Origin of the sequence: Hyphomicrobium sp. MC8b, assembly GCF_905067615.1 — a bacterium.
GTDB lineage: Bacteria > Pseudomonadota > Alphaproteobacteria > Rhizobiales > Hyphomicrobiaceae > Hyphomicrobium_B.
This window is the reverse complement of sequence record NZ_LR898465.1, coordinates 795478-851561: the sequence shown is the minus strand read 5'-3', so window position 1 is coordinate 851561 and position 56084 is coordinate 795478. Positions and strand designations below refer to the sequence as shown.

The 56084-nt window shown below is 59.7% G+C and carries 57 protein-coding genes (1 of these 57 running past the window's edge); 31 read left to right on the top strand and 26 right to left on the bottom strand.

Annotation, left to right across the window (positions count from 1 at the left end):
• Positions 1-202: 202 nt before the first annotated feature.
• The 8 genes from ACLB1Z_RS04060 to ACLB1Z_RS04025 all read left to right on the top strand — a co-directional run bounded on the left by ACLB1Z_RS04060 (position 203) and on the right by ACLB1Z_RS04025 (position 10172).
• On the top strand, positions 203-772 hold the full coding sequence (locus ACLB1Z_RS04060) for a c-type cytochrome (protein WP_409562152.1): 570 nt from the start codon (positions 203-205) through the stop codon (positions 770-772).
• A 154-nt stretch (positions 773-926) separates the two neighbouring features.
• On the top strand, positions 927-3104 hold the full coding sequence (locus ACLB1Z_RS04055; RefSeq protein WP_409562151.1) for an extracellular solute-binding protein: 2178 nt from the start codon (positions 927-929) through the stop codon (positions 3102-3104).
• Positions 3101-5035: an extracellular solute-binding protein gene (locus ACLB1Z_RS04050; protein WP_409562150.1), complete on the top strand. Its 1935-nt coding sequence runs from the start codon at positions 3101-3103 to the stop codon at positions 5033-5035. Before ACLB1Z_RS04055 ends, ACLB1Z_RS04050 begins: the two co-directional genes overlap by 4 nt.
• A complete protein-coding gene (locus tag ACLB1Z_RS04045) occupies positions 5035-6156 on the top strand; it encodes a microcin C ABC transporter permease YejB (protein ID WP_409562149.1) in 1122 nt (373 codons plus the stop codon). The genes ACLB1Z_RS04050 and ACLB1Z_RS04045 overlap by 1 nt, the downstream gene beginning before the upstream one ends.
• Positions 6153-7364, top strand: a complete 1212-nt coding sequence (locus ACLB1Z_RS04040) for an ABC transporter permease (RefSeq protein ID WP_409562148.1) — start codon at positions 6153-6155, stop codon at positions 7362-7364. The genes ACLB1Z_RS04045 and ACLB1Z_RS04040 overlap by 4 nt, the downstream gene beginning before the upstream one ends.
• The gene (locus ACLB1Z_RS04035) at positions 7364-8995 is read left to right on the top strand and encodes an ABC transporter ATP-binding protein (RefSeq protein ID WP_409562147.1); all 1632 of its coding nucleotides are present in this window, start codon (positions 7364-7366) and stop codon (positions 8993-8995) included. The genes ACLB1Z_RS04040 and ACLB1Z_RS04035 overlap by 1 nt, the downstream gene beginning before the upstream one ends.
• A gap of 14 nt (positions 8996-9009) precedes the next feature.
• Positions 9010-9648, top strand: a complete 639-nt coding sequence (locus tag ACLB1Z_RS04030) for a glutathione S-transferase family protein (RefSeq protein ID WP_409562146.1) — start codon at positions 9010-9012, stop codon at positions 9646-9648.
• 74 nt (positions 9649-9722) lie between these two features.
• Entirely contained in the window at positions 9723-10172 is a 450-nt protein-coding gene (locus tag ACLB1Z_RS04025; protein WP_409562145.1) for a hypothetical protein, read from the top strand.
• Here the strand turns inward: ACLB1Z_RS04025 and ACLB1Z_RS04020 are convergent.
• Entirely contained in the window at positions 10169-11071 is a 903-nt protein-coding gene (locus ACLB1Z_RS04020) for an NlpC/P60 family protein (RefSeq protein ID WP_409562144.1), read from the bottom strand. The genes ACLB1Z_RS04025 and ACLB1Z_RS04020 overlap by 4 nt on opposite strands.
• Positions 11068-12489, bottom strand: a complete 1422-nt coding sequence (locus ACLB1Z_RS04015; protein WP_409562143.1) for a leucyl aminopeptidase family protein — start codon at positions 12487-12489, stop codon at positions 11068-11070. Before ACLB1Z_RS04015 ends, ACLB1Z_RS04020 begins: the two co-directional genes overlap by 4 nt.
• A 223-nt stretch (positions 12490-12712) precedes the next feature.
• Between ACLB1Z_RS04015 and ACLB1Z_RS04010 the strand changes: the two genes are divergently transcribed.
• Positions 12713-13675, top strand: coding sequence for a tetratricopeptide repeat protein (locus ACLB1Z_RS04010; protein WP_409562142.1), 963 nt, complete (start codon positions 12713-12715; stop codon positions 13673-13675).
• 141 nt (positions 13676-13816) lie between these two features.
• Here ACLB1Z_RS04010 and ACLB1Z_RS04005 read toward each other — a convergent pair whose 3' ends face one another.
• The 10 genes from ACLB1Z_RS04005 to ACLB1Z_RS03960 all read right to left on the bottom strand — a co-directional run bounded on the left by ACLB1Z_RS04005 (position 13817) and on the right by ACLB1Z_RS03960 (position 23196).
• Positions 13817-14809 (bottom strand): type II secretion system F family protein, encoded by a 993-nt coding sequence (locus tag ACLB1Z_RS04005; RefSeq protein ID WP_409562141.1) that lies wholly within the window; start codon positions 14807-14809, stop codon positions 13817-13819.
• A gap of 34 nt (positions 14810-14843) precedes the next feature.
• Positions 14844-15836 (bottom strand): type II secretion system F family protein, encoded by a 993-nt coding sequence (locus ACLB1Z_RS04000; RefSeq protein ID WP_409562140.1) that lies wholly within the window; start codon positions 15834-15836, stop codon positions 14844-14846.
• Positions 15829-17331 (bottom strand): CpaF family protein, encoded by a 1503-nt coding sequence (locus tag ACLB1Z_RS03995; protein WP_409562139.1) that lies wholly within the window; start codon positions 17329-17331, stop codon positions 15829-15831. The genes ACLB1Z_RS04000 and ACLB1Z_RS03995 overlap by 8 nt, the downstream gene beginning before the upstream one ends.
• Positions 17332-17344: 13 nt before the next feature.
• Positions 17345-18643 carry a CtpF protein gene (locus ACLB1Z_RS03990; protein WP_409562138.1) on the bottom strand — a complete coding sequence of 433 codons (1299 nt, stop codon included), beginning with the start codon at positions 18641-18643 and terminating at the stop codon, positions 17345-17347.
• Positions 18644-18658: 15 nt separating this feature from the next.
• Positions 18659-19402: a CpaD family pilus assembly protein gene (locus tag ACLB1Z_RS03985; RefSeq protein WP_409562137.1), complete on the bottom strand. Its 744-nt coding sequence runs from the start codon at positions 19400-19402 to the stop codon at positions 18659-18661.
• A gap of 17 nt (positions 19403-19419) precedes the next feature.
• Entirely contained in the window at positions 19420-21042 is a 1623-nt protein-coding gene (locus ACLB1Z_RS03980; protein ID WP_409562136.1) for a type II and III secretion system protein family protein, read from the bottom strand.
• A 38-nt stretch (positions 21043-21080) separates the two neighbouring features.
• Positions 21081-21881, bottom strand: a complete 801-nt coding sequence (cpaB, locus tag ACLB1Z_RS03975; protein WP_409562135.1) for a Flp pilus assembly protein CpaB — start codon at positions 21879-21881, stop codon at positions 21081-21083.
• 178 nt (positions 21882-22059) lie between these two features.
• The gene (locus ACLB1Z_RS03970; protein ID WP_409562134.1) at positions 22060-22569 is read right to left on the bottom strand and encodes a prepilin peptidase; all 510 of its coding nucleotides are present in this window, start codon (positions 22567-22569) and stop codon (positions 22060-22062) included.
• Between the two features lie 90 nt (positions 22570-22659).
• Positions 22660-22851, bottom strand: a complete 192-nt coding sequence (locus ACLB1Z_RS03965) for a Flp family type IVb pilin (RefSeq protein ID WP_409562133.1) — start codon at positions 22849-22851, stop codon at positions 22660-22662.
• A gap of 165 nt (positions 22852-23016) precedes the next feature.
• The gene (locus ACLB1Z_RS03960) at positions 23017-23196 is read right to left on the bottom strand and encodes a Flp family type IVb pilin (RefSeq protein ID WP_409562132.1); all 180 of its coding nucleotides are present in this window, start codon (positions 23194-23196) and stop codon (positions 23017-23019) included.
• A 616-nt stretch (positions 23197-23812) separates the two neighbouring features.
• Between ACLB1Z_RS03960 and ACLB1Z_RS03955 the strand changes: the two genes are divergently transcribed.
• From ACLB1Z_RS03955 to ACLB1Z_RS03940, 4 genes are all read left to right on the top strand, one after another.
• Positions 23813-24268 (top strand): pilus assembly protein N-terminal domain-containing protein, encoded by a 456-nt coding sequence (locus ACLB1Z_RS03955; protein WP_409562131.1) that lies wholly within the window; start codon positions 23813-23815, stop codon positions 24266-24268.
• A 129-nt stretch (positions 24269-24397) separates the two neighbouring features.
• Positions 24398-25027 carry a TadE/TadG family type IV pilus assembly protein gene (locus tag ACLB1Z_RS03950; protein ID WP_409562130.1) on the top strand — a complete coding sequence of 210 codons (630 nt, stop codon included), beginning with the start codon at positions 24398-24400 and terminating at the stop codon, positions 25025-25027.
• A 1-nt stretch (position 25028) separates the two neighbouring features.
• Positions 25029-25694 carry a TadE/TadG family type IV pilus assembly protein gene (locus ACLB1Z_RS03945; protein WP_409562129.1) on the top strand — a complete coding sequence of 222 codons (666 nt, stop codon included), beginning with the start codon at positions 25029-25031 and terminating at the stop codon, positions 25692-25694.
• A 287-nt stretch (positions 25695-25981) separates the two neighbouring features.
• Entirely contained in the window at positions 25982-26593 is a 612-nt protein-coding gene (locus ACLB1Z_RS03940; protein WP_013946250.1) for a TetR/AcrR family transcriptional regulator, read from the top strand.
• Here ACLB1Z_RS03940 and ACLB1Z_RS03935 read toward each other — a convergent pair.
• Complete coding sequence (locus ACLB1Z_RS03935) at positions 26559-27533, bottom strand: metal-dependent hydrolase (protein ID WP_409562128.1); 975 nt, start codon at positions 27531-27533, stop codon at positions 26559-26561. The two genes, ACLB1Z_RS03940 and ACLB1Z_RS03935, sit on opposite strands and share 35 nt — an antisense overlap.
• A 238-nt stretch (positions 27534-27771) precedes the next feature.
• On the opposite strand from ACLB1Z_RS03935, the gene ACLB1Z_RS03930 reads away from it, so the two are divergent.
• Positions 27772-28689: a cation diffusion facilitator family transporter gene (locus tag ACLB1Z_RS03930; protein ID WP_409562127.1), complete on the top strand. Its 918-nt coding sequence runs from the start codon at positions 27772-27774 to the stop codon at positions 28687-28689.
• Between the two features lie 52 nt (positions 28690-28741).
• Here the strand turns inward: ACLB1Z_RS03930 and rimO are convergent, their stop codons facing one another.
• Positions 28742-30136, bottom strand: a complete 1395-nt coding sequence (gene rimO, locus ACLB1Z_RS03925) for a 30S ribosomal protein S12 methylthiotransferase RimO (protein ID WP_409562126.1) — start codon at positions 30134-30136, stop codon at positions 28742-28744.
• 71 nt (positions 30137-30207) lie between these two features.
• On the opposite strand from rimO, the gene ACLB1Z_RS03920 reads away from it, so the two are divergent.
• Positions 30208-31239, top strand: a complete 1032-nt coding sequence (locus ACLB1Z_RS03920; RefSeq protein ID WP_409562125.1) for an XdhC family protein — start codon at positions 30208-30210, stop codon at positions 31237-31239.
• Positions 31236-31847, top strand: a complete 612-nt coding sequence (locus ACLB1Z_RS03915) for an NTP transferase domain-containing protein (protein ID WP_409562124.1) — start codon at positions 31236-31238, stop codon at positions 31845-31847. The genes ACLB1Z_RS03920 and ACLB1Z_RS03915 overlap by 4 nt, the downstream gene beginning before the upstream one ends.
• Here the strand turns inward: ACLB1Z_RS03915 and ACLB1Z_RS03910 are convergent.
• The 5 genes from ACLB1Z_RS03910 to ACLB1Z_RS03890 are packed head-to-tail and all read right to left on the bottom strand — an operon-like array spanning position 31826 to position 37956.
• Positions 31826-32941, bottom strand: coding sequence for a DUF1513 domain-containing protein (locus ACLB1Z_RS03910; RefSeq protein WP_409562123.1), 1116 nt, complete (start codon positions 32939-32941; stop codon positions 31826-31828). The two genes, ACLB1Z_RS03915 and ACLB1Z_RS03910, sit on opposite strands and share 22 nt — an antisense overlap.
• Positions 32922-33992, bottom strand: a complete 1071-nt coding sequence (locus tag ACLB1Z_RS03905; RefSeq protein ID WP_409562122.1) for an imelysin family protein — start codon at positions 33990-33992, stop codon at positions 32922-32924. Before ACLB1Z_RS03905 ends, ACLB1Z_RS03910 begins: the two co-directional genes overlap by 20 nt.
• Positions 33992-35161: a di-heme oxidoredictase family protein gene (locus ACLB1Z_RS03900; protein ID WP_409562121.1), complete on the bottom strand. Its 1170-nt coding sequence runs from the start codon at positions 35159-35161 to the stop codon at positions 33992-33994. Before ACLB1Z_RS03900 ends, ACLB1Z_RS03905 begins: the two co-directional genes overlap by 1 nt.
• The gene (locus ACLB1Z_RS03895; RefSeq protein ID WP_409562120.1) at positions 35158-36609 is read right to left on the bottom strand and encodes a multicopper oxidase family protein; all 1452 of its coding nucleotides are present in this window, start codon (positions 36607-36609) and stop codon (positions 35158-35160) included. The genes ACLB1Z_RS03900 and ACLB1Z_RS03895 overlap by 4 nt, the downstream gene beginning before the upstream one ends.
• 48 nt (positions 36610-36657) lie before the next feature.
• Positions 36658-37956 carry an imelysin family protein gene (locus ACLB1Z_RS03890; RefSeq protein ID WP_409562119.1) on the bottom strand — a complete coding sequence of 433 codons (1299 nt, stop codon included), beginning with the start codon at positions 37954-37956 and terminating at the stop codon, positions 36658-36660.
• Between the two features lie 214 nt (positions 37957-38170).
• Here ACLB1Z_RS03890 and ACLB1Z_RS03885 point away from each other — a divergent pair, with 214 nt between their 5' ends.
• The 8 genes from ACLB1Z_RS03885 (at position 38171) to phoB (ending at position 45623) form a co-directional block, all read left to right on the top strand.
• Positions 38171-38665 carry an RrF2 family transcriptional regulator gene (locus ACLB1Z_RS03885; RefSeq protein WP_409562118.1) on the top strand — a complete coding sequence of 165 codons (495 nt, stop codon included), beginning with the start codon at positions 38171-38173 and terminating at the stop codon, positions 38663-38665.
• Between the two features lie 234 nt (positions 38666-38899).
• Positions 38900-39976 (top strand): ATP-binding protein, encoded by a 1077-nt coding sequence (locus ACLB1Z_RS03880; protein ID WP_409562117.1) that lies wholly within the window; start codon positions 38900-38902, stop codon positions 39974-39976.
• A gap of 403 nt (positions 39977-40379) precedes the next feature.
• Positions 40380-41408 (top strand): phosphate ABC transporter substrate-binding protein PstS, encoded by a 1029-nt coding sequence (pstS, locus tag ACLB1Z_RS03875; protein WP_409563225.1) that lies wholly within the window; start codon positions 40380-40382, stop codon positions 41406-41408.
• Positions 41409-41500: 92 nt separating this feature from the next.
• The gene (gene pstC / locus ACLB1Z_RS03870) at positions 41501-42493 is read left to right on the top strand and encodes a phosphate ABC transporter permease subunit PstC (RefSeq protein ID WP_409562116.1); all 993 of its coding nucleotides are present in this window, start codon (positions 41501-41503) and stop codon (positions 42491-42493) included.
• A gap of 2 nt (positions 42494-42495) precedes the next feature.
• Positions 42496-43347 carry a phosphate ABC transporter permease PstA gene (pstA, locus tag ACLB1Z_RS03865; protein WP_013946234.1) on the top strand — a complete coding sequence of 284 codons (852 nt, stop codon included), beginning with the start codon at positions 42496-42498 and terminating at the stop codon, positions 43345-43347.
• Entirely contained in the window at positions 43344-44129 is a 786-nt protein-coding gene (gene pstB, locus ACLB1Z_RS03860) for a phosphate ABC transporter ATP-binding protein PstB (protein WP_013946233.1), read from the top strand. Before pstA ends, pstB begins: the two co-directional genes overlap by 4 nt.
• Positions 44130-44169: 40 nt before the next feature.
• Positions 44170-44883, top strand: a complete 714-nt coding sequence (phoU, locus tag ACLB1Z_RS03855; protein WP_013946232.1) for a phosphate signaling complex protein PhoU — start codon at positions 44170-44172, stop codon at positions 44881-44883.
• A gap of 35 nt (positions 44884-44918) precedes the next feature.
• Entirely contained in the window at positions 44919-45623 is a 705-nt protein-coding gene (gene phoB / locus ACLB1Z_RS03850; protein ID WP_013946231.1) for a phosphate regulon transcriptional regulator PhoB, read from the top strand.
• A gap of 116 nt (positions 45624-45739) precedes the next feature.
• On the opposite strand, the gene ACLB1Z_RS03845 is transcribed toward phoB, so the two are convergent.
• The gene (locus ACLB1Z_RS03845; RefSeq protein ID WP_409562115.1) at positions 45740-46729 is read right to left on the bottom strand and encodes a zinc ABC transporter substrate-binding protein; all 990 of its coding nucleotides are present in this window, start codon (positions 46727-46729) and stop codon (positions 45740-45742) included.
• Between the two features lie 280 nt (positions 46730-47009).
• Between ACLB1Z_RS03845 and ACLB1Z_RS03840 the strand changes: the two genes are divergently transcribed.
• The 4 genes from ACLB1Z_RS03840 to ACLB1Z_RS03825 all read left to right on the top strand — a co-directional run bounded on the left by ACLB1Z_RS03840 (position 47010) and on the right by ACLB1Z_RS03825 (position 49827).
• Positions 47010-47582: a DUF1007 family protein gene (locus ACLB1Z_RS03840; protein WP_409562114.1), complete on the top strand. Its 573-nt coding sequence runs from the start codon at positions 47010-47012 to the stop codon at positions 47580-47582.
• A gap of 107 nt (positions 47583-47689) precedes the next feature.
• Entirely contained in the window at positions 47690-48079 is a 390-nt protein-coding gene (locus ACLB1Z_RS03835; protein ID WP_409562113.1) for a thioredoxin fold domain-containing protein, read from the top strand.
• 160 nt (positions 48080-48239) lie between these two features.
• Positions 48240-48725, top strand: coding sequence for a 5-(carboxyamino)imidazole ribonucleotide mutase (purE, locus tag ACLB1Z_RS03830; RefSeq protein ID WP_409563224.1), 486 nt, complete (start codon positions 48240-48242; stop codon positions 48723-48725).
• A gap of 10 nt (positions 48726-48735) precedes the next feature.
• Positions 48736-49827, top strand: coding sequence for a 5-(carboxyamino)imidazole ribonucleotide synthase (locus ACLB1Z_RS03825; protein WP_409562112.1), 1092 nt, complete (start codon positions 48736-48738; stop codon positions 49825-49827).
• A 2-nt stretch (positions 49828-49829) separates the two neighbouring features.
• Here the strand turns inward: ACLB1Z_RS03825 and ACLB1Z_RS03820 are convergent, their stop codons facing one another.
• Together ACLB1Z_RS03820 and ACLB1Z_RS03815 are read right to left on the bottom strand one after the other, a co-directional pair.
• Positions 49830-50213, bottom strand: coding sequence for a hypothetical protein (locus ACLB1Z_RS03820; RefSeq protein ID WP_409562111.1), 384 nt, complete (start codon positions 50211-50213; stop codon positions 49830-49832).
• An 83-nt stretch (positions 50214-50296) separates the two neighbouring features.
• A complete protein-coding gene (locus ACLB1Z_RS03815; RefSeq protein WP_409562110.1) occupies positions 50297-50839 on the bottom strand; it encodes an SgcJ/EcaC family oxidoreductase in 543 nt (180 codons plus the stop codon).
• Between the two features lie 639 nt (positions 50840-51478).
• Here ACLB1Z_RS03815 and ACLB1Z_RS03810 point away from each other — a divergent pair.
• The 3 genes from ACLB1Z_RS03810 to ACLB1Z_RS03800 all read left to right on the top strand — a co-directional run bounded on the left by ACLB1Z_RS03810 (position 51479) and on the right by ACLB1Z_RS03800 (position 53018).
• On the top strand, positions 51479-51850 hold the full coding sequence (locus ACLB1Z_RS03810; RefSeq protein WP_155831159.1) for a hypothetical protein: 372 nt from the start codon (positions 51479-51481) through the stop codon (positions 51848-51850).
• 445 nt (positions 51851-52295) lie between these two features.
• Positions 52296-52700 (top strand): hypothetical protein, encoded by a 405-nt coding sequence (locus tag ACLB1Z_RS03805; protein ID WP_409562109.1) that lies wholly within the window; start codon positions 52296-52298, stop codon positions 52698-52700.
• Positions 52701-52889: 189 nt separating this feature from the next.
• Positions 52890-53018 (top strand): hypothetical protein, encoded by a 129-nt coding sequence (locus ACLB1Z_RS03800; protein ID WP_409562108.1) that lies wholly within the window; start codon positions 52890-52892, stop codon positions 53016-53018.
• Positions 53019-53145: 127 nt separating this feature from the next.
• Here ACLB1Z_RS03800 and ACLB1Z_RS03795 read toward each other — a convergent pair whose 3' ends face one another.
• The 4 genes from ACLB1Z_RS03795 to ACLB1Z_RS03780 all read right to left on the bottom strand — a co-directional run.
• Positions 53146-54129, bottom strand: coding sequence for an HAD family hydrolase (locus ACLB1Z_RS03795; protein ID WP_409562107.1), 984 nt, complete (start codon positions 54127-54129; stop codon positions 53146-53148).
• Between the two features lie 71 nt (positions 54130-54200).
• Positions 54201-55103: a formate/nitrite transporter family protein gene (locus tag ACLB1Z_RS03790; RefSeq protein WP_409562106.1), complete on the bottom strand. Its 903-nt coding sequence runs from the start codon at positions 55101-55103 to the stop codon at positions 54201-54203.
• Positions 55103-55807 carry a TlpA disulfide reductase family protein gene (locus ACLB1Z_RS03785; RefSeq protein ID WP_409562105.1) on the bottom strand — a complete coding sequence of 235 codons (705 nt, stop codon included), beginning with the start codon at positions 55805-55807 and terminating at the stop codon, positions 55103-55105. The genes ACLB1Z_RS03790 and ACLB1Z_RS03785 overlap by 1 nt, the downstream gene beginning before the upstream one ends.
• An 88-nt stretch (positions 55808-55895) precedes the next feature.
• Positions 55896-56084, bottom strand: partial view of an ArnT family glycosyltransferase gene (locus ACLB1Z_RS03780; RefSeq protein WP_409562104.1) — the 3' end only. Its footprint extends 1584 nt past the window's final position; 189 of the gene's 1773 nt are visible here — the last part of the coding sequence; its start codon lies beyond the right edge, outside the window — the gene reads right to left on this strand; the stop codon is at positions 55896-55898.

The following is a 56084-nucleotide window of genomic DNA, read 5'->3' as shown; positions in this document are numbered from 1 at the left end:
GCGGGCGGGAATGAGGATGAGCGTTTTTTGAGACACTGCGATCGAATTCTTTTGTTCGGTGACAAATCGCCCCAATACCGCTATCGACGTTCCTACAAAAAACGACGACGTGCTTGCAGGGCGGCCGAGCTTATATACCGCAAATCGATCTCGTCACCTTGAATTGCGCGTCATGGGGAGTGACCGTCCAAGGAGCTGAGACATGACGATGGACAGTTTCGAATTCACGAAACTTGCCGGGGCCGTGCTGTCTGCACTGCTTTTGATTTTCGGAACCCGCACGATCATCGAGATGACCGTTGGTCATACGCCCGAGAAACCGGGTTTCACGCTTCCTGCTGCCGCGCCCGCTGATACGGCGACGCCGCCCGCAGGCGGTGCAGCGGCGGCTGCCGCTCCGGCCGAAGACAGCGGCAAAGAGGTCATCGCGCTTCTGCCCAAGGCGAACGCCGAAAAAGGCAAGACGATTTTCAAAAGATGCCAAGCTTGTCACGTATCCGAAAAAGGCCAGACGCCGACCGTCGGCCCGAACCTGTGGGACGTGGTAAATCGCAAAAAAGGCTCATATCCCGGATTTAAATATTCGGCAGCGATGGAGAAAAAAGGCGGCGACTGGTCCTTCGACGACTTGGCGCATTTTCTTCACAGCCCCAAGACGTTCATCCCCGGCACAAAAATGACGTTCAACGGCTTGCCGACGCCGCAGGATGAAGCCGACGTCATCGCCTATCTCGCCACCCTTGCAGATACGCCCGTTCCGCTGCCAAAATGACGGCGTTTTAACTCGCTATGGGTACAAAAGTTTGCGACCTTGCCGGCTCTTTGGCGGGGTCGTTTTTGTATCCGGCCCACGACTTGTCCCCGCTGCCCGGGGCTGTGTTAAGCTGGCCCCGGAATGTGACAGTTTGAAAGGGACGAAGTCGAATATGCAGATGCGCCTGACGCCGTTTATCCTTGCCGCGCTGGCGTTCACGAGTTTTTCGCTCCCGAACCCTGCAAAGGCGCAAGACGCCGCGACGCCGGCCGCCGCAGCGGCGCAATCCGCAGACGCTCCAAAGCCCGCCGAAGCTCCCAAGACCGACGACGCGCCGAAGCCGGTCGATGCGCCGAAAGCCGATGAACCCACCAAGCCTTCGGAAGCCGCTGCCCCCGCTGAAGCGCCGAAACCCGCGGAAGCCGCAACCACTCCGGCAACGCCGAACCCGTCAGACGCCGCTCCCGCCGGTGCTGCCTCAACGGCCAAAGCCGCTGACGTGCAATGCCATCACGCACTGTCCCTCGTCGGCGAACCCAAATACGGACCCGACTTCAAGAATTTCGATTGGGTGAACCCGAACGCGCCGAAGGGCGGCACGGTCCGTCAGTGGGCGGACGGTACCTTCGATACGCTGAACCCGTTTTCCGACAAGGGCGTCAAGGCTGCAGGCCTGGGTCTGATTTTCGACAGTCTGTTTACGCCGAGCCCTGACGAGCCCTCGACTCAATACGGCCTGATCGCCGAATGCGCCTCCTACCCGGCCGACTATTCGTCCGTTACGTTCAAGCTTCGGCCCGAAGCGAAATTCCACGACGGCTCGCCGATTACGCCGGAAGACGTCATCTTCTCGTTTGAGCAGTTCAAGAACGTCAATCCATTCTACGCCTTCTACTACAAGAACGTCGTCAAGGCCGAGAAGACCGGCGACCACGAGGTGAAATTCACCTTCGACAAGACCGGCAACCGCGAGTTGCCGATGATCGTCGGTGAACTGAATGTCGTCTCCAAGGCCTACTGGACCGGCAAGAACGCCGATGGCTCCCAGCGCAGCCTCGCGGCCACGACGGTTGAAGCGCCTCTCGGCAACGGCGCCTACAAGATCAAGTCGGTCGATACCGGCCGCAAGATTACGTTCGAGCGCGTGCCCGACTACTGGGCGAAAGATCTGCCTGTGATGAAAGGGCAGATGAACTTCGACACACTCGAATTCACCTATTACCGCGACCGCACGCCGGCGTTTGAAGACTTCAAGATAGGTAACATCGACGTCTGGTCCGAGAACCGCGCCGACGCCTGGGCGACGCAGTACAATTTCGACTCGCTGAAAAAAGGCCTGGTGAAGAAAGAAGCCATTCCGGTGAAGCGCGTGGCGCCGATGCAGGCGTTCGTATTCAACATTCGCCGCCCGCAGTTTCAGGACCCGCGCGTCCGCCACGCGTTCAACCTGCTCTTCAATTTCGAAGAGACGAACAAAAAGCTGTTCTACAATCTGTATAAGCGCGTCGGCAGCTACTTTGAGAATTCAGATCTCCAGGCGACGGGCCTGCCGCAAGGCCGCGAGCTTGAGATCCTGAACGAGATCAAATCCGAAGTGCCGCCGGAAGTATTTACGGCGACCTACGAAAACCCGGTCAACGCCCAGGAAGGCGACTTCCGCAAGCACCAGCAGGAAGCGCTGAAACTGTTCGAGGACGCCGGCTGGAAGATCCGCAGCGAAACCGTCAACGATCCGCATTGCGGCTTCTGGTGCAAGGCGATGCAGACGATCGGCCTATCAGCGGGCTCGACTGCGCGCGTGCTGCGCAACGACAGGGGCGACCAGATGACGGTCGAATTCCTGATCAACGGCGACACGTTCGAGCGTATCATTCTGCCCTACGTGCAAAACCTCGAAGCCATGGGCATCAAGGCGACGGTGCGCAACGTCGACGACGCACAGTACAAACAGCGCGAGGACAACCGCGACTTCGATATCATCGTCGACAGCTTCGCCCAGTCGAATTCGCCGGGCAACGAGCAGCGCGATTTCTGGGGCTCTGCCGCCGCCGACAAGCCCGGCAGCCGCAACACCATCGGCATCAAGAACCCCGCGATCGACCACCTGATCGACAAGATCGTATTCTCGAAAGATCGAGCCGACCTCGTTGCCGCAACCCATGCGCTCGATCGCGTTCTCTTGTGGAACTACTACGTCGTCCCGCACTGGTATTACCCCTACGACCGGCTTGCCTACTGGGATGTTTTCGGCCGTCCGGACAAACTGCCGTCACAAGGCGCCGCTCTCACTCAGGTCTGGTGGTACGACGCGGACAAGGCGAAAGCCGTCCAGGCAGCGAAGGGAAAGTGACCCTGTTGGAACGACCTACCCGATCACGCGCGGCGGCCGGAGCGAAGCTCTCATTTCTCGCCGCGCTGGCATTGCTGTTTTCGATGCCCGATGGCGGTCTGGCGCAGGCTGAGCCCCGCCACGGTCTCTCGATCTTCGGCGAATTGAAATACCCGCCCGACTTCAAGCACTTCGACTACGTCAATCCCGATGCGCCCAAGGGCGGCCGCATTGTGACGATGGGGACTGGCGACGTAAATACGTTCGACAGCTTCAACCAGTTCATCGTCAAAGGCGACGCCGCTCAGGACCTCGATCTGCTCTTCGACAGCTTGATGGTCCGCGCGCAGGATGAACCTGACGCCGTCTATGGCCTCGTTGCACAAACGGCCGACGTCGCGCCCGACCGCATGTCGGTGACGTTCAAGCTTCGTCCCGAGGCAAAGTTTTCAGACGGCACCCAGATCACCGCCGACGATCTCGTCTATACGCTTAGCCTTCTGAAAAGCATGGCGACGCGGCCGCAATATTCGCAGCCCCTGCACGACGTCGTGAAAGCCGAGGCGCTCGATCCCGAGACGGTGCGCTACACGTTCCAGGGCAAACTTGTCCGCGATCTGCCGATCCTTATCGCTCAGCTCCCGGTGCTGTCAAAAGCCTACTACACGGCGAACCCCTATGATGAAACGTCGTTGAAGCCGCCGCTCGGTTCAGGCCCTTATCGCATCAAGACGTTCAACTCCGGCAGCTCGATCACGTATGAACGCCGCAACGACTACTGGGCGAAAGATTTGCCGGTAAACAAGGGCCGCTTCAACTTCGACGAGGTCCGCCTTGACTATTATCGCGACCGCACCATCGAACTCGAGACGCTCAAATCCGGCAACTTCGACTTCCGCGAGGAATTCTCAAGCCTCGGCTGGGCGACGCAGTACGACATTCCAGCCGTTCGCGACGGTCGTCTCATCAAAGCGCTTTTACCCGACCGCCGCCCATCCGGCGCGCAGGGCTACTTCATCAATACCCGTCGCGATAAATTCAAAGACCCGCGCGTGCGCGCCGCGCTCGATCTCGTCTTCGATTTCGAATGGTCGAACAAGAAGCTGTTTTACGGCCTGTACAGCCGCACGACGAGCTACTTCGAAAATTCCGACATGAAGGCCGAGGGCCTGCCCTCGCCGCAAGAACTCGCCCTGCTCGACCCTTATAAGGACAAGCTGCCGCCGGAAGTCTTCGGCGAGCCCTATACGCCGCCCGTCACCGACGGCAGCGGCAACAACCGCGCCAACCTCAAGAAAGCGCGCGATCTGCTCATCAGCGCCGGTTGGAAGCCCGACGCCGAAGGCAAGCTGCGCAACGCCAAGGGCGAGCAGTTAAGCATCGAGTTCCTAGATTTCGAAGCGCAGTTCGAGCGCATCACGCTTCCCTATGTCGAGAATCTCAAGCGCATCGGCATCGACGCCAACTGGCGTCTCGTCGATCCGGCGCAATATCAGCAGCGACTGAAGTCGTTCGATTTCGACGTCACGACACAGCGCTTCTCGCTCGGCCTGACGCCGGGCGTCGATATGCGCGCCTTCCTCTCCTGTGAGGCGGCCAAGGCCCAAGGCTCGTTCAACCTCGCAGGAATCTGCGATCCCGTCGTCGATGCCCTGACCGATAAGGTCATAGCCGCCAAATCCCGCGCTGAGCTGACCACGGCCACACACGCCCTCGACCGCGTTCTGCGCGCCGGCCATTATTGGGTGCCGCACTGGTACAAGCCGTTCTATTCGGTCGCCTATTGGAACAAGTTCTCGCATCCAGCCGTCCAGCCGAAGTATGATAGCGGCGTTCTGGATACCTGGTGGTTCGATGCCAAGAAGGCCGCCGACCTCAATTCCGGCAAGCCTGAGCCTCAGAAAGCGTCGCAAACGACGCCGAACTCCACGCAACAACCAGTGAAGCAGTGATGGCCGTTTATCTTTTAAAGCGCTTGCTCCTGGTGATCCCGACGCTGTTCGGGATCATGCTGTTTTCGTTCGTCATCATCCAGTTCGCGCCTGGCGGACCGGTTGAACGCATGATTGCGCAGCTGATGGGCCAATCTTCCTCCATCGTCAGTCGCATGGGCGGCGGCGGCGGCGATACGCTCGGCGGCGGCGGTATGAACAGCCAGCTCGGCGTCGGCGGTGGCGATTCCATCACCTCGAAATATCGCGGCGCGCAGGGTCTCGACCCGGCCTTCATCAAGAGCCTCGAAAAGCAGTTCGGCTTCGACAAGCCGGCGCCCGAGCGCTTCTATTTGATGATGAAGAACTTCCTCACCTTCAATTTCGGCAAGAGCTATTTCCGCGACGTCTCGGTGCTCGATCTCATCAAGGAGAAGCTGCCCGTCTCCGTTTCGCTTGGCATCTGGATGACGCTGCTGACGTACCTGATTTCCATTCCGCTCGGCATCCGCAAGGCCGTGAAAGACGGCGAACCTTTCGATACCTGGTCGAGCGCCGTTCTCGTCGTCGGCTACGCGATCCCGGGCTTCCTGTTCGCCGTTCTGTTGCTGATCCTGTTCGCAGGCTCGTCGTTCTTCCAGTGGTTCCCGTCGCGCGGTCTCTTCTCCGACAACTGGGATCAGCTCTCGTTGTTCGGGAAGATCACCGACTATCTCTGGCACCTCGTGCTGCCGATGATCGCGATGGCCGTCGGCTCGTTCACCGCTATGACGTTCCTGACCAAAAACTCGTTCCTGGATGAAATCCGCAAGCAATACGTCGTCGCCGCGCGCGCCAAGGGCCTCACCGAAAACCAGGTGCTCTACGGCCACGTCTTCCGCAACGCCATGCTGCTCGTCATCTCGGGTTTTCCGTCGGCCTTCATCAGCGCCTTCTTCTCCGGTGCGCTGCTGATCGAAACGATCTTCTCACTGGACGGCCTTGGCCTCTTGTCGTTCGAAAGCATCGAAAAGCGCGATTATCCGGTCGTATTCGCCTCGCTCTACATCTTCTCGCTCGTCGGCCTGCTGGTCGGAATCCTGTCGGACTTCGTCTACACCCTCGTCGATCCGCGCATCGACTTTGAATCGCGCGAGGTATGACGATGGACCAGCGCGCCGACAACACACCCGAGACGGTCGCAGCGCCAGCCGCGAAGGCCAAGAAGTCCTGGTGGCGACGCCTCTTCCGGCTGTCGCCCGTCAACCGACGCCGCTGGGAACGCTTCAAGGCGCACAAAATTGGCTATCGCTCGTTCGTCGTCTTCTCGATCCTGTTCGTCGTCTCGCTGTTCGCCGAGTTCGTCGCCAACGACCGTCCGCTGATCGTCAGCTACAAAGGCGAAATCCTGTTCCCCGTGCTCGTTGACTATCCGGAAGACAAATTCGGTGGCTTCCTCGCCATCACCGATTATCGCACGCCCGATATCCAGAACGAGATCAACGCCAACGGCTGGATGTTGTGGCCACCGATCCGCTATTCGTATTCGACGATCAACAAGGACTATCCCGGCCGCATCGGCGACAACGGCGTCTGCCTCGGCTATCCAGCGCCGCCGCCGTGGTCCTCGTCGCTGAAGCTGTGCCCGGCGCCCGCCGACCAGCTCGCCCGCTATAACGAGTGGGGCAACACCAACTGGCTCGGTCTCGACGATCAGGGCCGCGACGTCGTCGCACGCATCATCTACGGGTTCCGAATATCCGTTCTCTTCGGCCTGATCCTGACGATCGTCTCGTCCGCCGTCGGCATAGTGGCCGGTGCGGTGCAAGGCTATTTCGGGGGCCGCGTCGATCTCATTTTCCAGCGCCTGCTCGAAATCTGGAACTCGATCCCTGAGCTGTTCGTGTTGCTGATCCTGTCGTCGCTGTTCGTGCCGGGCTTCTGGACGCTGCTCGGCATTCTGATGATCTTCTCCTGGACGTCCCTCGTCGGCCTCGTCCGAGCCGAATTCCTCCGCGGCCGCAACCTCGAATACGTCCGCGCCGCCCGCGCGCTCGGCCTGTCCGACTGGCAGATCATGTTCAAGCATCTGCTGCCGAACGCCATGGTCGCGACGCTGACGTTCCTGCCCTTCAAGCTGTCGGGGGGCATCGCAGCGTTGACCGCGCTCGACTTCCTCGGCCTCGGCATGCCCCCGGGTTCGCCGTCGCTCGGGGAATTGTTGTTGCAGGGCAAGAAGCACCTCGAAGCGCCATGGCTCGGCATCTCGGGCTTCATTGCCGTGTCGATCATTCTCTCGCTCGCGATCTTTATCGGCGAAGCCGTTCGTGACGCCCTCGATCCGCGCAAATCGTTCAGGGCCAAAAGCTGATGGCAAATCCCGTTCCCCTCGTAGACGTGCGCAATCTCTCCGTCGCCTTTGGCGAAGGCAAAGACCTCGTGCAAGTCGTCAACGGCATCTCGTTCCACATCAACAAGGGCGAAACCGTTGCGCTCGTCGGCGAGTCCGGTTCGGGCAAGACCGTCTCCGCAATGTCGATCCTGCGCCTGTTGCCGAACTCCGCCTCCCACCCGACCGGCGAGATTTTATTCGGCGGCACCGACATTTTAAAAATGTCTGGCAACGACCTTCGCGAAATCCGCGGCCGCCGCATCTCGATTATTTTCCAGGAGCCGATGACATCGCTCAACCCGCTTCACACCATCGAGAAGCAGGTCGGCGAAATCATCAAGTTGCACCAAATGCTGCCCGAAGCCAAAACGCGCGAGCGCGTCATCGAGCTTCTGACGAAGGTCGGCATACGGGATCCGGAGAAGCGCCTCGGCGCCTATCCGCATGAGCTGTCTGGTGGCCAGCGCCAGCGCGTGATGATCGCAATTGCGCTCGCGAACAAACCTGACCTATTAATCGCCGACGAGCCGACCACCGCGCTCGACGTCACTATTCAGGCGCAAATTCTGGAGCTTCTGAAGTCGCTTCAGAAAGAGATGGGCATGGCCATGCTGCTCATCACCCACGATCTCGGCATCGTGCGCCGCATGGCCGAACGCGTCTACGTCATGCGCAACGGCGACATCGTCGAGACCGGCGAAGCCGAACAGATCTTCACCGCACCCAAGCACGCCTACACGCGCCATCTTCTTGATGCCGAGCCGAAAGGCATGCCGCCCGCCGCCGATCCGACGCGCCCCGTCGTCGTCGAGACGGACGATCTGAAAGTCTGGTTCCCTATCAAGAAGGGCCTGTTGCAGCGAACCGTCGATTACGTGAAAGCGGTCGACGGTCTGTCGATGAAACTTCGCGCCGGCGAGACGCTCGGCGTCGTCGGTGAATCCGGCTCCGGCAAAACCACCCTCGGCCTCGCCATCCTGCGGCTCATTTCATCGCAAGGTCCCATCGCCTACGTCGGCAAACGCATCGACGCCTTGACCAACAAGCAGATGCGCCCGCTGCGCAAGGAAATGCAGATCGTCTTCCAGGACCCTTATGGCTCGCTCTCGCCACGCTTGACGGTCGGCCAGATCATCGAGGAAGGGCTTCTGATCCAAAACCCCGAACTCGACGAAGAGCAGCGGCGCGAACGCGTCGGCGCGGAACTGAAGGAAGTCGGCCTCGATCCAGCGTCGCAGGATCGCTATCCGCACGAGTTCTCGGGCGGCCAGCGTCAGCGCATCGCGATTGCCCGTGCCATGGTGCTTCAGCCAAAGTTCGTCATGCTCGACGAGCCGACAAGCGCTCTCGACATGAGCGTGCAGGCCCAGATCGTCGATCTTCTGCGCAGGCTGCAAGCAAACTACGGTCTCGCCTATCTCTTCATCAGTCACGACCTCAAAGTCGTCCGCGCGCTTTGCAACTACGTCATTGTCATGAAGAACGGCAAAGTCGTCGAAGAAGGCCCCGCGCGCGATATCTTCGAAAAGCCGCAAGACGAATATACCAAGGCGCTGCTCGCGGCAGCCTTCGACATCAAAGTGGCATACAAGGGGGCGCTTGCGAGCTGACAGGGAGGTCGCCGATGGCCGCGCCAAAGCTCGTCCACTATCACGCGCCGAACACCCGCTCGTTTGGAACCCGTTGGCTCTTTGAAGAATTGGGCTCGCCTCCGCACGAGCTTAAAATCCTCGACATGAAGAAGGGCGAGCACAAATCGCCCGAGTTTCTCGCCATCAACCCGATGGGCAAGGTCCCGACTCTCGCCGCCGATGGCGTGCCCGTCAGTGAAGTCGGCGCCATAGCGATATTTCTCGCTGATCTTTTTCCGGAAGCCAATCTTGCACCGACCCTCGATGATCCCGCGCGCGGAACCTATCTTCGCTGGATTATCTTCAATCACGGTGACGTCGAGCCCGCCGTGATGGACAAGGCGCGCAACATCCAACCGGGCAGCCTTCCGCCGTCAGCCCTTTGCTACGGCAGCTACGATGACACCGTGAACGCGCTCGTCAGCGCCGTGCGCACCGGTCCATACATTTTGGGCGAACGCTTCTCCGCCGCCGATATCGTGCTCGGTGGCGCGATCCGATGGCTGCGGCTGTTCAAACTCCTGCCCGACCGGCCGGAATTCGCCAGCTACGTGGAGCGCATAACGGCGCGCCCGGCCTTCAAGCGGGCCCTGGAGAAAGACGAAGCGCTGGCCCAGGCGATGGCATCCTGAAGCGCATCGCCTTTCCGTACCCGGAAGATCGGTTATTCTGGTGATCCTCCGAATCGCTGACGCGAGACTGCCAGATGCTCCCCGATGATGTATTCCGCGACCGACTCGAAAAAACGCTCGTGGAAATTGAAACGTCCGTCGCTCGCATGCGCGACTACGCCGCCGTCGAAGTAATCGCGACGACGGCTTATTGGCGTGTCGTCGTTCTGCCGATCGTGCCGGAAGCTTGTCCGTTTGAACTGCTCATAACATCCAAGCAGACCTTTAGCCTTAAGCTTGCTGAAGAAGCATTCGAAGACCTGCCGGTCGAGCATTTCGAGCTGTTCCCGCACCTCGTCCGCTCCATTGAAGCGGGCCACGTCGAGAAAATCTCCAAGTTCGATGCCATGACCGACGAGCTGGTCGCGATCGAGATGCGTGTCGCGCTCGGCCCCGGATGGGATTGGCGCGGCGAACGCCGGATTGCCAAAGCGCCGCCAGAAGAGGTCTGGCGAACGCATCGCTATCTCGCCTACCGGCGCTAGAACCCATCCATCGCGGCATAGCCTGGAATGCGTTTGATCGCAGTAATCTGACTGCCCGTCTTGGCAATGCGCAGCACCGCCTCGGGCAGCGTCTCGACCGACGTCTGCATATGCCAGGCGTTGGCGTGCACCATCATGATGCCGTCGATCATGATGCCGACGTGTCCCTTCCAGAACACCAGGTCACCGCGCATCAAGCCTTCGAGATCGTCGGCCACGAGCACGTTGTCGCCGAGCTCGGCCTGCTGCATGTCACTGTCGCGCGGTGCGGGAAACCCGGCGGCGGCGAGCGACGTCTGCACAAGGCCCGAACAATCGATGCCGATCCGCGTGCGCCCGCCCCAGAGATACGGCGTGCCGATAAAGCGCTCAGCAATTTCCACGAAGTCGCGCGCAAAGCGATCGTGCGGTGCGGCGTGGCGCGCATAGACGAAGCCGCCGCTTTCAAGCTCCAGAAAGCCCTCGTCGCCGCCGCGCACGGCAATCGCGGCGTTGAGCGGCAGATGCATGATCGGCGGCGTCTTGATGTCAGGTTGGGCGTAAAGAAACGTCCCTAATGCCTGAATGTGATGCGTCGTGTGAAAGGTGCCGCGGCGGATGGCGTCGCTCGGCACATAGCCGACATAGCCGTCACGCGCGAGCTGCACCCAGCTCCATCCACCGCCGTCTTCGTAGATCGTCAGGCTCTCTCCGAACAGCGCTTCCGTCTCGAAGCCGCGGGCGGGATCAGGAAATTTACGCAACGGCACCGTTGCGCGGATCACGAAACCCGGCTCTCCAGCGACATAGCGTTCTGCGCGCACGACGCCTTCGAGCGACTTCGCCGCGAGATCCGAGCGGAATACGTTCCGTCTCGGATCGAGCGCGCCCGCCGGTCGCTGAGAAACGTCGGCCGTCACGTCATCAACTCTCGCCGCAAGTGTTCCATCACGGCCCTCGCCGTTTGTGGCTCACCGCCCTTCGGCCCGAGAGGACGCGCGGCGGGACGCCAGCCATAGAGATCGAAATGCGCGAAACGGCGCGCCTTGCTGACGAACCGTTTCAGAAACAGCGCCGCAGTAATGGCACCAGCAAATGGCGATTCCCAGACATTGTTGATGTCGGCAATGTCGCTGTCGAGATTGCGTAGGTAACCCTCCCAAAGAGGCATAGCCCACAGCGGATCGCCGATTGACGCTGCAAGCGGCGGCAGGCTCTGCGCCAGCTCGTTGTCGTTCGTGAAGAATGCCGGCAGGTCCGGCCCCAGAGCCGACCGCGCTGCGCCGGTCAGCGTTGCGAAAACGAAGATGCTGTCGGGCTCGTCGGCGTCGGCAAGCGCCAGGGCATCGGCGAGCACCAGTCGCCCCTCCGCGTCGGTATTGCCGATTTCAACACTAAGCCCCAGACGGCTCGCCAGAATGTCGCCTGGACGGAACGCATCGCCGCCAACGGAATTTTCCGCCGTCGGGATGATGACGCGCAGCCTGCAGTTGAGCCGCTGCCCCATGATCATATGCGCGAGCGTCAACGCTGTCGCCGCGCCGCCCATGTCCTTCTTCATCAGCAGCATGGCGCTCGCAGGCTTGATGTCGAGGCCGCCGGTATCGAAGCTGATCCCCTTGCCGACGAGCGTGATTTTCGGCGCCCCGACCGGCCCCCAGCTCATGTCGATGAGACGCGGCGGCCGCGGGCTCGCACGTCCGACCGCATGAATGAGCGGGAAGTTCTTCGCCAGCAAATCGTCGCCGACGACGACGGAGATGTCGGCCCCATGACGGTCGGCCAGATCCCGCGCGACGGCCTCGAGATCGGCGGGCGCCATGTCGGATGCCGGCGTGTTGATCAGATCGCGGCCGAGCCACACGGCTTCTGCCGTATTGATGATGCGCTCAGCACCCTCCGCCGCCAGACGCAGCTTCGCGCGCGCTCCGTTCGGTCCTTTGCTGCGGTAGCGCGAGAACGAATAGCTGCCGAGCGCCCACGCCAGCGCTGCAAGGTCGGGCTGTGACAGCTCTGATGCGATCCGATAGGTCCCGGCGGGCAATCCCGCACCGAGCAGCCCAGCCAGTAGCTCCGATGGACCGCTCGGCTCGCCCTGCTGGCCGTTGCCCGTGCCAAACGCGACGGCTGAAACTTTCCCCTCGGCGTTGGGCAGAAGAACGGAGCGCTTGGCGCTCCCGGAAAAATTCTGAGCTGCGAGCCACGCCTGCTGCGCGGCATCGAGCGGCGCTGACGGCTGAAGACTGTTCGACCCGATGAAGTGCACCGGTATGTCGCTCGCATCCGGCGCGCCAAGTGCAAAGGTCTCCGCTGCCGCCCAGGCTGTCGTCTCAACCATTCGTCTTCGTTCTCTCTTTTACCGTTGCACCAAGCTGACCAAGGTCGCGACCCGGTCGCAAACTGGCGCCCTCGACGGGCGCCCCCGGGCTGCAGTTCATTCGCATTTTCTCCAGCTATCACAGGTCACTGGCAAGTCTTAAGCGTTTGTTGACCGATGCCCCAGAAACTGACGGCCTCACCTTGATTCGTCGCTGATGAGCGAATCACCCCAGGAGACCGTCATGACGCGTTTTGAGCGCCCCCGCTCGCAGACTTTGCCGCGCCTTCCGCGCCTCGGAACCTTCGCGTCGCTCACGGCATCGCTACTCCTGGGTGCCTGTTCCGCCTCCACTGACCTGCTGCCAAGCATCGCCATGAAACCCAGCGATACGACGACCGGCGATACCACGCCGGGCACGCCGCAGACCGAGTTGCAGAAGGCAACGATCTACTGGGGCCAGCAATACGCCAAAAACCCGGCCGAACTGAAGCCTGCACTCAATTATGCGAAAGACCTGAAGGCGCTCGGCGAAAAGTCGAAAGCCTTGTCTGTGCTGCAGCAAGCCGCGCTCATTCACGGCAGCGATCAGGAGCTTGCCGGCGAATACGGCCGGCTGGCGCTCGAAATGGACCAAGTCGGCGTCGCCAACCAGATGCTGACGATTGCCGACGATCCGGCGAAACCGGATTGGCGGGTCGTCTCGGCGCGCGGCACCGTGATGGCGAAGCAGGGCAAATATGCAGACGCCGTGCCGTTCTATGAGCGCGCGCTGACCCTTTCGCCGGACAATCCCACCGTCATGAACAATCTGGCCATGGCCTACGCCATGACGGGCGATCCGAAAAAGGCAGAGGGCATCCTGCGTCAGGCGCTTGTCGCTCCCGGCGCGACGCCGAAGGTTCGTGAAAACCTGGCTCTCGTGCTCGGCCTGCAGGGCCGCTACGATGAATCGAAGGCCATCGCATCCGGCGTGCTCTCGACCGATACCGCCAGCGCCAACGCCAACTACCTGAAGCAGATGGTCCAGCTCCAACCGACGACGGCCATGCCCGACGCCAAAAGCTTCGCCAGCAATACCTACGTGAGCCCCTCCCAACCGCGGATCGAAGTGCAGCGCGCCGCCGCCACGACGACGTCGTCGCTCCCCGTCAGCCAGAGCGTCTGGCAGACGACGACCGACCAAAGCCCGCCACTGGTGCGCTGAAGCCGCTGCCGGCTACCGCTCGACGTCATGACGCGCCCCCATGCCAAGCTCGCGCCTCTCATCAAATAGGCAAAAACCAATCGCGATCCGGACGTCTCTTCTCGCTGCTCCTCTTAAACGTAAAGCGGCGAAAAGCGCGTCCTAATGCTGCTTCAGCGCCATATAGCTGATGACGGCCGGTCCCAGAATGACGACGAAAAGTACCGGCAGGAAGAACACGATCATGGGCACGGTGAGCTTCGGCGGCAGTGCAGCGGCCTTACGCTCGGCTTCCGACTGCCGGATTTCGCGGTTTTCCTTGGCCATCGTACGCAGCGCCGTCCCGACGGGCGTGCCGTAACGCTCGGCCTGAGCGAGCGCTGTCGTCACCGCTTTCACGCCGGGCAACCCCGTCCGCTTCGCAAGATTGTCGTAGGCCTGCCGCCGGTCCTGAAGATACGAGAGTTCCGCAGTCGTCAGCGACATTTCTTCCGCAAGCTCGACCGACTGGCTGACGATCTCCTTGCCGACTTTCGCAAACCCGGCTTCGACCGACATGCCCGACTGCACACAAATCAACAGCATATCGAGCGCATCCGGCCACGCCTGCTTGATGGCCATCTGCCGCTTCTGCACGCGGTTGGTGATGAACATGTTCGGCACATAGAAGCCGAGGAAACCCGCTGCCAGCGCGATCAACAGATTGATCATCGGCGGGTAGCCGCTGTCGTACAGCACGAAAAGATAAAAGAGCGCGAAAAAGAAAATCGCAATCGGCGCAGCAACGCGGAAGAATAGGAATGCGACAATGTTGGCCTGACCGCGCAGACCAGCCCGCTTGAGGTTTTCGCGCAGTTCTTCGTTGTCGAACCGTTCCCGCAAATTGAACTTGTCGACAACCCGCTGCATAAAGCCTTTCGGCGTCGAGCGAAGCCGACTCGTACCGCCCTGCTGGCGGTCTTTCGACGTCATTTCCGCAAGCCGCGCCGAGCGCATTTTGCTGCGCTCAATCGCCATTTCACGCATACGCCGGTTCATCTGGTCCCGCTGCAGCATCGGCAACGCCACCGTCAAAACCGTCGCGAAGACGCAGATCGCCGCCAGCGCCGTCGCGATGAACTGCGGGTTCATGATTGTATCGATGAATGTCGTCATCTGCGCACGACCGTGCCTGCTCGCGTGAAAAGATCTAGAATTTGAAGTTGATCATCTTCCTCATGATCAGAACGCCGGTAAGCATCCACACCGCGCCGAACGCGACCATGAAATGCCCCATCGTCGTCGTGAACAGCGGCATGATGTAGTCGGGCGACGACAGATAGACCATCGTCATGACACCGGGCGGCAAAGATGCAAGCACGATAGCCGATGCCTTGGCTTCCGCCGACAGCGCCTTGACTTTCATCGCCAGCGACTGCCTTTCGCGCAAAACGCTCGCCAGATTGGAGAGCGCTTCTGACAAGTTGCCACCCGCCTGCTGCTGGATCGCAATGACGATCGTCAGAAAGCGCACTTCCGGAAGTGGAAGCCGGTCGCACATGCGCTCAAGCCCGTCAGCCAACCCGACACCCATCTTTTGTTGATCGACGACTTCGAGGAACTCGCTGCCGAGCGGTTCCGGGCTCTCACGTGCGATGACCTGAAGACATTCGTTGAGCGGCAGGCCGGATTTGATGCCACGCACGATGACGTCGATAGCGTTCGCAAGCTGACCCAGAAATTTGGCCTGCCGACGCGCGGTCATCTTGTTCAGAATCCACCGCGGCAGACCAAAACCGCCGACGAACGCCGCCACGATTGCCGCCGAAAACGGCAATTCGAGAATAAAAAGCGCAATAGACGCCAAAAGCACGCCGAGCAACGCACTCGCAACATAGAAATCACGGGGTTTCCGCTTCGTACCGGCCCGCATCAGGCGCAGGCTCATCGTGATCTTCTTCTTGGCCTTCTCGCGGACTTCGATTTCCTTCAGCGTTTCGGCAACAGACTTTTTCCTGCTGCTCTGAATGTCCGCGATGGCCGAGCTACCTTTGCGCGACGACCGTCCGCCCGCAACGACCTCGACACGCTTGCCCTTGCGGTCGTCGGCGAAATACGGGTACGCCACCGCGAACACGATACCGGCGAAAGCCAGCGCGGCGAGCAGCGGCGCGAGAAACGTCGGCAGCCCAAGATCAGCCATTTTGATCTCCGAGCGGATTGCCGAGATCGTCCATGACTTCCGACCGCACGAGCGCCGCTGCGAGCTTTTCAGTCTCGTTGTAGTATTCTGCGCGCTCCCAGAACCGCGGACGAACGATGCCTGTCGAACGGTGCCGTCCCGTCAGCTTGCCGTGTGCGTCTTCGCCCGTGATTTCGTAGACGAGAATGTTCTGCAGCGTGATCGTTTCTTCTTCCATGCCGAGAACTTCAGTGATGTGCGTGATCTTGCGCGAGCCGTCCCGCAATCGCGAAGCCTGAATGATGACATCGACCGAACCGCAGATCATTTCGCGGATCGTCTTGATCGGCAGCGCGTAGCCACCCTGCATGATCATCGATTCAAGACGGCTCAAGGCTTCGCGCGGACTGTTGGCGTGAAGGGTGCCCATCGAGCCGTCGTGGCCGGTATTCATGGCCTGAAGCAAGTCAAACGCTTCAGGTCCGCGGACTTCGCCGACGATGATCCGCTCAGGCCGCATACGCAGACAGTTCTTAATGAGATCGCGCATCTTGATCTCGCCCTCGCCTTCGAGGTTCGGCGGGCGCGTTTCAAGTCGCACGACATGAGGCTGCTGCAGCTGAAGTTCGGCCGAGTCTTCGCACGTGATAATACGCTCGTCGTGGTCGATCGAGCCGGTCAAACAGTTGAGCAGCGTCGTCTTGCCCGAGCCCGTACCGCCTGAGATGACGACGTTGCAGCGAACGCGTCCAATGATCTCCAGAATGGTTTTGCCTTCCGGCGTAATCGAACCGAACTTGACGAGCTGTTCGAGCTTCAGCCGATCCTTTTTGAATTTTCGGATCGTGAGCGCCGGCCCGTCGATCGCAAGCGGCGGTGCGATGACGTTGACGCGTGACCCATCCGGCAGACGCGCGTCGCAGATCGGGCTGGATTCGTCGACACGCCGGCCGACCTGGCTGACGATGCGCTGACAGATATTCATCAACTGCTGATTGTCGGCGAAGCGGACGCCGGTCTTTTGCACCTTGCCGCCGACTTCGATGAAGGTCGTCGCCGCGCCGTTCACCATAATATCGGCGATATCATCGCGCGCCAGAAGGGGCTCAAGCGGACCATAGCCGAGAACGTCGTTGCAGATGTCTTCGAGCAGTTCTTCCTGCTCCGAAATCGACATCACGACGTTCTTGATCTGAATGATCTCGCTGACGATGTCGCGAATTTCTTCGCGCGCCGTCACGCTGTCGAGCTTCGATAGCTGCGTGAGATCGATGGTGTCGATCAGCGCGTTAAAGACCGTCGTCTTGACGTCGTAATACTCTTCGGAATGCCGCCGCTGCTGTTCCGGTGCGGGTTCCGGCCTTTTAGGCGGCGCGCTCGGTGGTGGCGCCGCACTGCGCGCCGGAGCGGCCGCAGCCGGTCTAGCCTCGCTGGCGGCAGGGGCGGCCTGCGGTTCGGGAGGACGCGGCGTTACGCGTCGATCTGCCTGTGGCTCGTTTGAGCGCCTTCCGAACATGAAACTGCAATCCTCAACGCTTGAGCTTTAGCTTCTCCAAGATCGGCGCCAGGGCCGAAAGTGCCGAACTCTGTTTTTCGGCCTTCGTGTCTTTACGTCTCGTTAGCTTCATCGCCACATCGTGAAACTTTTCGACGGCTTTTGCCTTGGCGTTAAGCTCTTCGACCATCTGGCCGTTGTTGGCGGCATGGCTGAACGTCTCGCTGTCGTAGTCGACGACGGCGAGAACCTTCAAATCGAGCGCCTGCTCGAACTCCTTGACGCTGATTTCCTGCCGCTTCGGCTGATTTGCCATATTGAGGATCAGGTGCGGATGCTGGTCGTTCCGCCGCGAGGTCTTCATGAGATCGACGATATTCTTCGCGTTTCTCAGATTGGCGAGATCGGGGGCTGCGGTAATGACGATCTCGTCGGCCTGCAGCAACAGCCGCTTCGTCCACGGAGACCAGCCATGCGGCAGGTCGATCGCGACGAACGGCACGTTCTGCCGCGCAACATCGATAACGGTCTCGCAAGCGTCAGCCGAGAAGTCGAAGTCGCGATCGAGGACGACTGGCGCTGCAAAAATCGACAGCCGTTCGGAGCACTTCGTCAGCAACCGGTCGAGCAGCTGATCGTCCAGACGCTCCGGCGCAGACAGCGCTTCGACGATGCCTTGAACGGGATCCTGATTAAAATCGAGACCCGTCGTGCCGAACGCGAGATCCATGTCGGCAATCGTGACGTCGGTTTCGAGCGCCTCCGACATCGTCCACGCTACGTTATGGCAGATAGTCGATGATCCGACGCCGCCCTTGGCGCCGATGAACGCAAAGACGTGCCCGACCGGGTCCGTCTCGGGGTTGTTGTAGAGATTGGAGATGCTCTCCATCAACTCGATGGGATCCGTCGGCGCGACCAGATATTCAGCGACGCCGCGCTTCAACAGCTCGCGATAGAGCATCACGTCGTTATGGCGACCGATAACGATCACCTTCGTTCCCGGATCGCAGCTTTCTGCGAGTTGATCGAGCTCCGACAGCAGCTGACTGCCGCTGTGAGAACTATCAGCGATGATGAGATTGGGCGTCGGACTATCGGCATAGTGCGCGATCGCCGCCGCGATCCCGCCCATGTGGACGCTGACATGCGCCTTCGCCAGCCGCCGATCTTCAGCCGCATGCTGAACTGCATCAGCGACGTTCAGATCATCGCAAAACGCTTGAATGGAAATGCGCGGGATCGGCCGGGCGCGATCGCTAGGATGGGCGGCCAACCCCTCATCGCTATCGAAGTAGGGCTCGTCGTCGGTAAGATGAGCAAGCTTGGACATGACGTCTCCGATCGATCACTGGCCGCTGGTGACACTCTGGACGGTCTGAGCCTCGGCGGCTGCCCCGACGGCTTCACCCTTCACGTATTTTTCGTACATGTCGTCGCGGCGGTTGGAATCGCGGCTCGTCATCGTACGCGGTCCGAGCAGATCGGCCGGATTGGCGACCATCACAGCCAAGTTGCGCTGCGCCGCGCAGCCCATGTTCGGATAAGGCGTGTTCTGATAAGCACGCGCCAGGTTCTCAGACCAGTCCTGCCCGCAATTCGGCGCTTCCGCGATATAGCGCATATACGACAGCCGCACCGGCGCATCGCGGCCATAAGCCGGGTACGCCTCGACCGCGATCGTCGTCTCCGAATAGCCTGTATCAATGAGAAGCTTGCGCGCTTCATCCGCGGCCTGCATCGAAGCGCTTTCGTTCGACGAGCCACTTGGTGCCGAGATAACGATACGGCTGTTACCAGCATCGGACGCCCGGCTGCGGCTGGAGAATTCGAGCACGCGCGCCCGCTGCGCTGGCGTCAAGCCATCGGCGTTCCGCGAGATATGCAGGCTGAGGGTCGCGGGCTGTTGCGAAACCAGAATCGGGTGGCGCTGCTCGGGATCGACGAGCGTCCAGCCCGCAACTTGCGGTCCCGTGACGCCATCATGCTGACAGCCGCCCGCAACGATGGACAGCAGTGCGATCGTGACGATCCTGCCCATATCGGTCCGCAATCTCTTCGGGCCGCCGGCACTCGTGCTTTTCATCTGCATGACGCGTCTTGCCCCAATTATTCGACGATAAAGCCGTAGTCACCTTTGAGCCCGCCGGACGGCATGGCTTCGCTCTTGCCGTAGATCCGGTTCAGGTGACCCAGAAAGTCTGCCTTGAGATCGGTCGCCGGCGCCAAACCATCCGCAGGCGTTGCAAGCTGCTGACGCGAGACCGGCTGCACGACATAGGGCGTCACGATCACGACCAGCTCCGATTCCTGGTTCTGGAAGTCGCGACTGCGAAACAGCGTGCCAAGGATCGGAATGTCTTTTGCGCCTGGCAGCCCGTCGATGTTCTGCTGCGTCTTGGTGCTGATGAGACCGGCAAGCGCCAAGGAACCGCCCGACGGCAACTCGACGACCGTCTTGGCCTGGCGCGTATCGAACACTGGGTTGTTGGCGATGAACTGCGAGATATCGCTGACGCTGGTATCGATCTTGAGACTGATGCGACCTTCGGAAAGAACGACCGGTGTGAAGCTCAGCTGCACGCCGAACTTCTTGAAAGCCACCGAGCTGACGCCCGACTGCGTGTCGATACCCGTGACGTAAGGAACCTCGCCGCCCGCCAGAAACTCAGCCGGTTCGCCCGAAATCGCTGTCAGGTTGGGCTCGGCCAGCGTACGGATCAGACCGTCGCGTTCGAGCGCACGGATCGCAGCCTGGACTCGGTTGTTTCCGCTCCCCCACGACGACGTAGCACCGCTATTTTGATATGTACCGCCAGCGCCGGTATTGATATTGCAAAGGCTACCCACCGCACAGCCGGTCGACGCTCCCGTTCCGATACCGATCTGAGGCATCGCGCCCAACCCCTGCGCCACTGTAATTGGCAGCGAGTTCTCAGTTAAGAGTGCCGTCGCGAAACTGCCGGACTGGATCATGGCGCCGACGTTGACACCCATCTGCTTGAGCAGCGTGCGCTGAACTTCTGCAACCGTGACCTTGAGCATCACCTGCTCTTCGGCCTCGACCGTCAGCATGTTGATGACAGATTCCTTGATCTGGTTCGTCTGCCCTTCAGCCAGCGAAACGCCTTCCTTGGTATTCGCCGAAAAGCTCCGCAGCTGCTGCGAGATGAATTGTCCGGCGATGTCGCCCGCACGCGTCGAGTCAATCGGGCTCTTGACGGTCCCGGTCAGGATCACGGTCTGGTTCAGCATTTCGACCTTGATCCGGCCCCCGGTAATGATGCGGTTCAGAAGCGATTCCAGTCCTGCCGTCTCGCGCGCAACATAAAGTTCCATAGTCGCGAATTGATTGCCGGACGTGTCGAAGAAGAAGGCATTGGCTTCGCCCATGTCTTTCGCCAGCAGAAAAACGCGGTTCGAGCTCAGCACCACGGCATCGACGACAGCCGGGTTGGAAACCATCACGTCGCGAACCGGCCGCGGGAACTCCAAGAGAACCGACTTGCCCATTCCGATCTTTATGCTCTTACGGATCGGACCTCCGGTATCCTGGATGCGGATAAACGACTGGTGATCCGCCCCCGAAACATCGTCGTCGTAAGACTGGTCGCCGCCCCGTTGAGCCTGCGCAGATGCGGGCGATAAATTCGCGCACAACATCCCGACGCCGACAAGCAGCGCGACGGCGCGCACCGCGGCGCGCCACGAAAATTCTAGAGTAATGCGCATGAGGTCTTACCTTATGACGACCACTGACTTTTGATGACTCAGTTCACGCCATACACACGCGATTTCGCGCCGTAACGTACGATACGCACGGAATTCTCTTTCGGCCGGCTGAGGCCCGCACCCGATCCCGTCGGATCCGAATTCAGATCGGCGACGCTGCGCAGCGAGAGGGTGATGTCCCCCATCGTATTTGCAAGCGCCATCATTTCGGACTGACGTGGTGTCAGCTCGAGCGTTGCCGTGCTCGCCGAGCTTTCGGCGACCATCTTGCCTTCTTTGGTCTGGATCTGCTGTCCGATCGCGAGCACCCGAACGTTGCGAAAGAGCGTATCGGCGACGCTCTGGTCATCGTTGTTGCGACCTCGCACGCGCCGGATCAGGATGACGTCGACGTGATCGTTCGGCAGGATCAAGCTGCCCGCCGCCGTTTCCGCGCGGATCTTCGTCGATATGGCGCGCATGCCTTGCGGAAGAATAGCGGCGAGGACGCCGCCGTCGCCGGGCTTGATCAGCTTTTGCTTCGTAATCGGCTCACCCGCGAGGATTGGCGCTCGCGCAACCGATCCGGCAAGTCGCTTCAAGATGTCAGCTCCGGCCGTTTTTTGGTTCAGATAGTCGGGCGACACAGCGCTTTTCGGCCACGTCATCCAGCGGAAGCTGCCTTCGTTGACGATCTCACCAACAGGAATATTCCTGCCCGCAACGAGCACCTTTGTGCTGTCGACATGCTTCTCGACGGTAATGGGAGCGGGCGGCTGCAGAAGAGCGCCCGCGACATAATAAGCGAGCCCCGCGGCAACGAGTGCCACTGAAAAACCGATAAGCTGAGCCCGCTTCATACGCCCCGCAAGTCCCTTCGCGAACGAACGTGATTCCTTCGCACTGACGATGGCCCGCCAATCGTCAATTTGAAGTTAACCGCCGTCTCGGACTGGGGCGCGGAGGCAATTTGTTGTAGAGACAGTTATCGAAGCGTAAACGGCATTGCGCCGGGCGTTGCTCTGACGCCCTATGCGCTTACGACATCAGCGACAGGAAAAGATCCGTGCTTGGAAACACGGCAAGCGCACCTGCCGCGATCGCGATGCCATAAGGGACTGGACCCTTTTCGGTGTGCAGCCGATGCGCCCAGCCGGGAAGCGCGAGGGCCGTCGCCGGGACCCATCGGCGATAAGCCAGGATCGCGAGGCACAGGGCGCCACCGAAGATCGTCGTCAACAGCAAATAGTCGATGATGTGCGCCGCGCCGATCCAAAGCGCACCGGCCGCGATCAATTTGGCATCGCCGCCGCCGAGCAGATTGAACGCAAAAAGGCTGAACGTCACCGCAAGGATGGAAAATCCGACCGCCAAATTCATGCCGAACACGTCTAGCGGCATGCGGGTCAGAAGCGCAATGACGACAAATCCGGAAACCAGTGCCATCGGAATGCGATTGGGGATTTTCATCGTGAGAAGGTCGTTCGCCGCTGCAAACGCCATCGCCACGGGGAAAACCATCAGAACGACAGAAGCCAATGAATTCATACGCCAAAGACCCGATTACAGACCGCAATGGCGGGAAGCCTGCCCGAACAGGGTAAAAGTCGACCTAATATCCAGAAGCCTGGCACAGCTTTATTGGCCGTTTGCGTTGAGCTGCGTGCCAACCGTGTTGAACGTGCTTTGAAGAGAGCCAGAAATCTGCGTCAGAGCAGCCGCCATGCAGATACTGATGATGCTGGCGATCAACGCATATTCGATAGCGGTCGCACCGCTCTCATCAGCGATGAACCTGAAGGCTTTGTTTCGAAGCATAACCGATCCCATTTTCAGTTACCTCCAGCCGCGTCTTTCCGACAGCATCGCGTGGATTTCTTAAGATCCAGTGCGGCCGGCCGTTGAGCAGATTGCTGCAACCGTCTCCGAGCTGACCAATGCCCGATAAAAAAATGCGCCCGGAGAGCCCCCGAGCGCACGATGAGCGCCGCGAAATTAATTGCCGGCGTTTGCGGCATCGAGCTGCGTGGCGACACCCTGGAACGTCGTCTGCAGCGAACCACGGACCTGGCTCAGAGCGGCGATGATGCCAACAGCGACGATGGCAGCGATCAGGCCATATTCGATAGCCGTTGCACCCGACTCGTCCTTCACGAAACGCGAAAACATGTTCATTCGTACTCTCCCAAACCAATCTTCAAGTAGTTGTCCGATCCATGTCCCATCGGGTCTCCGCCCAAACTGGGAACTTTCGGAAACATAGTCCTGAAAAATTAAAACCGAGTAAAATAGGCGAATTTCGCCATAAATCCCCATTAATACACGATTATCCAAGTTAAACTCGACAGAATACAAGAAATAAAACCACGAAATCCACCCGAATAACCCGTTACTAATTCGAAAATCGGCGTCGCAAAACGCCAACTGCGCAAGTATTTATGAGTTAATACATGATTTATCGCATGATATACTAGAAGAACAAAAACAAGGAATTCTGACGATTCCACGCCGCGTCGAGGCCGCTGCATCGGTGCATCTGGCAAACCAGCGCCGTAACTCCAACGAGCACTGCCGGGCCACGAGAGTCGATACGAACAAATTTATCGATTGGCAGAGCTTCGCTTTGGCGCCGCCGACCGTACCTCCTCCAGGCTTAGGCCGCTCTGAGACGGACGTTTGCACATCCTTCACCAATTTCTGGGGTAATGGCGCAATTCCTCACGAACCCGGATTCCGTCAGATGCTGACAAACGCCAGAACAACCACCGTCTCCTCCCAAGCGAGGAGCATTGTGCTGGGCATCGGCATCTCTCTTCTGTTCGCGATGCCGGCGACGGCTGCCGATCTGATCGTCCGCTATGATCAATCGCAGTTGCTTCGGCTGCCGCGCCCCGCTTCCGAAATCATTGTCGGCAATCCGTCGATCGCGGACGTCGCTTTGCAGGACGGCAACCTGCTCGTCGTGACAGGTAAGACCTTCGGCATCACCAACATCATTGCGCTCGACACCGACCATAATATTATCCAGGACCAGCGCGTGATGGTCGAGCGTGACGACAACCGTATCGTCAATCTCCATAAAGGAAGCGAGCGGTTTACATATGCGTGCACGCCGAACTGCGAACCGACACTGACGATTGGCGATGAAAAGGACTTCTTCAAAGACGTGGAGTCTGCGAACTCGTCGAAGATCAAATTCTCGTCCGGCACGTCGGACCAAGGCAACAGCGCCAACAACGCGCAATAGCGAACGGAAGCGGCACCTCGGCAACGCCTTCTTAACCGATAAAGAAAGACCACCTTTCGATAAATGCCGTCTTAATCTTCCGCAGTTTAGCTCTTCGCAAAATATGATCGCGATGCGGAGCTCCAACCCATGGCAGGCCTGGCAACGACCAGACGACGGCCGTCTTTGAGATTTGCGAGCCTACGCCGCTTTGGTCGCGACGACCGGGGCGCAACCGCAGTCGAATTCGCCATCCTCCTTACACCGTTCCTGATGTTCGTCTTCGCACTGATCGGCTGCGCGCTTTACTTCTTTGTTTCCAATACCCTCGAACGCGGCATGGATCAGACGAGCCGGCTGATCCGCACTGGCGAAGCCGTCACCAACAAGATGACCGTTGCTCAATTCAAGAAGACAATCTGCGATGGCGCCGGCGGTTGGATCAAATGCGACAAGCTGCAGGTCTGGGCCCAAAGCTGGACCGACTGGAGTGCCATCGGAACGAACAATCCGACGGACGACACTGGTTTCAACTCCAACGGAATACACCGCTGCGTCGATGCAAACAACACGGCGAGCGTGAACAATCGTAATCCGGGAGATCTCATCGCTACCTATACCGGTGGCGCCAGCAACGTCGTGGTCGTGACGACCTGCTACCAATGGGAATACGCATCAAAAATTCCGTTCCTCCATTTGGGCAACATGCAGGACGGAACGATGATGATCCAGTCGTCAACGGCATTCCGGACTGAGCCGTTTCCGGGAACGGGCAGCTGACATGCGCAAGCTTTGGACATCCTCGCTGTCGGCAAAATTTCGCGTCTTCCGCACCGATGTCGCGGGCGTCGCCGCGATCGAATTCGCATTGCTCGTGCCCCTACTCTTAATGATGACCTTCGGCACGATCGAGCTCTCGCGCGCCCTGATGATCCATAAGCGCTTCCAGCGTGCAACGGCGATGGTTGGCGACCTCGTCACGCGCGAAAAGCAGCTTTGGCCGGAAGATGAAGCCGAGGCAAACGTAACGACAACGGATGCCAAGAATACTCTTGCGGGCATCATGCAGTCCGTCGCGCACGCGATGGAACCATACAGCGTCACGCCGCTGTCGCTTCGTATCTACCAAGTTTGGGCCAAACTCGATGCCCCAACGCAAACGAAAATCGAATGGTCTTACCAGTATCCCACCGGCGCTACGGTCGGATGCGGAGATTCTAAGACGATCGCTGAGAACGTGCTGGTCGGCAATGGACGCGCCGTTTTCATCGAGGCCACATACACGTACACGCCCATCCTCTCTAACCTGCTGCCGAGCGTCATTCGGCAGTCAACATGGTCAGATACGATGGTCATGACGCCCCGCGATGTTCCCTCTGTCATGTTTCTGCCAGGTCTGAACAACAACAATACGTGGGATAATCCCTCGAAAGCCGCTTGCCAGTGACGTCTCCCAGCCCTTTTTGCGGCAAATAACAAAATTTTGTTCAGCGCTGGTCAATGTTCACATTTGCGATATAATCAGCATGCTGATTTTATAAAACCCTGACACAGCATGTCTTTGCGGATCGATAAATCATTCTATTCCCTTGGGAAATAAACATAATTTCCCCGAAAGAAATTCACCTCTAGGATTTCAAACTCCGAGTTCTATATTTCCTTGTGCTGTTATAAACGTAAGTTAAAGTCCACCTTACGAAAATGTAAACACTGTTTGGGGATCGTAGGAAACCTATGGGACGGAGATCCGTTCACTCGCCGGAAGAATTGAGACAGCTTATTCTTGATGCGTCTCAGACCATTGTAGAACGCAATGGAATTACTGGTCTTTCGGCTCGCGAAATTGCGCGAATGATTGGTTATTCGCCAGGCACGCTCTATAACATCTTCGAGAACCTCGACGATGTTTTGCTGACTCTCCAGGTTCAACTGATGGGCCGCACGGTCGAGCATCTGAAACGTGTGCCCCTCGGACAAGACGGTGAAAAGAACATCGAAGACTTGTCGTACGCCTACGTCGACTTCGCGCTGGTCAATCGGCGGATGTGGAACCTATTCCTGGCCCACAATCTTCCGGCCGGAAAAACAGTCCCGGCGCCCTTCCATGACTATACAAACAGCCTTGTCGAAGTCGTCAAAGGCGCGCTTGCCCAGGTCGCACCAAACCTGTCGACCGAGGATCTCGATACGACGGCGCGCTCTTTCTTGGCCGGCCTGAATGGCATTACGGCCTTCGCCGCCACCGAGAAGGGCGTCTACATCACTCCGGCAACGGCCCAGACTTACGCCAAGGATCTCACCTCGACGTTCCTCAAGGGCTTGCGCTGCCGCTCGGCCCACCAGTAACGGCGGCCGGGGCTACGGCCGGAGCTGAAACCGCTGCAGGCGTCTGCGACGCGGGAAGAGGCGTAGTCGCCTCCCCTGCGCCGCCGTGGGCCTGCGGTGCGACTGAATGATCTGCCGCCGCGCCCGTGCCGCTCGCTGGTTGAGAGGTGGCTGGCTGGGCGGCGATTGATCCCGTCGTCATCCCTTCGCCCGCCACCGGCTTGCGAGACGCGAAATGCGGCCCCTCGATAACGCCGAACCATTTGCCTGTCGGCAGCAACCGCTGCTCAAGGCCCGACCACATGTCGTGCGAGCTGAGCCCGTGAACGAACGTGCTCGTCTGCGGCGATAGCATGATCGCGAGCGCCGTCGCTGCCGCCATCCCCGCCGACGCATAGAGATGTCGGCGATCGAACAGCTTCAGCGCCGTCCCGAACGAAGACTTGATGCGGGTATCCATGACGTCGACCGAGTAGATCTCATCGAGCGTCAGATGCGTGATGTAGCCCACGAACATGAACGCCGCCGCCAGCCACGACACGCCCTCCGGCTTTCCCAGAAGATGGCGAAACACGATCGCCGTCGCCACCGCACAGAATACAGCAGCCAGGATAGAGTGCCAGATACCGCGATGAACGGCCATGCGATGGAAGATCGTATGCAGCCCGTAGCGAACAAGCAGCAACGTCCCGAGCCAAAGCAGCCAAAGCTCCGCAATCGAATAATGTGTCGCGGCGTTAAACAAGACCGCGAAGGACGCAAAAATAGCAAGCCCGGCGAACATCGCGCGGCTCGGGCGCGAGTCCTTGAGGTCGATATCCGGCAACACCGATCCGAGCGCACCGGCCAGTGTCACCGCCACGAGGTTTTGCGGCGCCACGACGTCGGCCGCGAGCGTCAGCGTCGCCAGCGCGCCGGAAACGACGGTGCCGATCGCAATGTGTGTCGTGAAATTCGCCATTGGGGTGCTCCAGCCCGCTCGCAGCCGAAATACCGGGCTGAGAGATTCGGCAGTCGATAATGCGACTATTGGAGCATCAGATTCTCGTCTTCCCGACGAGATGCCCGGCCGGCCCGCATGTGGATAAGCCGCCGCAGCCCTCATTCTTATGCTGCTCGGGCGACGAGCCCGGCTCTGCGGTAGCGCCCACCGATGGAATGTGCGACTAGGTCACGACATCAGCGAAACCAATGCTCACATGTTTACGAACAGCACCCCGACCAGCAACAAAATCACGAAGGTTGCAGCCGCAAACATAGCCGTGGCTCTGGTGGTGATATGTCTGAAGTACGCCGCTTACGTCGTCTCCGGCTCCGTCGCGTTGTACTCAGACGCACTCGAAAGCATTGTCAACGTAATAACGGCGGTGGCCGCCTACGTCGCCATCTGGATGAGCGCGAAGCCGCCGGACTCGGACCATCCGTTCGGCCATTCCAAGGCTGAATTTCTTGCCGCGATGTTCGAAGGCGCGATGATTGCCGTCGCAGCCGTGCTGATCATGATCAAGGCTTACAACGGTCTCGTTGAAGGCGTGACGCTCGAACATTCGGTGCTCGGTCTCTCGATCAACAGCTTCGCGACCATCATCAACGCGATCTGGGCCGGGGTGATGATCAAATGGGGTACGCAATGGCGCTCTCCCGCGCTTGTTGCCGATGGCCATCATCTCTTCACCGACGTCATCACATCGGTCGGTGTGGTCATTGCGCTCATCCTGGCGCTGATGACGGGCTGGTACATTCTCGACCCGCTGATTGCGGCCGTTGTCGCGGTCAACATTCTGATGATGGGCTATCGCATCGCGACCGAATCAATGTCGCGCCTGATGGACCAAGCCGCGAGCCCCGAAATTGAGGCGCGTATTCGCGGCGCCATCGAAGCGAACGGTATCGGCGCGCTTCAGGCGCACGACATTCGCACCCGCCAAGCGGGCCGCGCCCTGTTCATTGAGTTTCACCTTGTTGTGCCGGGCTCGATGACCGTCGATGACGCGCATGCAATCTGCGACCGCCTCGAAAACTCCATCGAGAAAAGCATCGAAGGCTCGGAAGTCGTGATCCACGTCGAGCCGGAATACAAAGCGAAGCCGGAAGATTCCGGCGCAGTGCCGCTTTAGAACTTTTTCGTCATTCTCGATCGAGCGTCAGCGAAGATCGGGAATCCAGCCGTTAAACCACCCGCTCGCCCCAGAGGTCGTATTCGTCGGCCTCAATGATGTTCGCCTTGACGATATCGCCGGGCCGCACATCGCCATCACCGTTGAGAAACACGTTGCCGTCGATCTCCGGCGCGTCCCATTTCGAGCGGCCGATAGCGCCGTCCTCGTCAACCTCGTCGATGATGACGTCGATCGTCGTGCCGACTTTGCCGCGAAGCAATTCGCCGCTGACCTCTTTCTGCGCTTCCATGAAGCGATGCCAGCGCTCGTCTTTCAGTTCTTCCGGAACTGCGCCTTCGATATCGTTCGCCTGAGCGCCTTCAACCGCTTCATACTTGAAACATCCAGCGCGGTTGATCTTCGCTTCCTTCAGCCAATCGAGCAGAAACGCGAAATCGTCTTCGGTCTCACCGGGAAAGCCGACGATGAACGTCGAGCGGATCGCAAGATCAGGGCAGACATCCCGCCAGCGCCGAATCCTCTCTGCCGTCTTCTCCTGCGAGGCCGGACGCCGCATCTTCTTCAACACAGCCGGAGACGCATGCTGAAACGGAATGTCGAGGTACGGCAAAATCCTGCCCTCGGCCATCAGCGGAATAACGTCATCGACGTGCGGATAAGGATAGACGTAGTGCATCCGAACCCACGCACCGAGATCGCCCAGCGCGCGCGACAGATCAAGAAAGCGCGCCTTGAGCTGACCGCCCTTCCAGGCACTCTCTTGATATTTAAGATCGAGGCCGTACGCACTGGTGTCCTGGCTAATGACGAGTAGCTCTTTCACGCCCGCATTCACCAGCCGCTCCGCTTCCGTCATCACGTGGTTCGCGGGGCGGCTCGCAAGATCGCCGCGCAACGATGGAATGATGCAGAACGTACAGCGGTTGTTGCAGCCTTCCGAAATCTTCAGATACGCGTAGTGGCGTGGCGTCAGCCGCAAACCTTCCGGCGGCACGAGATCGACATAAGGATCGTGCAGCGGAGGCACCGCGTCGTGAACGGCTTCGACGACCTGCTCGTATTGATGCGGCCCCGTTACCGCCAGCACGCCCGGATGCGCCTCCCGAATGCGCCCTTCTTCGACGCCGAAGCACCCCGTCACGATCACCCGGCCGTTGCCGTTCATCGCTTCGCCGATAGCGTCGAGGCTCTCCTGCTTGGCGGAATCGAGGAAGCCGCAGGTATTGACCACGACAACGTCTGCGCCCGAATACTCGCGCGCGATCGCGTAGCCTTCCGAGCGAAGCTTGGTAATAATGCGCTCGCTATCGACCAGCGCCTTCGGGCATCCGAGCGACACAAAGCCGACCTTGGGGGTGCGCGCTTGCTCAGCCGTCGCGCCATGCGCCAGCCGCCGCACCTTCGCACTTGCCTTCGCCTTGATCTTTAGAGAGGGTCTCGCCATCTTCGGGCTTCTAGCCTCGGGACTTCCGAAGCGCAATCGCGACACTGTGGCAACCAGTTGAAGATACCCCCGTGACCGATCTCAAGACCGCTGAAACGCCTCAAAAATCCGACGCCCCGAAGACCAATCCTCGGGCGGCAGCAAGGGCTTGGCTCGAAGCCGGACGCCCCGTCGCCATTGCGACTGTCATCGACACTTGGGGGTCGGCCCCCGTCCGCGCCGGCGGACAGATGGTTATCGCCGGCGAGGATGAGTTCCAGGGCTCCGTGTCGGGCGGGTGCGTCGAAGCCGATGTCATCGCCGCCGGGATGGACGTCATCGAGACCGGCAAACCCGACACGCTGAGCTTCGGGATAGCCGACGAAACAGCCTGGCGCGCAGGCCTGGCATGCGGCGGCAAGATCCGCGTCCACGTCAGCAAGCTCGATCCTAAAACCGATCTCGACTTTCTGAAAAAACTCGACAGTGCCGCCGCCGCTCGCGAGCCCGTCGTCGTGATGACGCGCCTCGCCGACGGCGCGAGGCAAATCTATGACGGCACAAGCACAACCGATCCCGCCATCTCCGAAGCCATCCGCCGCGCCCATAGCGGCGTCGACAAAAGCGGTGAAACGTTTCTCCATGCCCTGACGCCGCCGCCGCGCATCGTCATCGTCGGCGCGACCCACATCGGCCAGCACCTGGCGACGATGGCGACCGCTTCCGGCTACGATGTGAAGGTGATCGACCCGCGCACGGCCTTCGCGAATGCCACGCGTTTCGACCCGTCGCAGCTCATCGCGGGCTGGCCGGAGGATTGTTTTAGAAAGCTCACCGCCGATCCGTTTTCCGCCGTCGTCACGCTCACTCACGTCGACCACATCGACGACGAAGCCCTGTCCATCGCGCTCAAGTCGCCGTGCCGCTACATCGGCGCACTCGGCTCGCGCAGAACACACGCTAAACGCGTCGACCGCCTGAAGGCCGCGGGCTTCACCGACGACGATATTGCGCGCATACACGCGCCCGTCGGCCTCAATATCGAAGCCGAAACGCCCGGGGAAATCGCAACCTCGATCCTGGCGCAGATCATCTCGGCGTTCCGCAAAGCGCCTGACGCGTGACCGTCTCGGCTGTCATCCTGGCCGCTGGACGCTCATCCCGCTTCGAAGATGGCCACAAGCTGTTGGTCGAAATCGACGGCATTCCCGTTGTCCGCCGCGTTTGCCAGGCGCTGGCAGCATCCGACGCTGCCGACATCGTGCTGGTGACTTCGGAAGCAAATGGAGCTGTTGCAAAGGCCGCCGGACCAGGGCGCTGGAGCGTTGCCGAAAATCCCGACGCTCGCGATGGCCTCTCGACGTCGCTACGCATCGGCCTGAAAAGCATCTCGCAAGACGCCGACGGCCTGCTCGTTGCATTGGCCGACATGCCCGCCATTTCGACGGAGCTGGTGAATGCGCTTGTTTCGGCGTTCCTATCCAACTCGGCCACGATTGTCTTTCCCGTCGCGAGCGACGGCCGCAGGGGGCACCCGATCCTCTGGCCAAAATCGCTTTTTCCGGAACTCATGACCGTCACGGGCGACAGCGGCGGCAGGGCGATCCTCACCTCGCATCAAGCACTTTGGCGACCCGTACCGTGCGACGACGAAGGCGCCTTTGCCGACATCGACACCCGAGCCGACCTTGAGGCTTTCAAAGCCCGCGATCAGGCGATGCGCCGCAAGTGATTGTCGAACGCGATGTCCTGCAGCGCGCGCTCTGAAATCGTGCTCGCTTGCGCCGTCTCGTAGCGAATGATGCCGAAGCCCGACGACGCAGCGAAATCCCGCGTGCCTTCCGCCGCAAGCCCGCACACATCCTTGAGATTGCTGCGCCCGATGACGGTCGCCGTCTCGGTATCGACGTAGAGCACGTGCCCAGCCTTCGGCGCACTAGCCGCAATGAAGCGGCCGTCATTGCTCACCGCCATGGCGCCGATATAGCCCTTGAGGTCGTCGCCGCCCTTGCCTTGCGGTTCGAGAAGCTTGAACGGCCGATCGAGCCCGACGCTGCCCACGATCTGCGGCGGCGTCTCGCTTGGGCTGCCCTCCCATTGGCCGCCGAACCAGACGACGCCCTTCGCGTCCTGCGTCACGTGCCGGATCGACAGTGATTGCACGTCGCCCGTCATCTCATGTTTCGATAAAAGCTTGCCGCTCTCCGCGTCGACGAACGTCAACGACGGCTGCATTGAATCGACGTTGAGATTTTCTCGGCCCGCCACGGGCGTCGTATCAAGACCGCCATTTCCGCATGCAATGGTCTTGCCGTCGGCCAGCAGCATGATTTCGTGCGGACCCATGCCGAACGTCGAATGCTCGCCAATCTTCTTGAAGCTGCGGGCCACGTCATAAATGCCGATCACGCCCATGCCCGTCGCAATGTCGTTCTCGGACGCGTAAAGCAATCGCCCGTCCTGCGAGAACGAGCCATGCCCGAAGTAGTGGCGGCCTTCGCCCGGCGTGAACACATGCGGTGGCGTTGCGTTGTTGAGCTCGAAAGAAACCGCGAACGCGCCAGGTCGCCGAGCAAACACCACGACACGCCCCGACGTCTGGTCGATAGCAATGTCGTGTCCACGCGCCGACAACGGCACTTCGCGCAAGATCGCCCCATCAGCGCTGAGCAGCAGAATGCCGAACGAACCGTCGGCAAGGCGCGCTGCCGTAACGTAAGCCGCGCTTGTTCCCGCTGCCGCGAATTCCGGTCGAAGTGCCGTCGCGCCGACGAACGCCAGCGTGCCGAGCAGCATCTGCCTGCGATCAATCGCCATCGAGTTCATTGAAACCTACCGTCAGTTTGGCCGCCACCGACAGCCTGTTTGCGACCATGTTGCGCAATCCATTCGTGCGATCGAACACTTCCCGAAGCGTCGGCGCATCCTCGCGCTTGGCGTGGGGCATATGCCCGCCGACGCCGTCGCTAGATTCAAGCGTGCGCCATGTTCCCAGCACCCAATCCTTCATCCAAAGACGATCAGGCGGCAACCAGCTTTCAAGATTGAGAACATTGTAAAGCTGATGCAGCGACGCGACGCTTGCCGCATAGTAAGCCTTCTGCAATCCCGATTTATCGTAGGGCGGCGTCAGCCGGACCTTGGCATCGATCTGCGGCTTCACCTGCAGATCGGCCGTCAACCCTAAGCCGACGATCAATGCCTTGACGACTTCAACAGCCGCCTCACTATCGCTTTTGTACGTGTCGTTCGCGGGGCCTGGATGCAGCATCTTATCGGCCCAGCCGTCCGGCTTCTTCCAGCCCTCGGCCACTTCCGTCGCGAGGCTTGCGACATTGACAGCAATCGCATGCGCCACAAGGCACCGGTAACGCGCGGCATCCCCTGGCCCCAGTGGCACATTCTTATCGTGCATCAGCGTTTCGAGCGCCGGAAGCCCCTGCACAGCCGCACTCTGTTTTCGAATGGCGCCCGGCTGCGCAATCGTTTCATCCTTGTTCAAAAGCAACAGCCGCATCTGCCGGGCAACGAACCCGCGCGGATCGGGCCAGAATGAAATCTGCTCGCGCCGCCCTTTTTCGAGCATCGGCCCGAAGCGCAGGAAATCGACGCCTGCATAGGCGATAACGGCCTTGTCGAAGCGCTCTTGGAGCGCTTTTTCGGCTTCCGGCGAGCCCGTCTTGCAAACATCTTCAACGGCTTCCGGCAACGGCGCCGTCGCAGCCTTCAGCGCATCGATGTGCGGGATGATGTATTGTTCGATTGCAGCCTTCACCATGCCCGCATGGCTCAGCGGTTCAGGAGGCAGATCGGCGCTGACTGCCTCCGTCGCAAATGCCAAAAACGCCAGCACCGCGATCATGACTTTTCGTACCATCATAGCCCATTCACATAATCGACAAGCCGCTTCTTGTCGTCGACCTTCAAGGCCTCAAAAAGATTACGGCTGTGTTCCGCTTCTCCACCGTGCCGCTCGATCGCGTCTTCAACCGTTGCAGCCGAACCGTCGTGAAGATAGCGCCGGTCTTCGGGCCGCAAACGGCCATTGATTAACGGCGCCGTCCGCCATTCGAACGATTTCACGCCCGGCTCTCCGACATGGTCATCGAGCCCTGGACCCATATCGTGAAGCAAAAGATCGGTGAAGGCCGGAATTTGCCGCCCGTCGCGCGCCGTTAACGCCGGGACATGGCATGCCGCACACCCCGTCGAAGTAAATAGCGCCAAAGCCTCAGTCACGGGCCGGGCGCGAAGAGATTTCAGATAACTTGCGACGACACCGATCATCGGCGACGAAAGCTCGCGCCCCTCGAACGCCGGACTTTCGCCGTTCGGCGCGGACAGACAGGCCGTCTCAGCCGTCGTGCAGTCGCCATACGGCAACGGGAACAGCGGGCTCGACAGTCCGATATCGAACGCGAACGCATGCGCGATCTGCTCGTCGATCGAAACGTGCGCCGCTTTCCAGCCATAACGGCCGATGCCGTGCGGCGTGACGTTGGCGCGGCCTTTAACGGGCCCACCGCTCTTCGCGTTGTCGGCGGCGCGCTTTACGATCTCTTCGTCCGACACGTCGTCGAACGCGGCCTTGCCGAACAACTGCGGAGCAAGACGAACGCCCGCATGCACGCCCTCCCCCAGCGGCGGCCCATTCAGGTTGTAACTAAGGTGCGGTAGAAATCGTGCGCTGCCCTCGGGTTTCAATCCGGGGATCGCGTTGGTTTGCAGTTCAAGACCATAATAAGAATCTGTGGCGCCGTCGGCGGTGCCGAAGCGAACGACGGCGCCAACGATGTCCGGTTTGCCATCATCGCGCACGACCACATGCGCGCCGTCCGCGCGGGCATGACAGCCCGTGCATGACCGCGACGCAAACAGCGGCCCAAGACCATCGGTTCCGTTCGTAGAAGACGGCGCCGGAATCCACTGCCGGTCGAACAGCGCTTTGCCGACGGCAGCATCGAGCGGGTCGGCGCAACCGGCATCGGGCAGCAACATTCCAGCGAACAATGCCAGCACCGATAGGGCCTGCAACCGCCGCGTCATACGACCTCGATGTACCCCATCATGCCCGTCTCCTGATGTTCGAGGATATGGCAATGGAACATCCATTTTCCCGGAAGGCCCGCAACCAATCCGACCTGGATGCGCTCGTTCGGGATCAGCAGCACCGTATCGCAACGGAAGCGCGGAAGCTTCCGTTTACTTGAATTCAAAACTTCAAATGTGTGTCCATGAATATGGATCGGATGCGACCGCGGCGTCGTATTATCGAGTTCGAAGATATAGCTTTGCCCGGATTTCAGCACCGCGAGCGGCGGCCCGAGATCGCGATGATCCTGCCCTGGCCACGCGCGCTTGTTGATCGCCCAGAACGTCCGCTTCGTCAGACAGAGCGGCCCAAGCTCGATGCCGGGACCGGCGCCGATATCCGCGATGGCCTGTCCTGTTGGCGTCGCTGAAAACTCGAACGGAACGATTTGCGCGTTCGCTTCGTCGAGTTTCGGAAACGGCATCACCTTGAGCGGCGTCGGCTCGAACGCGTCCGAGCGTTTCGGCGGGCCTTCCGATTTGAACTCGGCAAGCACGAACGGTTCTTTCGCGAAGTAATCATAGAGTTTGATCGACCCGCCGGGCGCTGCCGTGCGCAACAGAATATCGACACGCATCGCGGTGCCGAGACGCCAGGATTCGAACGTCATCGGCGGCAGGCCGTTGCCATCTATGGCGATGATCGCAGCTTGCGCATCTTCAAAACCGATTTCGGAAATGCGCATCGGATCGAGGTTGTAGAACCGGATACGAACATTCGCCGACGATGGCACCGTGATCACCGGCGAGGTCGCACCATTGACGGACCGGATCGTTCCCGGCGTTCCGCCTTTGGCTGCGCCCTCGTCCGTCGAGAACGGAAGAAATTTGCCGTCGGGTCCGATGCGCCAGTCTTTGGCAAGCAGCACGTATTCCGCATCCGCCGGCTCGATCTCGTCACCTTCGACGATCAGTGCGCCAACCAATCCGCGCCCGAAGTGCTCCACCGAATTGCAGTGCGTATGAAAGAAGAACGAGCCCGTGTCCGGCGGCACGAATGAATACCGTCCCTCGCCGCCCGGCGGTATCGGCTGCTGTGTCAGATACGGAACGCCATCTTCCGCGTTCGGAATTCGAAGCCCATGCCAATGGATCGAGGCGACCTCGCCATTGCGCGGCAGATGGTTTCGGAAAACCGTATCGAGCCGCTCGCCGAGCTTGACCCGCACGATCGGAAACGTCGGGCCGGCTTCGAACGTCCAGAGCGGCAGCGTCTTGCCGCCGAAACATGGCAATGCCGTCGGCCGCTCTGCGAGATCGAGCGCAAGCGACTTGACGCCGTGCGCGATCGGCTTGGCGATGACCTCTTTTGCCTGAACCTTCCGCCCGGGGGCGACAAACCCCACCCCCGCGCTCGCGGTGAAGGCTGCGGCTCCGAGCATGAGGTCGCGACGCGTTACCATGCGTGCACCCTTTCAGCTCGCAGCCGCTGCGCTTTGACCGAAATCACCTTACTTTGCCTTGGCGACCTTATCGGGATCGTCAAGACTGTCCGAGCCCTCAATCTTGACCTTGAGGTTCAGCGCCGCAACGACCGCCTCGATGGCACGCGCCTGCGCAACGAGCGCATCGACCGCATCCAGGATCATCTTGTTTCCAGCCTCGTTCCCGGCTGCCAGCATTTGATCATAAGCCATTTCGCCGGAGTCGGCCTTGATCTTGATCGCCTTGATCTTCTCCAGCGTCACCGCCATCGCATCATCGACACGCTTCGCGGCGTCGGGCGCCTTATCGCGAGCAAGCTCGGCGATGCTCGGCCCACTGACCGGCGTCACGCCGTCGTACTTGCCGCTCCAGATCTCCATCATGCCGACCTGGTCGTAGTAGTGGCTGTTATGCGTATTGTCGGAGAAGCAGTCGTGCTCTTCCTCCGGATCATGCAGCAGAACGCCAAGCTTCATGCGCTCGCCTGCAAGCTCTCCGTACGACAGCGAACCGAGACCCGTGAGGATCGTGGAGAGCTGAGCATTGTCGTTCTGCTCCGCAAGCGCCTTGCGGGCTTTGCCGTCCGTCTTCCAGTCATCGACCATCTCGGCAAGATCATCGACCAACAGACCCGAAGCGGCTTTCAGGTAATCGCGGCGGCGGTCGCAATTGCCATGCGTGCAGTTCTTGAGGTCGTAATCGCTTGCCGGACGCTCGCCTGCACCCGGTCCTGTGCCGTGCAGATCCTGTCCCCAGAGCAGGAACTCGATCGCGTGATATCCGGTGCCGACATTCGACTCGACATCGAGCGCACTGTTGAGCTTTTTGATGACGTTCTTGTCGATCGTGCTGGCATCGAGCATCTTCGGCCCGAGCCGGATTTTCTTATTGGCGATGACGTTGGCCGTGTAGAGCGGATTTTCTTCCTTCGTGTCGCCGTAGCTTGCCTCGTCAACGTAATCAATCAGGCCTTCATCGAGCGGCCACGAGTTCACCTCGCCCTCCCAATCGTCGACGATGCTGTTGCCGAAGCGGAAGCCCTCCGTCTGCATGTAGGGGACGCGCGAAGCTTTCCAGGCCGTGCGCGCGGCCGCCAGCGTCTCGGCGTTCGGGGCCGCTAAAAACGCGTCAATCGACTTGTCGAGATCCTTGGCTTTCGCCAGCGCATCGCCATACATTGCCTCGGCCATGTCGCCGTAGTTTTTCATGATGTCTTTGGTGGCAGGCGGGCCCGCGAGCGCCGGTCCACAGGTGACGGCCAGAGCAACGGCCGATACGGCCGCAAATCGAGTTGCGCAGGTCCACAAATTTGCATTCTTCGACATCACAGATCTCCCGCAGCTTGCTGTCCTCTGCGATCCGCAACACTCGGACGGATTCGCCCAGCCCCATTATTGACCTCGATGGTATAGAAAGCCGGCGCAATTAAGTGTCAAGTGAACTCAGGTCAGTTCGGCCACTTGCCACCCTGACAAGAATTTGAAACAAGCAGGGATAGGAATTCTTCCGTCGCGATCGCGCGGTCCAGGTAATTCGAATATGCGCTTGACGAAGCAAACCGGCCACGCGATCCGCATTCTGATCGATTGTGCGCAGGCAAAAGACCAGCTTGTGAAAGTTGCCGACGTCTCAGACCGTCTGGGCGTCACGAAGCAGAACGTCTTCAAGATCGTCCACATTTTGTCGCATGCTGGATTTCTGACCGCCGTAAGAGGTCCCAACGGCGGCGTCCGCCTCGCCCGCCCGGCCACCCAAATCCGTGTCGGCGACGTGGTTCGTGCCATCGAAGTGACGCGCGTTCAAGTCGAAGGCGGCAATTCCGACCAGCCCAGCGAAGCCGACCCCGGCAACATCAACGCCATGTTCGACGACGCGCTGACAGCATTCATCTCTGTCCTCGATCAGCACACGCTTGCGGAACTCGCGGTCAAGTCGCCGATCGGTTTCACCGAAACCGAACCGAACGGATCGAGCCATTCGGACCACAAACTCCGTAGCAAGAAGCCGGCAGCACGCGGCACGCGGCGAACCTGAATTGCTGACTAGCTTATGGCGCCCTTCAAGATTACTCCAAAGGGCATGACCCGTGAGAACGCTCGCCTAAGTTTTGCAGCCCTTTGCGCTGTCGCCCTTCTTTTGTTCGCTCTATTGTCGATCTGGGCGAGCGGGCCACTTCGCGATTTAATTTTTTTCGGCTGTGGATTGTTTGCTGCCATTGCCGCGTTATTTGCATGGCCACGCGTTACGCTCGATCAAAAAGCGAGTGACATGACAGGCATTGGCTCAAGCTCAGATAAGAATTTGACTTGGATCGATCTCGCCGCCGCGATGCCCGATCCGGCGATCGTGCTCGATGAAGCCTCCGTCATCCTTAATTATAACGCTGCCGCCCGCAGCCTATTCGACCGCCTTCGCCAAGGCGTCCCGCTTGAGCATGTCAACCGCGATCCCGAGTTGATCTCAGCCGTTTCCAACGCACTTCAGAACGGCGAGAAAGGCACCGCACATCTCGTTCCGCGCGGCGGTGCCGGTCAACGTCTCATCGCCACTGTTGCCCCTCTCGGCGCGGCGGTGGAACACCCTCCGATTGCCGCGCTAATTACAATCCATGATGAATCCGAGCAGCATCGCCTGCTTGAGATGCGCACGGACTTTATCGCCAACGCCAGCCACGAACTTAGAACGCCGCTGGCATCCGTGCGCGGCTTCATCGAAACCCTGCAAGGCCCGGCGCGAAATGACGAAAAAGCCCGAGAGCGCTTCCTCGCCATCATGGCCGATCAGGCCGAACGCATGACGCGCCTGATCGACGATCTGCTGCTACTCAGCCGCGTCGAGGAAAAGGCCAACCTGAAGCCGGAAGGCCGCGTTGACGTCAACGATCTCATCGAAGACGTCACCCGCTCTTTGATGCCTTTTGCAGAAGAACGGCACATCACAATCGAGGTCGAACCATCAGCCGGCCCGCTGATCGCGATGGGCGATCGCGATGAGTTGTTCCAGGTCTTTCACAACCTCGTTGAAAATGCCGTCAAATACGGCAAAGAAGGCGGCTCCGTAAAAGTTTCTTTACTGAAGAAAAACAGTGCGCGAGATGAAAAATTTCCCGCACGCGCTCACGTTTCGATCACGGATAACGGCCCAGGCATCGCACCTGAGCATTTGCCCCGCCTCACCGAGCGCTTCTACCGCGTTAGCGCCGAACATAGCCGCCGCATCGGCGGCACAGGTCTCGGCCTCGCGATCGTCAAGCACGTGCTGAACCGGCACGAAGCCGAGCTTTCCGTCCAATCGGTGGTCGGCCAGGGCACCACTTTTAACGTCTCTCTGCCTGCCTACAAATAAATATAATAAAATCATACAACTAGATTGTCACAATTCCATAGCTTGAACTCGCTAGAACGAGTCCCGCGTTGGATGACAGTGTTATGACTGCCGCTGAAAGCCAGTTGGCCTAGTCCGAACAACCTAATCTTTCGCGGCGCGCGCCTTGGGGGAGGGCCGCAGACGCTTCCTGAAATTGTTCTCTCAGGGAGCATCTTTGCAGGATCCGTCGGAAGAAACCCGATCACCGCATCTGAAAGAGACGACTACGGACGATTTCTACGGCTTAGAAAACAATCCGTTAACGTTTCACAAAGGCGTGAACTAACTGGACTAGAGAGTGCTTGCCGGCTCGCCCGGCAGATGGAGTGGCGAGGCCTCAAGCCCCCGTTCAACAAGGAGACCACGAGTGAAACAGTCTTTTATGGCGCTTATTGCGGCGTTTGCGGCGACAGCCGCTGCGACCGCCCCCGTCAAAGCCGACAACATTTCCGGCGCGGGTGCCACGTTCCCGTATCCGATCTACGCAAAGTGGGCTGACGCCTACAAGAAAGAGACCGGCGTCGGCTTGAACTATCAGTCGATTGGCTCCGGCGGCGGCATCAAGCAGATCGAAGCCAACACCGTCACGTTCGGCGCTTCCGACATGCCGCTGAAGGGCGACAAGCTCGAGAAGGACGGCTTGGTTCAGTTCCCGACCGTTATGGGCGGCATCGTTCCTGTCGTGAACCTCGACGGCATTAAGCCGAACGAACTCGTTTTTGACGGCCCGACGCTCGCCAAAATCTACCTCGGCGAAATCACCGCCTGGAACGACCCGGCCATCGCGAAGCTCAACCCGGGTGTGAAGCTTCCCTCGGATGCGATCGCCGTTGTTTCGCGCTCGGACGGATCGGGCACGACGTTCGTCTGGACGAACTATCTCTCGAAAGTCAGCCCTGACTTCAAGTCGAAGGTCGGCTCGAACACGTCGGTTCAGTTCCCCGTCGGCATCGGCGCGAAGGGCAACGAAGGCGTTGCTAACAACGTGATGCAGACGAAGGGCGCTATCGGCTACGTCGAATACGCTTATGCCAAGCAGAACAAGCTCACGAACACGAAGCTGATCAACAAGGACGGCAAGGCTGTCGAGCCGGTTGTGACGGCATTCCAGGCCGCTGCTGCCAGCGCCGATTGGGCTTCGGCTCCGGGCATGGGCGTTGTCCTGACGGACGAGCCGGGCGCGGAATCGTGGCCGATCACGAACCCGACCTTCATCCTGATGCACAAGAAGTCGAAGGATGCTGCTGCTGCGAAGGAAGCTCTCAAGTTCTTCGAATGGGCCTATGCCAACGGCGACAAAGCTGCGGAAGAACTCGACTACGTTCCGCTTCCTGACAACGTCGTTGCGATGATCAAGAAGAGCTGGGCTGATATCGTCGGCGACGATAACAAGCCGGTTCTTTCGAACTAAGCAACTTTCGCTAAGCTGGGAGACGCCTGCTCGCAGGTGTCTCCCGGTTGCGCTAAAAAAATGATGTCCTTATCCTGGTGCGGAGCGGAAACTTGACCTTCATGACAGACGCCAACACGCAAGCGATGGCTGCGGCGGCAGCCAGACGCAAAGTACTTGAAGGTCTAAAAACGACGGACACAATGTTCCGTCTACTAACGAAGTCCTCCGCTTATTTCGTTCTGATCCTCCTAAGCGCGATTTTCATTTCGCTGGTCATCGGCGGCTCACTCGCATTCAAGACCTTCGGCCTAAACTTTCTCACGACCGAGGTCTGGAACCCTGTTACCGAGCAATTTGGCGCGCTGGCACCGATCTACGGCACGATCGTGACGTCGGCGATCGCCATGCTCGTCGCTGTTCCCATAGCCATTGGCATTGCAGTATTTCTGACCGAGCTTTGCCCGATGTCCCTTCGCCGTCCGATCGGCATTGCAATCGAATTGCTCGCCGGCATTCCAAGCATCATCTATGGCATCTGGGGCTTGTTCTATTTCGCCCCTACTCTGCAGCGCTATGTCCAGCCCGAGCTGATCGCCTTCTTCAAACCGATCCCGGTCCTCAACGGCCTGTTCGCCGGTCCGCCATATGGCATCGGCATTCTGACCTCGGCCCTCATCCTGGCGATGATGGTTCTGCCCTTCATTACTGCGGTCTGCCGTGACGTTTTCGAGACTGTCCCACCGGTGCTGAAAGAAGCGGCCTACGGCTTGGGATGGACCACCCGCGAAGTCGTAAAAAACGTCGTCATTCCCTATACCCGCGTCGGCATCATCGGCGGCGTCATGCTCGGCCTCGGCCGCGCTCTCGGGGAGACGATGGCGGTTACCTTCGTGATCGGCAACGCACACCGGATTTCGGAATCAATCCTGGCACCGGGCACCACGATCTCTGCCACGATCGCCAACGAGTTCACCGAAGCGGTCGGCGACATCTACACATCGTCGCTCATCGCTCTCGGCCTCATCCTTTTCTTCATAACCTTTGTCGTCCTGGCTCTCGCTCGCCTCATGCTGATGCGTATCGAGAAAAAGGCGGGAGCATAAACATGGCCTTGGATATGGCAAAATACCGCCGTCGGCGCGTGCGAAGCACGATCACCGTCGGCCTGTGCTGGGCGGCATCCGCGCTCGGCTTAACGATCCTGGCCGTCATCCTCGCGACGCTGCTGTTCAAAGGCTTCGCGGGCTTGAACTTCAAGGTATTTACGGAAATGACGCCGCCGCCTGGCAGCGACGGCGGCCTTCTGAACGCCATCGCGGGCAGCTTCGTGATGTCTTTCATCGGCGTCGCGGTCGGCACGCCGATCGGCATCCTTGCCGGCACGTATCTGGCGGAGTATGGCCGTTACAGCAAAGTCTCGTCGGTGATCCGCTTCATCAACGACATTCTGCTCAGCGCCCCTTCGATCGTGACGGGCCTCTTCGTCTACGAGATCCTCGTCCGCACGATGGGCCACTTCTCGGCCATCGCCGGTGCTGCGGCCCTGGCGGTACTTGTCATCCCAACGGTCGTTCGCACGACTGAAAATATGCTGCTGTTGGTTCCGAATCAGCTTCGCGAAGCCTCTTCAGCGCTCGGCATGCCCCAGTCGCTCGTCATTCGTAAGGTGGCTTACAAGGCGGCCCGCGCCGGCATGATCACGGGCGTGCTGCTGGCCATCGCCCGCGTCAGCGGCGAAACCGCTCCGCTTCTGTTCACCGCTCTTAACAACCAGTTCTGGAGCACCGATCTTAATGCTCCGATGGCAAGCTTGCCGGTCGTTATCTTCCAGTATGCCTTGAGCCCTTACGAGGACTGGCAGCGCCTCGCCTGGACCGGCGCACTGTTAATCACCGCAGCGGTGCTCACGCTCAGTATCGCCGCTCGTTACCTGGGTACTTCGAGGACATCCAAATGAACGTAATGTCAAAAGACGTCGACACCGGCCTGACCGAGAAAATTTCGGTCCAGGACCTGAAGTTCTACTACGGATCGACTCTGGCCCTCAAAGGCATCTCGTTGCCGCTTTACGAGCGGCAGGTGACAGCCTTCATCGGACCTTCGGGTTGCGGCAAGTCCACGCTCCTGCGTGTTTTGAACCGCATGTACGATCTTTATCCCGGCCAGCACGCCGAAGGTAAGATCATGTTCGACGGTGAAAACATCCTCGACATGAAGGACCTGAACCTGCTGCGCTCGCGCATCGGCATGGTGTTCCAGAAGCCGACGCCGTTCCCGATGACGATCTACGAAAATATCGCGTTCGGTCTTCGCCTTTATGAGCGCCTGCCGAAATCCGAAGTCGACGCCCGCGTCGAAAGCGCCCTCGAAAAGGCGGCTCTCTGGAAGGAAGTAAAAGACAAGCTGCACGCCAGCGGCCTGTCGCTGTCCGGTGGTCAGCAGCAACGTCTGTGCATCGCCCGCACAGTTGCGATCCGCCCAGAAGTCATCCTGTTCGACGAGCCCTGCTCCGCTCTCGATCCGATTTCGACCGCTAAGGTCGAAGAGCTGATCGACGAGTTGAAGAACGAATTCACGATCGCCATCGTGACCCACAACATGCAGCAGGCAGTCCGCGTCTCGCAGAATACTGCTTTCATGTACCTCGGCGATCTCGTCGAATTCGGCGACACCAAAAAGCTTTTCACAAACCCAACGGATAGTCGCACGCAAGACTACATCACCGGCCGCTTCGGCTAGTGATGACGTTGAGGCCAAACCGGATTTCAGGATTACGACGATGAACGAACATACCGTGAAGTCATACGAGGAAGAGTTGAAGCTCCTCGACCGTCGCATCGCGCAGATGGGCGGCTATGCCGAAAAGCTTCTCGTTCAGGCGATGGACTCGCTCGAACGCCGCGACCCTAAGCTCGCCGAGAAAGCCGTTTCCGACGATGTCATGGTCGACCAGCTCGAACGCGAGCTGCAGGACCAGGTCATTCTGATGATTGCCCGCCGCCAGCCGGTCGCCAACGACCTGCGCCACATCATGACGGTCATCAAGATTGCGGGCGACCTTGAGCGTATCGGCGACCTTGCCAAGAACATCGCCAAGCGCGCTCTCACCATTGCAGGGGAAGCCTATCCCAAGCCGCTGATGACCGGCATGCGCCACATGACAGAGATGGTGCAGCAGCAGCTCAAGGACGTTCTTGATGCGTTGACGACGCTCGATGCCGAGAAGGCGATGGAAGTCTGGCGCAACGACCAGCAGGTCGACGCCATGTATAACTCGCTGTTCCGCGAACTGCTGACGTACATGATGGAAGATCCGCGCAACATCGGAATCTGCACGCACTTCCTCTTTGGCGCCAAGAATATCGAGCGCATTGGCGACCACACGACAAACATCGCCGAGAACGTCTACTACCTCGTGCACGGCGTACCGATCGCCGACGATCGGCCGAAGGGCGACAAGACCTCTTCGACACTGATTACGCCGCGCCAGTGACCGTACGACCCTGAGAGCAACCCCGATCCAATATCATGCCAGCTAAGATCATCGTTGTTGAAGACGAAGCGCCGCTAGCCGAGCTTCTGAAGTACAATCTTCAGTCGGAAGGCTACGACGTCGTGCAAGCCGCCGACGGCGAGGAAGCAGAACTATTGCTCGCCGAACAAACCTTCGATCTGGCGATATTGGATTGGATGATCCCGAAGATTTCCGGGATCGAGCTTTGCCGCCGTCTGCGCAACCGCGGCGACACGCAGAGCCTGCCCATCATCCTGCTGACCGCCCGCGGTGAGGAATCTGACCGCGTGCGGGGCCTGACGACCGGCGCCGACGACTACGTCACGAAGCCGTTCTCCGTGCAGGAATTGATGGCACGTGTGAAGGCCCTGCTCCGGCGCGCGGCGCCGGAGCGCATGAGCGATATTCTCGTCTCCGGCGAGATCACGATGGACCGTGGCGCCCACAAAGTGACGCGCGGCGTCCGCGAGGTCCGCCTCGGCCCGACCGAATACCGAATGCTCGAAGTCTTCATGGAAAGCCCGCGCCGCGTTCTCTCGCGCAGCCAGCTCCTCGACCGCGTATGGGGCCAGTCCTCGGAGGTCGACGAGCGCACCGTCGACGTTCACATCGGCCGTCTCAGAAAATCGCTGATCCGCGGCAACGAGGCCGATCCGATTCGCACGGTCCGCGGTGCCGGCTATGTCTTCGACGGCCGCGAAGCCGAAACGCAGGCTTGATAGCGAGCCATGTCCTCGGGCTTGTCCCGAGAATCCGACAATCAACATCACCGCGGCATAATAGATCCCCGGTCTAACGCCGAGGATGACGAGAAAATACAGCTAAAGACTGGCTCTCAGCTCGGCGCGGTTAGGCAGCTCGACAGGTTGCGCGCGACGCCCCGCATCAGATCGAAGTAGAGCTTCGGCCCCGGCGTCAGCAATTGCCCTTCGACGTCGATCGTCCCCGAACGGGCATGCGTCCCTTCGGTAACCGCAGCAACAAGGTTTGGCTGGAACTCCGGTTCGGTAAAAACACAGACCGCACCGAGCGACGAAATCTTGCTGCGAACCTCCGTCAGTCTTTTTGCACTCGGCGGCACGTCCGGGCTGACCGTAATCGATCCCACGGCGTGAAGCCCGAAGTGATGTTCGAAATACTGTGTCGCGTCATGGAAGACAATGAAGGGCTTGCCTTGCGTCCCTTTCAGTTCACTCGAAAGGTCATGGTCGAGCGTATCGAGATCGGCATCGAGCGCCGCCTCGTTGCTTTTCACTTTGCTCGCATACTCAGGATAGCGGGCAATGAGTGCTTTCGCGACGTCGGCCGCAATCGCCTTGGCGTTCGACGGATCGAGCCAGAGATGTCCATCCTTGCCATCCTCATCATGATCGTCGTGATCGTCGTGATCGGCAGCGCCCGCTTCGTCGTGATCGTGCGCGTCCGCCTCATGCTCGTGCTCATGCTTCTCGAACGTGCCGCCTTCGCGTTGATCGAGCAGCGTCACGCCATCTGCGCCTGCAAGCGTCACCACTTTCACGTTCGACGGCAATGTCGTCACGATCTTGCGCGTAAACGGCTCCAGCGTATCCGACACACGAACGAAAACATCCGCTTCGTTGATGGCCCGCGCTGTCGACGGCTTGAGCGTGAACGTGTGCGGCGACGCCGACCCTTCAACGATCAGCTTCGGCGTCCCGATGCCGTCCATCAGACGCGTCACAAGCGAATGTATGGGCTTGATCGTCACGACGACTTTCGGCGCTTCGGCAGCGCTGACGGCGGTCGTCGCGCTTGTCATCGCGGCCGCCAGAAAACCGAAACATCGTGCCGCTGAACGCTTCATTCCCGCCATCCTGCTGAGTAAAAGGATATAATATAACCGTCGCTGTCGGCGCGCAACCGCACCGGCGAATTGGCCTATGCCCGCCAAATAGCGCAGCGCGTCGCAATCTCGCCACGTTCAATGTGCGTTTCGTATGAAACGCACTCCGAAGAATCGCGCGCAAAGCGGAGCAAAGGAATTGGGGCCGATCTTGCATAAGTCGTTCAATAAATGTCTCAGCCTCGCGGCCGCCGCGATAATGCTCCTCGCTTTCTCTATACCGGCCTCTGCGCATCCTCATATGTGGATCACGTATGAGATGACGGTCGACTACTACAACGGCACCGTTACGGGCGTCGACCATGTCTGGAGCTTCGACGACTCATACGCCGCCATGGCGCTCGAAGGTCTCGACACCAACAACGACGGCAAATACGACCAGCACGAGCTTGAGCCGCTCCTGAAGGTCAACATGGATGGCCTCAAAGAGTTCAACTACTTCACGGTGGCCAAGCTCGGCGAAGAGCAATTGGCGTTTTCACCGCCGACGCAAGCGCACCTCGAATACACCAATGGCGTCCTCCGCCTTTACTTCCATCTGTCGCTGGCGAAGCCTGTCCTTGCCGATGCCGAGGGCCTGACATTCGCCGTCTTCGATCCCTCCTATTTCATCGACTTCGAGCCAGAGAAAACGGACGCCATCAAACTTGCATCAGCGCCCGCAGGCTGCGCGGCGACGCTGCTCGATCCCGATGCGGAAAAGACCGACGCGCAGGCCCGGAAGCTCGGCGCCGCGATGGCGCAGCAGTTCGGCGCCGGCGTCGTCGGTTTCGGCTCCTACAAAACCGTGGCGATCACCTGCAAGAAATCCTGACCGTCCCGCTTTGGCACAGCGGTTAAGGAACCGGCGAGATTCCTCAGCTGCCAGGCCGTTAATGACTTAGAAAGGATGTCTTCTTGCGGACCGCGAGGTGACATCAAATGCGTACGGCCCTTCGCACGTTGCTTTTCCTCGTGCTGATGCTCGCACCCGTTACGATTTCGCACGCCGACATCGATACCGAAGCTGCCATTCCGAACGGCGCATTCGAACTCGTTGTCGTCGAAGCCGAGGGATGCATCTACTGCCAGCTTTTCCGCCGCGACGTGCTGCCGGCCTACGAGGCATCGTCTCAGGCCAAGGATCTGCCGGTGCGCTTCGTCGATATTAACGATATCGCGGCCGACCATCTGAATTTCAAATCCGGTGTCGACATCGTGCCGACATTTGTGGTCGTCAAATCACATACCGAAGTCGGCCGGATTTCCGGCTACATCGGCCCGGAGAACTTCTTCCACTCGATCAGCTATCTGCTGGCTTCAGCCCCCTAAAAGCGCCCAAACGTCGCCCAAGCAGCCAAAAGCCCATGCAATTGGCTTTTTCATTTCGAATTCCCCACGTATCGGTGCCCAAAACCCTTGTAAACTCGGGCTCGCTCCTGTACCGACGCGGTTTCCGTTTTCGGGGGCTTTGGACGCCATCATGAGCCGGATCAGGCCACACGTCGGCATTATCATGGGAAGCCAGTCAGACTGGCCGACGATGAAGCATGCCGCCGATATTTTAACGGCTCTGGGCGTTTCCTTCGAGACCAAGATCGTCTCCGCCCACCGTACGCCGGACCGTCTCTATAGCTACGCCAAGGGTGCCAAAGCTGCAGGCTTGAAGGTCATCATCGCCGGGGCCGGCGGCGCCGCGCATTTGCCTGGCATGGCCGCCGCCATGACGGTGCTGCCGGTATTGGGCGTGCCGGTGGAATCGAAAGCCCTCAAAGGTCAGGACAGCCTGTATTCGATCGTGCAGATGCCGGCGGGCGTTCCGGTCGGCACGCTCGCCATCGGCGAAGCGGGCGCCAAGAACGCGGGGCTGTTTGCCGCGGAAATTCTGGCACTCTCCGATCCCGGCCTGGCAGAACGCCTCGAAGACTGGCGCAAACAGCATTCGGCCGATGTCGCCGAGACACCCGTTCAGGGTTGAAGACCGCGCGATGACTGCATTCCCTCCCGGCTCAACCATCGGAATTCTTGGCGGCGGACAGCTGGGCCGCATGCTTGCAATGGCTGCCGCGCGCCTCGGCTTCAAAACGCATATCTATGCGCCGGACGCCGACAGTCCGGCATTTGATGTCGCTTCCGCACATACGATCGCTGATTACGAAGATGAAGCGCACCTCGCGGCCTTCGCCAAGTGGGTCCATGTCGCGACCTATGAATTCGAGAACATCCCCGTTCGCACCGTCGAATTTCTGTCGGCGCGCATTCCTGTTCGTCCCGGTGCCAAGGCTCTCGCCTGCGCCCAGGATCGTATGAACGAAAAATCGCTCGCGCGCGAACTCGGCGCCATGACGGCCGACTTCGCTGCGATCGACAGCTTCGCCGATCTCACCCAAACGCTCGACGGCGGCTTTGCCATTCCGTCCGTTCTGAAGACGCGCCGTTTCGGCTATGATGGCAAAGGCCAAGCGAAAATCTTGACGCGTGCGGACGCTGAAAGCGCCTGGGCAGCGATGCGCGATCAGCCTTCGATACTGGAGAGCTTGGTCAATTTCCGCGCCGAAGTCTCGGTCGTTGCAGCTCGCGCCACCGATGGCAGCTTCAAGGCCTTCGACGTGACCGAAAACGAGCACCGAAACCACATTCTGCATCGCTCCGTCGCGCCGGCCGTGCTTTCACCCGACGTCGCGGCGGAGGCCGTCGCCATCGCGCAGAAGATCGCTGAAAGGCTCGATTACGTCGGCGTGTTCGCGATCGAGTTTTTCCTCGTCGCTGAGGATGGTGGCCGTGACCGGCTCTACGTCAATGAGATGGCGCCGCGCGTACACAATTCCGGCCACTGGACGATGGACGGCGCGCTGACCTCACAATTCGAGCAGCACATCCGCGCGGTCGCTGGCTGGCCGCTCGGCGAAACGACCCTGAAAGCGCCTGCCGCCGAAATGATCAACCTGATCGGCGACGATATCCTGGCCTGGGAGAAGATCGCGGCCGAGCCTGGCGCCTTCTTTCACCACTACGGCAAGAAAGAAGCCCGCCCTGGCCGCAAGATGGGCCACGTCAATTATCTGCTGACGAAGAAGTGAGTTCAACGCGCGCTCCGTCGATATGCCATCGTCGATAGACAAGCGGCGAGCACGAACACCGCCGGCGGCAACAACCCGCGAACAAGCGGCACGTAACCGGGCAGCACCACGACCAGCACCCAGACCGCGTCTGCCCAACCGACGACAGCAAGATTGAGCCAAAATCCTAATCGATCGTTCTTCGCCACGCGCCACAACGCAACGACGATTGCAAACAGCGAGATTGACAACATATAGGCCGCGAGCTGCAACAACCGCCCTTGCGCAATGCCATGCTCATCGAGCGCCAGCATCGTGATCTGCCACGAGACATAAATGTGAAATGCGCCCCACGCCGCATAAAGGAGGGCAGCGGATCGCGAAAGAAAGCGCGTCGTGACGATCATGTCCGCTCCCTGCAAAGCCTCGAAAGGCATTCGCATGGAGCAACGAGTGCGTTACACGCAAAGCAAGCGGGGCGATTCGGCCGTCAAAGCATTGAGCTTTCAAGCGGCTGATCGAGCTTCCTCTCGTCGCCGCCGAGCGTATGCTTCACGATCCGCCAGTTCCCGTTCTGCAGCGCGAACTCGGCGGCGAACCGCCCGCCCAGCAAATCGCGTGTGCCCTTACGAGCGCCGGTCACGCGATAGAGAATGAAGCCACTCGCGACAGCCGAATTGCATCCTGGCGTCACAGTCATCTTGACGACGACCGGCTGCGGATGCCGGGCGAGCAGTCCGGCGTAAAAATTCCGAATGGCATCTTTGCCGACCAGCGGAGCTGACTCTTTCGCGGGGATCAACGTCGCATCATCCGCATAGAAATTTGCAAGCTTGTCCGCTGATCCGGACGCGACAGCCGAATTCCAGCTATCGAACAATTGCGAAATCACCTGCGGCGTCGGCGTGGTGCAGCCCAATTCGTCGGCGTGAACCGTGCGCGGAATAAGAAGCGCGGCCGCGACGAAAGCCGTCATGGCAAAGCGAAAAACAATGGACCTTGTGATGGTATCTATGGGCAGCGAAGAGATCATGGCGATACGTCCCTATCCTTCCCTCGAAGGCTATCCCGTCGCGATTTCCCGACCGTTTAATCGGCTATTGTGCGCTAATACCCTGCACAAACCCTTGCTACACTGCGCTAAATCAATTTCCTGCATTTGAATTTGTTTTTAAACGCAGATGCCGATGACGTCGGTTCGCAAGTATGTTTCGACGGCGCGAGCCCTATCGTTTCAATTGCACTTTCGGACGGCCATGATTGCGACCTTCCCCCGCTTCGGTCGAACTCGGTCGACATGCGCACCATAAGACGCAGCTGCCCAGTCGTTGCATGCCTTTGCCGGCCGCCCCCACACGAACGCAGACCGACGAGCCACGACGAAATTTCTATCCGACGACAGGCTCTGAAAGCACCCTTAGCGCAGCGCCCCAATCGCGGTTGCTTCCGTCCGCACGCAGCTTCGCGATGCACATAAAATTCCGGATTTTGCATAACGGGCCCGCAGCCGGAATCCGGCGCAGGACGCGCATTTTCCCACTGCGGTTCATCCTCAGTTAATCGTGCATCCGTTTTGTGGGAACTGCAGCGAATGAACGCCGTTGAGCGGATACCGATTGTGTCGGTATACGACGCTTCAGTCGCACCCCTGAAAAATACCCAAGGAGCCACAATGAAACGCATAATCATATTCGTGATGGCGTTGATGACGGCCATGGCAGTGCCGGTCATCGCCGAAGCGAGACACGGAGGCCATCACGGCGGCGGTCACCACTTCGGCAGACATCACGGCGGCGGTCATCACTTCCGTGGCCACCGCGGTTTTCGCGGCCATCACTTCCGCGGCGGACGCCACTGGGGCCATCGCGGTCATTGGCGCGGTCACCATTGGCGTGGCGGTCGTCACTGGGCAGGACGTCATTGGCGTCGCGGCCACTGGCATGGTCACCGTCGCTGGTGGCGCGGACGCTGGTGGGCCTATGGCGTCGGTTCGTGCTGGCGCTGGTCACCGTACTATGACCGCTTCGTCTGGGTCTGCTACTGACGTCACCTGAACGAGCGAAGCACGCATAAACGTTCCAACGGCCCTGCTCGCGCGGGGCCGTTTTTTTCACTTCGCTATGATGAGCGACCTGCACCGGCCATTCACCACATATCGAGATCAAGGTCTTTCTCGACGGGTAAAGACTGCGAGATCATCGCCGTGACTTTGTTGAGCGGCGCCGGAAAGAAGCGGCAGCGCGCGCCAGTCGCGGCTTCCTTCGCCGCTTATTCGGAATTTGATGCATCACAACATCATCTCGCGCTGCAATGACGATATTTTCTTAACGGAATTCACGTCGAAATCGGGCGCTCGATTTACATAGTCGCGCATTCAGCCCGTGCTATTAAATTCGAGGAACTACGGCGGATAAACGCCGTTGAGCGATCACCGGTTTTATCAGCCTTGGTCACTTTGATTGCACCCCAAATAAAACCAAGGAGCCACAATGAGACGCATAATCGTATATGTGATGGCGATGATGACGGCGTTGTCGATGCCGCTCATTGCCGAAGCTCAACCAAATTTCGCAAACCCGGCTCTCCGCACGCAAGCGGCTGAGCACAACGGCATCGACCAAGTGAGACGAGGCGGCGGTGGATTCCGTGGTGGCGGGTTCCGCGGCGGACGGCATTTCCGCGGCGGTGGCCGCCACTGGAACGGCGGCCGGGCTTGGCGTGGCGGACGCGCTTGGAGAGGTGGCCGTGCCTGGCGCGGCGGACGCTACTGGCGCGGTGGTCGCTGGTACGGTGGTCGTGGCCGTTATTGGGGTGGCCGCTGGTGGGCCTACGGTGTTGGCACCTGCTGGCGCTGGTCGCCGTACTATGGCCGCTTCGTGTGGGTCTGCTACTGATGTAATCTGAACGTGCGAAGCGCACACGAAAGTTTCGACGGCCCCGCCTTGCACGGGGCCGTTTTTGTTTGCGCGCAACAGAAGCCGTCGAGAAAAACGATCGTCACGCCGCGCACTTGACACCACACCGCCGCCAAGGCGATTGATGCGTCAACGGTTGAAATCAGAAAGCTTCAGGAGACGCAGGCTTTGGACACCAAATCAGTCATGATCGGAATTCTTGTCGTCGCCGTCGTCGTCCTCGGCTACCTCCTCTGGGACGCGAACCAGACGAAAGTGAAAGTCGACCTGCCAGGGATCAAGATCGAGGGGCGTTAATTGAAGTAGTCAAAACTCAACACCGTCACCCCGACGCAGGTCGGGGTCCAGTCAAGCCAAACAATTTCTAAGTTTTTCAATATTTGGTTGGATCCCGGCCTTCGCCGGGATGACGAAGAGAGGTTTCCTAACCCAATCCCCGCGCCTCTTCCTGCACTTTCACATCCGCGATGATGCGGTCGAGAAGCAGGCACGTTCGCTTCCACAGGTCCGAGCCTTTGCGGTAGTCGGCGCTGGCGTAGAAATCGCAGCGCCCGGCGTTGAAAAGCTCGATGCACTTCGTCTCGCTCTCGTCCGCCCCGTGCACCGCAATCGCGTGGCCGCCGTTCTTTTTCAGAAGCGCCATCGACGGCACGTCCGTGTCTCCGTCGCCGAAGTAGATGAAGTTCGAAAACGGAATGGGCCGCTCGTCCTCGGGCATGTGCACGTTGATACTGCGCCCGAGATCCTCAATGCCCTTATTGATGCGGAACAGAAACTGCGTCTTGCCGGTGTCTGAGATCACACGCTTCGGAAACGGCAGGTCGTAAGCGTCGAACCAATACTCGCTGGCGAACACGTTGGCGAAGTGCCGATAAATCTTCGTGCCCTCGATGATCTCCGTCAGCCCCGACGACACGAGATAGTGCTTCACTGAGATTTCCGCGTCGCCCGCGCGCTTCTTCACATAAGCGTGCATCGCGTCGAACCATGCCTCGACGCCGGGATACAGCTCGACCGTCTTGCCCTGCGCGACGAGATCGGCACGATCGATGCGGACGTTCTTCTCCTTCGCCTTCTTGTACATCAGGTGCATGTAAGTGATGAGGGCGTCGGCGCGCTCGGCCTTGGCGATGCGCGTGCACTCGGCCCAGAACTCTTTCGGCTCGATGCCGAGCTTCGGCAGGAACGCATATTCCTGCATCGGCTTCGGCGACAGCGTGCCGTCGAAGTCATAGACCAGCGCGATGACTTTCTTGTTTGCCGTAACCGTTTCCGCTGCGCTGAGCTTGCCGGTCGCAGCGGCCTTGGCTCGCGCGCGTGGAGGGCTTTTCCCGGACGCATCCGTCTCGCGTTCCGCAAGCCGCCCGGCTAAGCCGTTTCCCTGCCTTCCACCAACCCGCTCGGCCATGAGCCTCTCTCCGCTCTCGACTTGTAGAGCGGAAAGAAACGTGATTCGGGTGGCGCAAGAAAGTCGGACGGCTATTTCCCGTCCGGATCGGCGTAGATTTCCTCGCGAACCTGCGCGTAGCTCAGCACCGAAAACAGAACGGTACCGCCAAAAACATTGCCCGCCAGCGTCGGCATGAAGAAACGGAACAACGCATTCTCAAGCGTCGTGGTGCCCGTCAGCACGCCGTAGATCGCTTCCGCGCTTCCGGCAACAATGTGCGTAAAGCCGAACAGCGCGATCAGATACGTCAGCAGAGTGATGATCAGAAACTCGACGTGCTCCGTCGATGACAAGATCCAGACGAGCGCCGCGATGATCCAGCCCGCGCCGATGCCCTTGGCGAACATCTCGCCCGGTGTATTGGCCATGACCCTGCCGACGATGTTGCTCATCGCCGTCGCGACGTCGACCGGCACGATCGGCAGGAAGGCCATCGCCATCGCGAAGATCAAACAGCCGACGATGTTCGCTGCGAGCACGATGCCCCACAGGCGCACCATCCGCAAAACCCAGTGCAGCTGCTTGCGCGCCATGATCGGCAGAACGGCCGTCAGCACGTTTTCGGTAAAAAGCTGCTGATGCCCGAGAATGACAATCAGGAAGCCGACGGCATATCCGAGCTTGGCAATAACCTCGGTCGATCCACCTGCAGGCAGATGCGCAGCAATCGCCGCTTCGGTCAAAAACGAAAAGCCGATCGAGATGCCCGCCGCCACGCCCGACCACCACAGCGCCGAAACCGGCCGCCGAAGCTCGATCTCGCCCTGCACGCGGATGATCTCATATACGACCGCCGGGCGATGGCGCACGCCTTCTCGGACCTGCTGCTTCTCCTTGCGGCTGAGTCCGGAGCCCGGCGACGGATCGTTCGGTTTGGAGGGTTTTTCCTCCTGCGCGGTCTCAACCTCGTCTTTCGGAGGTTTAGCCGCCATCAGTGCTTGCAATCCGGACCATGCACATGGCCGGGAAGCCCGTGCGCGACGCCATGATCGTGGTCGTGATCATGCCCGTGATGATGGTGATGATCATGGTCATGTCCATGGTCGTGGCTGTGATCGTGTCCACAGCCGCATTCGTCGCCATGCTCATGATGGTGATGCGCTTCCGGATCGACGAGCGCCGCCGCAAGCTTGCGCTCGAGCGCAATTGACATCTCTCGCGGGCTGTCCTTATCTTCGATCAACAGCGCCATCACTTCGGCGCCGAGGCGGAAATCATCGACCGCACCGAGATAGTGCCGGCGCAGGCGCCCCTGCCGATCGAACAGCAGCAGCGCAGGCGTGCCTTGCAGTTCATATGCCTTCATCGTCTCCGGCAAACCGTCGCCGTTCGGCTTATCGAGCGCAACCGGAATGGTGATGCCGTTCTCGTTCAAATAGGTTTCGACTTTTTCCGGCGTCTGCTCCTCGAGTCGCTCGAACGGCATGTGAAGTCCAAAGACCGCCACTTCGTTCTCTTCGAACGCGCCGCGCAGACGCATCGCCTGCGGCAGACCGAATTTCTGCGAGCCCGGACAAACGAGCTGCCACACGGCAACGACGATGACTTTGCCCTTTTCGGCCTTCAGCGTGCGCTTTGAATCCGAGTTCAGCCAACGCTGGGCGGCAATCTCGGGCGGGCGTTCCGGGTTGAACATTTTTGAAACAATCCTCGGTTGATCTGTCGGTTATATAACACCGCAGCCGCCCTCTGCGCAGGGGCTTCCGGCCTGGATATTCGGTACTTCAGTCGCAGTCGCCTGATTTCTCGAAGCCGATGGGCGCCGTCTTCTCGGAACAGGAAAACGCCGCCGGCATGGTGCAGGGTTCCGCGGGGTTAGGCGAATAAATGCGAAAATAGAGCGGGCAGCCGCGCATCACGTTGTAGGCTGAAACACATCCCGTGGGCTGCGCCAGGCGCTCTTGCGATTTTGA

Coding starts and splice junctions, on each gene's coding strand:
- ACLB1Z_RS03905 (WP_409562122.1), bottom strand. CDS start 33,992: ATGGTACGAAAAGTCATGATCGCGGTGCTGGCGTTTTTGGCATTTGCG.
- ACLB1Z_RS03980 (WP_409562136.1), bottom strand. CDS start 21,042: ATGCGCATTACTCTAGAATTTTCGTGGCGCGCCGCGGTGCGCGCCGTC.
- ACLB1Z_RS04015 (WP_409562143.1), bottom strand. CDS start 12,489: ATGGTTGAGACGACAGCCTGGGCGGCAGCGGAGACCTTTGCACTTGGC.
- ACLB1Z_RS04010 (WP_409562142.1), top strand. CDS start 12,713: ATGACGCGTTTTGAGCGCCCCCGCTCGCAGACTTTGCCGCGCCTTCCG.
- ACLB1Z_RS04025 (WP_409562145.1), top strand. CDS start 9,723: ATGCTCCCCGATGATGTATTCCGCGACCGACTCGAAAAAACGCTCGTG.
- ACLB1Z_RS03890 (WP_409562119.1), bottom strand. CDS start 37,956: ATGTCGAAGAATGCAAATTTGTGGACCTGCGCAACTCGATTTGCGGCC.
- ACLB1Z_RS03965 (WP_409562133.1), bottom strand. CDS start 22,851: ATGGGATCGGTTATGCTTCGAAACAAAGCCTTCAGGTTCATCGCTGAT.
- ACLB1Z_RS03820 (WP_409562111.1), bottom strand. CDS start 50,213: ATGATCGTCACGACGCGCTTTCTTTCGCGATCCGCTGCCCTCCTTTAT.
- ACLB1Z_RS03805 (WP_409562109.1), top strand. CDS start 52,296: ATGAGACGCATAATCGTATATGTGATGGCGATGATGACGGCGTTGTCG.
- ACLB1Z_RS03885 (WP_409562118.1), top strand. CDS start 38,171: ATGCGCTTGACGAAGCAAACCGGCCACGCGATCCGCATTCTGATCGAT.
- ACLB1Z_RS03950 (WP_409562130.1), top strand. CDS start 24,398: ATGGCAGGCCTGGCAACGACCAGACGACGGCCGTCTTTGAGATTTGCG.
- pstS (WP_409563225.1), top strand. CDS start 40,380: ATGGCGCTTATTGCGGCGTTTGCGGCGACAGCCGCTGCGACCGCCCCC.
- ACLB1Z_RS03815 (WP_409562110.1), bottom strand. CDS start 50,839: ATGATCTCTTCGCTGCCCATAGATACCATCACAAGGTCCATTGTTTTT.
- ACLB1Z_RS03995 (WP_409562139.1), bottom strand. CDS start 17,331: ATGTTCGGAAGGCGCTCAAACGAGCCACAGGCAGATCGACGCGTAACG.
- phoB (WP_013946231.1), top strand. CDS start 44,919: ATGCCAGCTAAGATCATCGTTGTTGAAGACGAAGCGCCGCTAGCCGAG.
- ACLB1Z_RS03940 (WP_013946250.1), top strand. CDS start 25,982: ATGGGACGGAGATCCGTTCACTCGCCGGAAGAATTGAGACAGCTTATT.
- ACLB1Z_RS04030 (WP_409562146.1), top strand. CDS start 9,010: ATGGCCGCGCCAAAGCTCGTCCACTATCACGCGCCGAACACCCGCTCG.
- ACLB1Z_RS03835 (WP_409562113.1), top strand. CDS start 47,690: ATGCGTACGGCCCTTCGCACGTTGCTTTTCCTCGTGCTGATGCTCGCA.
- ACLB1Z_RS03840 (WP_409562114.1), top strand. CDS start 47,010: ATGTGGATCACGTATGAGATGACGGTCGACTACTACAACGGCACCGTT.
- ACLB1Z_RS03895 (WP_409562120.1), bottom strand. CDS start 36,609: ATGGTAACGCGTCGCGACCTCATGCTCGGAGCCGCAGCCTTCACCGCG.
- ACLB1Z_RS03810 (WP_155831159.1), top strand. CDS start 51,479: ATGAAACGCATAATCATATTCGTGATGGCGTTGATGACGGCCATGGCA.
- ACLB1Z_RS03790 (WP_409562106.1), bottom strand. CDS start 55,103: ATGGCGGCTAAACCTCCGAAAGACGAGGTTGAGACCGCGCAGGAGGAA.
- ACLB1Z_RS04035 (WP_409562147.1), top strand. CDS start 7,364: ATGGCAAATCCCGTTCCCCTCGTAGACGTGCGCAATCTCTCCGTCGCC.
- ACLB1Z_RS03825 (WP_409562112.1), top strand. CDS start 48,736: ATGACTGCATTCCCTCCCGGCTCAACCATCGGAATTCTTGGCGGCGGA.
- ACLB1Z_RS03930 (WP_409562127.1), top strand. CDS start 27,772: ATGTTTACGAACAGCACCCCGACCAGCAACAAAATCACGAAGGTTGCA.
- ACLB1Z_RS03845 (WP_409562115.1), bottom strand. CDS start 46,729: ATGAAGCGTTCAGCGGCACGATGTTTCGGTTTTCTGGCGGCCGCGATG.
- ACLB1Z_RS03795 (WP_409562107.1), bottom strand. CDS start 54,129: ATGGCCGAGCGGGTTGGTGGAAGGCAGGGAAACGGCTTAGCCGGGCGG.
- ACLB1Z_RS03970 (WP_409562134.1), bottom strand. CDS start 22,569: ATGAATTCATTGGCTTCTGTCGTTCTGATGGTTTTCCCCGTGGCGATG.
- cpaB (WP_409562135.1), bottom strand. CDS start 21,881: ATGAAGCGGGCTCAGCTTATCGGTTTTTCAGTGGCACTCGTTGCCGCG.
- ACLB1Z_RS04000 (WP_409562140.1), bottom strand. CDS start 15,836: ATGGCTGATCTTGGGCTGCCGACGTTTCTCGCGCCGCTGCTCGCCGCG.
- ACLB1Z_RS04040 (WP_409562148.1), top strand. CDS start 6,153: ATGACGATGGACCAGCGCGCCGACAACACACCCGAGACGGTCGCAGCG.
- ACLB1Z_RS04055 (WP_409562151.1), top strand. CDS start 927: ATGCAGATGCGCCTGACGCCGTTTATCCTTGCCGCGCTGGCGTTCACG.
- ACLB1Z_RS03985 (WP_409562137.1), bottom strand. CDS start 19,402: ATGCAGATGAAAAGCACGAGTGCCGGCGGCCCGAAGAGATTGCGGACC.
- ACLB1Z_RS03935 (WP_409562128.1), bottom strand. CDS start 27,533: ATGGCGAATTTCACGACACACATTGCGATCGGCACCGTCGTTTCCGGC.
- ACLB1Z_RS04060 (WP_409562152.1), top strand. CDS start 203: ATGACGATGGACAGTTTCGAATTCACGAAACTTGCCGGGGCCGTGCTG.
- ACLB1Z_RS03990 (WP_409562138.1), bottom strand. CDS start 18,643: ATGTCCAAGCTTGCTCATCTTACCGACGACGAGCCCTACTTCGATAGC.
- phoU (WP_013946232.1), top strand. CDS start 44,170: ATGAACGAACATACCGTGAAGTCATACGAGGAAGAGTTGAAGCTCCTC.
- ACLB1Z_RS03945 (WP_409562129.1), top strand. CDS start 25,029: ATGCGCAAGCTTTGGACATCCTCGCTGTCGGCAAAATTTCGCGTCTTC.
- pstA (WP_013946234.1), top strand. CDS start 42,496: ATGGCCTTGGATATGGCAAAATACCGCCGTCGGCGCGTGCGAAGCACG.
- ACLB1Z_RS03880 (WP_409562117.1), top strand. CDS start 38,900: ATGACAGGCATTGGCTCAAGCTCAGATAAGAATTTGACTTGGATCGAT.
- ACLB1Z_RS03960 (WP_409562132.1), bottom strand. CDS start 23,196: ATGAACATGTTTTCGCGTTTCGTGAAGGACGAGTCGGGTGCAACGGCT.
- ACLB1Z_RS03785 (WP_409562105.1), bottom strand. CDS start 55,807: ATGTTCAACCCGGAACGCCCGCCCGAGATTGCCGCCCAGCGTTGGCTG.
- ACLB1Z_RS03910 (WP_409562123.1), bottom strand. CDS start 32,941: ATGAACTCGATGGCGATTGATCGCAGGCAGATGCTGCTCGGCACGCTG.
- ACLB1Z_RS04045 (WP_409562149.1), top strand. CDS start 5,035: ATGGCCGTTTATCTTTTAAAGCGCTTGCTCCTGGTGATCCCGACGCTG.
- ACLB1Z_RS03900 (WP_409562121.1), bottom strand. CDS start 35,161: ATGACGCGGCGGTTGCAGGCCCTATCGGTGCTGGCATTGTTCGCTGGA.
- ACLB1Z_RS04005 (WP_409562141.1), bottom strand. CDS start 14,809: ATGACGACATTCATCGATACAATCATGAACCCGCAGTTCATCGCGACG.
- rimO (WP_409562126.1), bottom strand. CDS start 30,136: ATGGCGAGACCCTCTCTAAAGATCAAGGCGAAGGCAAGTGCGAAGGTG.
- pstB (WP_013946233.1), top strand. CDS start 43,344: ATGAACGTAATGTCAAAAGACGTCGACACCGGCCTGACCGAGAAAATT.